28 protein-coding genes and 1 pseudogene are annotated in these 41,210 nt (G+C 62.0%); 7 read left to right on the top strand and 22 right to left on the bottom strand.

The window, feature by feature from the left end:
* Window positions 1–238: 238 nt before the first annotated feature.
* Window positions 239–1,441, bottom strand: coding sequence for an MFS transporter (locus ABNU97_RS06255; RefSeq protein ID WP_348765891.1), 1,203 nt, complete (start codon window positions 1,439–1,441; stop codon window positions 239–241).
* Window positions 1,442–1,650: 209 nt separating this feature from the next.
* Here ABNU97_RS06255 and ABNU97_RS06250 point away from each other — a divergent pair, with 209 nt between their 5' ends.
* Window positions 1,651–1,923 (top strand): hypothetical protein, encoded by a 273-nt coding sequence (locus tag ABNU97_RS06250; protein WP_348765890.1) that lies wholly within the window; start codon window positions 1,651–1,653, stop codon window positions 1,921–1,923.
* Between the two features lie 221 nt (window positions 1,924–2,144).
* Here ABNU97_RS06250 and ABNU97_RS06245 read toward each other — a convergent pair whose 3' ends face one another.
* A complete protein-coding gene (locus ABNU97_RS06245; protein WP_348765889.1) occupies window positions 2,145–3,764 on the bottom strand; it encodes an AMP-binding protein in 1,620 nt (539 codons plus the stop codon).
* Window positions 3,765–4,350: 586 nt separating this feature from the next.
* Between ABNU97_RS06245 and ABNU97_RS06240 the strand changes: the two genes are divergently transcribed.
* Window positions 4,351–6,291, top strand: coding sequence for an EAL domain-containing protein (locus tag ABNU97_RS06240; RefSeq protein ID WP_348765888.1), 1,941 nt, complete (start codon window positions 4,351–4,353; stop codon window positions 6,289–6,291).
* A gap of 716 nt (window positions 6,292–7,007) precedes the next feature.
* Here ABNU97_RS06240 and ABNU97_RS06235 read toward each other — a convergent pair.
* From ABNU97_RS06235 to ABNU97_RS06215, 5 genes are all read right to left on the bottom strand, one after another.
* A complete protein-coding gene (locus ABNU97_RS06235) occupies window positions 7,008–7,388 on the bottom strand; it encodes a cytochrome C (protein WP_348765887.1) in 381 nt (126 codons plus the stop codon).
* A 109-nt stretch (window positions 7,389–7,497) separates the two neighbouring features.
* Window positions 7,498–8,058, bottom strand: coding sequence for a methylamine dehydrogenase light chain (locus ABNU97_RS06230; RefSeq protein WP_348765886.1), 561 nt, complete (start codon window positions 8,056–8,058; stop codon window positions 7,498–7,500).
* 30 nt (window positions 8,059–8,088) lie between these two features.
* On the bottom strand, window positions 8,089–8,697 hold the full coding sequence (mauD, locus tag ABNU97_RS06225) for a methylamine dehydrogenase accessory protein MauD (RefSeq protein ID WP_348765885.1): 609 nt from the start codon (window positions 8,695–8,697) through the stop codon (window positions 8,089–8,091).
* A complete protein-coding gene (locus ABNU97_RS06220) occupies window positions 8,694–9,227 on the bottom strand; it encodes a MauE/DoxX family redox-associated membrane protein (protein WP_348765884.1) in 534 nt (177 codons plus the stop codon). Before ABNU97_RS06220 ends, mauD begins: the two co-directional genes overlap by 4 nt.
* A complete protein-coding gene (locus ABNU97_RS06215) occupies window positions 9,224–10,264 on the bottom strand; it encodes an amine dehydrogenase large subunit (protein ID WP_348765883.1) in 1,041 nt (346 codons plus the stop codon). Before ABNU97_RS06215 ends, ABNU97_RS06220 begins: the two co-directional genes overlap by 4 nt.
* 734 nt (window positions 10,265–10,998) lie before the next feature.
* Between ABNU97_RS06215 and ABNU97_RS06210 the strand changes: the two genes are divergently transcribed.
* Window positions 10,999–12,711: a thiamine pyrophosphate-dependent enzyme gene (locus ABNU97_RS06210; RefSeq protein ID WP_348765882.1), complete on the top strand. Its 1,713-nt coding sequence runs from the start codon at window positions 10,999–11,001 to the stop codon at window positions 12,709–12,711.
* 130 nt (window positions 12,712–12,841) lie between these two features.
* On the opposite strand, the gene ABNU97_RS06205 is transcribed toward ABNU97_RS06210, so the two are convergent.
* From ABNU97_RS06205 to ABNU97_RS06170, 8 genes are all read right to left on the bottom strand, one after another.
* A complete protein-coding gene (locus tag ABNU97_RS06205) occupies window positions 12,842–14,569 on the bottom strand; it encodes a methyl-accepting chemotaxis protein (protein WP_348765881.1) in 1,728 nt (575 codons plus the stop codon).
* A gap of 366 nt (window positions 14,570–14,935) precedes the next feature.
* A complete protein-coding gene (locus ABNU97_RS06200) occupies window positions 14,936–16,570 on the bottom strand; it encodes a methyl-accepting chemotaxis protein (protein WP_348765880.1) in 1,635 nt (544 codons plus the stop codon).
* A 281-nt stretch (window positions 16,571–16,851) separates the two neighbouring features.
* The gene (locus ABNU97_RS06195) at window positions 16,852–17,676 is read right to left on the bottom strand and encodes a lipase secretion chaperone (protein ID WP_348765879.1); all 825 of its coding nucleotides are present in this window, start codon (window positions 17,674–17,676) and stop codon (window positions 16,852–16,854) included.
* A 212-nt stretch (window positions 17,677–17,888) separates the two neighbouring features.
* The gene (locus ABNU97_RS06190) at window positions 17,889–18,851 is read right to left on the bottom strand and encodes a triacylglycerol lipase (RefSeq protein ID WP_348765878.1); all 963 of its coding nucleotides are present in this window, start codon (window positions 18,849–18,851) and stop codon (window positions 17,889–17,891) included.
* Window positions 18,852–19,186: 335 nt separating this feature from the next.
* Window positions 19,187–21,499: a catalase/peroxidase HPI gene (katG, locus tag ABNU97_RS06185; RefSeq protein ID WP_348765877.1), complete on the bottom strand. Its 2,313-nt coding sequence runs from the start codon at window positions 21,497–21,499 to the stop codon at window positions 19,187–19,189.
* 81 nt (window positions 21,500–21,580) lie between these two features.
* Complete coding sequence (locus tag ABNU97_RS06180) at window positions 21,581–22,045, bottom strand: Fur family transcriptional regulator (RefSeq protein ID WP_348765876.1); 465 nt, start codon at window positions 22,043–22,045, stop codon at window positions 21,581–21,583.
* Between the two features lie 933 nt (window positions 22,046–22,978).
* Window positions 22,979–26,515: a PAS domain S-box protein gene (locus tag ABNU97_RS06175; protein ID WP_348765875.1), complete on the bottom strand. Its 3,537-nt coding sequence runs from the start codon at window positions 26,513–26,515 to the stop codon at window positions 22,979–22,981.
* Window positions 26,515–27,720 carry an EAL domain-containing response regulator gene (locus ABNU97_RS06170; protein ID WP_348765874.1) on the bottom strand — a complete coding sequence of 402 codons (1,206 nt, stop codon included), beginning with the start codon at window positions 27,718–27,720 and terminating at the stop codon, window positions 26,515–26,517. Before ABNU97_RS06170 ends, ABNU97_RS06175 begins: the two co-directional genes overlap by 1 nt.
* A 571-nt stretch (window positions 27,721–28,291) precedes the next feature.
* Here ABNU97_RS06170 and ABNU97_RS06165 point away from each other — a divergent pair.
* Window positions 28,292–30,022 carry an alkaline phosphatase D family protein gene (locus tag ABNU97_RS06165; protein ID WP_348765873.1) on the top strand — a complete coding sequence of 577 codons (1,731 nt, stop codon included), beginning with the start codon at window positions 28,292–28,294 and terminating at the stop codon, window positions 30,020–30,022.
* A gap of 185 nt (window positions 30,023–30,207) precedes the next feature.
* On the opposite strand, the gene ABNU97_RS06160 is transcribed toward ABNU97_RS06165, so the two are convergent.
* Window positions 30,208–30,564 carry a nuclear transport factor 2 family protein gene (locus tag ABNU97_RS06160; protein ID WP_348765872.1) on the bottom strand — a complete coding sequence of 119 codons (357 nt, stop codon included), beginning with the start codon at window positions 30,562–30,564 and terminating at the stop codon, window positions 30,208–30,210.
* A gap of 565 nt (window positions 30,565–31,129) precedes the next feature.
* On the opposite strand from ABNU97_RS06160, the gene ABNU97_RS06155 reads away from it, so the two are divergent.
* The 3 genes from ABNU97_RS06155 (at window position 31,130) to ABNU97_RS06145 (ending at window position 36,032) form a co-directional block, all read left to right on the top strand.
* Window positions 31,130–32,878, top strand: coding sequence for an alkaline phosphatase family protein (locus ABNU97_RS06155; protein WP_348765871.1), 1,749 nt, complete (start codon window positions 31,130–31,132; stop codon window positions 32,876–32,878).
* 145 nt (window positions 32,879–33,023) lie between these two features.
* Window positions 33,024–34,643: a multicopper oxidase domain-containing protein gene (locus ABNU97_RS06150; protein WP_348765870.1), complete on the top strand. Its 1,620-nt coding sequence runs from the start codon at window positions 33,024–33,026 to the stop codon at window positions 34,641–34,643.
* 681 nt (window positions 34,644–35,324) lie between these two features.
* Complete coding sequence (locus ABNU97_RS06145) at window positions 35,325–36,032, top strand: phosphodiester glycosidase family protein (RefSeq protein ID WP_348765869.1); 708 nt, start codon at window positions 35,325–35,327, stop codon at window positions 36,030–36,032.
* 136 nt (window positions 36,033–36,168) lie between these two features.
* On the opposite strand, the gene ABNU97_RS06140 is transcribed toward ABNU97_RS06145, so the two are convergent.
* From ABNU97_RS06140 to ABNU97_RS06115, 6 genes and pseudogenes are all read right to left on the bottom strand, one after another.
* Window positions 36,169–36,708, bottom strand: a complete 540-nt coding sequence (locus ABNU97_RS06140) for a hypothetical protein (RefSeq protein ID WP_348765868.1) — start codon at window positions 36,706–36,708, stop codon at window positions 36,169–36,171.
* A 222-nt stretch (window positions 36,709–36,930) separates the two neighbouring features.
* Window positions 36,931–37,374, bottom strand: a complete 444-nt coding sequence (locus ABNU97_RS06135; protein ID WP_348765867.1) for a hypothetical protein — start codon at window positions 37,372–37,374, stop codon at window positions 36,931–36,933.
* A 24-nt stretch (window positions 37,375–37,398) separates the two neighbouring features.
* A complete protein-coding gene (locus tag ABNU97_RS06130; protein ID WP_348765866.1) occupies window positions 37,399–38,625 on the bottom strand; it encodes a GGDEF domain-containing protein in 1,227 nt (408 codons plus the stop codon).
* Between the two features lie 992 nt (window positions 38,626–39,617).
* A complete protein-coding gene (locus tag ABNU97_RS06125) occupies window positions 39,618–40,316 on the bottom strand; it encodes a DUF3592 domain-containing protein (RefSeq protein ID WP_348765865.1) in 699 nt (232 codons plus the stop codon).
* Between the two features lie 225 nt (window positions 40,317–40,541).
* Window positions 40,542–40,877, bottom strand: a complete 336-nt coding sequence (locus ABNU97_RS06120) for a hypothetical protein (RefSeq protein WP_348765864.1) — start codon at window positions 40,875–40,877, stop codon at window positions 40,542–40,544.
* Between the two features lie 109 nt (window positions 40,878–40,986).
* A pseudogene (locus ABNU97_RS06115) lies at window positions 40,987–41,210 on the bottom strand (transposase); the annotation flags it as partial.

Genomic DNA, 41,210 nt, shown 5'->3' with positions numbered 1-41,210 from the left:
CGCTTATTTGCATTCAGCAAACGGCGCTCGCGGCGTCTTGTCAGACGCGCGCAAAGAGACACCGGCGCGACCGTAGATGAATAGATCAGAGGTTCCTAAAGAACGCCGGCACTTGTGCGTCGCCCTTCCACGGGTTTCGCGGCCGTTGGATGCGCCGCGCCTGCGCTCACCCAGGCAAATAACCCATCCGTGAAATCATTGTCTTGCGGACAAGACGCCTGCTAAGCGGCGCTGCGTCTCATGCCCGATCAAGCGAGGCTTTCGACATTCGGGTGAGCTGAATACTGAGCAGCACACCCAGCAGTATCAACCCGGTACTCACACCGAAGGTCAGCCGAAACGCCTCGGTGTCGCCGATCAGCCAACCCGCCGCGGTCGGCCCGAGGAGTTGGCCCGTGGCAAAGAAAAGAGTTACATAACTGACTGCCAGCGGGGCCTGGTCGGCGTTGACCCACTCGGTGGAGGCGGCCAGCGACGAGGTGAACATGCCGGTCACCGCCACGCCCAGGATCAGGTAGTGGGCGGCAAAGCCGAACAGCGTGGGCGACAGTACCGGCAACAGGGTGCTCACAAAGGCCATGGCCATCGATAGCGTCAGGCTCTGGCCGCGCCCGAGTCGGTCCGACAGGCTGCCCCATACCGGGCCGAATACGATGCCGAGCATGCCCATGAACGCCGCCAGCGCGCCGGCGACGTGTGCGTCGATATCCGCGGCAAGCGCATAGCTGTACATGAAAATCGCCTGCACGATATAGGTCAGGCCAACGATGCCGTAGACCAGGCCCACGATGACGACACGCGGATCGCGAAACACGGCGCGGCGCGCGGCGCGACGTTCGGCCGCGCTCGGCGCCCGGCCACGCAGCCCGGGCCGCGGCGGGTTCTGCACGAACGCGAGCGTAGCCAGCAGGGCCGCCACCGCCACCGCAGCGAACAATGCCCACACCCAGCGCCAGCCGCGGTCGGCATCGAGCTGAGTCATGTAGGGTACGATCCAGCCCGCCGACATCATGCCCGTACCCACCCCGCTGTTGAGAAGGCCGATCACCAGCCCGCGCCGCGCCGGAAACCAGGTGCCGATCAGCGATATGAGCGGCGTATAGGCAAAGGCGGTGCCGATACCCAGTAAGCTCATCAGCCCGAGCAACGGCACATACTCGCTGGTCATACTCAGACCGGCGAAGCCGACGATGACGCATACCAGCCCCAGCAGGATCGATACCCGGCCGCCGCGACGCGCGGCGAGCGCGCCAGCCACCATCACCAGCGCCAGATACCCCAGCGCGGTCGCCGTACCCAGATGGCCTGCCTGCGCATAGCTCAAGACCAGCGATTCGCGCATGGCCGGCAGAATCAGCCCGAACGAAAGCCGCGCCAGCGCGACGGTTACAAGTGTGACCAGTACACCGCTGGCTATCAGGCACACCGAGCGCGTGTTCATTGGCGGGCGCGCGCGACGCCGAACGGGTTTGCGGCGTTTGAATCGAGTGTTGAGTGCATGGTGCTATCCGTGTGTGTCCGCAGCCAAGAATACGGGGCCGCCCACGCCGTGCCCAATGCGATGCCGTGCCACCATTGGCGACCATGACACGGGCGTGGCAAACGCCGATACTCGAACCCGGACTTTCCACCCACCCCAGGAGACCCTTGATGAAACAAACCACTCTGATGCTGGCCCTGCTCGCCTCCACCGTCACCCTGGCTGCATGCGGCGGTTCCGATCATCCGCACCACGGCGGCAAGGCCGATGTGATCATGCCGCCGGCTTCCCCGTCTATTCATTTCAAGGTGAACGACGCCAACGGCAATACGCTCGACCTGATGATCGAATGCGGCGAGAAGACCTCACTCAAGCAGTGCGCGGACGTCAACAAGGACGTGCTCGACAAGGTCGCCAAGATGCGCGAAAACGCGGGCCGCTGATTGTTAACCCGCCCCAAGACCGATTATTCAATCGGTGCTTTTCGGGTTGATAACGCGTGTGTGAACGCGCGCACGCCAAAACCGATGGCGTTGAAAACAGTTGGCGTAGCCGCTGTCTTGGCGTCGGATCAATAAGCGACGTATACCGGCCACCGCACAGGGTGGCCGGCTTTCGTCTTTGGCTGCGCCGGGCACGACCGACGCGACCCGAGGCAGAGCACTCAGCGATCGCGCAGCGCTTTCTTGTCCAGTTTGCCGACCGGCGTGAGCGGAATCGCCTCGACGATATGGATCGCCTTGGGCACCTTGTAGGCGGCAAGATGCTCGCGGCAGTAGGCGAGAATTTTCTCCGTCACCTGCGCGGTCGGCTGTGTCTTGCCGGTTTCCGATAGCTGAACGTAAAGATTGACCTTGTCGTTACCGGCCCGCGCTTCGTCGGGGGTACCGATCACCGCAGCGATCTCGATTTCCGGCAAGGCCTTGAGCGCATTCTCGACTTCGACCGAGAACACCTTGTAGCCACCGACGATCAGCATGTCCTTACTGCGATCACAGATGGTGAAATAGCCGTCGGCGTCGACGCGCGCAATATCGCCGGTGTAGAAGAAGGTTTTACCCTCGTATTCGCGCAGCGCACGCGCACTTTCTTCCGGCAGGCCAAGATAGCCGCCGAATACCTGCGGGCCGTGAGCAATCAGTTCTCCCGGCTCGCCGACCGGCATTTCTCGAGTGCCGGTTTCTGCGTCGACGATACGGATTTCGGTGCCCGGCACCGCTACGCCGACGGTGCCGGGCTTGGCATGACCAAGCGGATTCATGGTGAGCACGGGGCTGGTTTCGGTCAGGCCGTAGACCTCGCAGAAACGACCGGCACCGATGACGGCCTCGATTCGCGGAATGAGTTCGGGCGGCATCGGACCGGCGCCCGATATCGCGATCTTCAGCCGTGAGAAATCGACCTGGTCGAACGCCGGTTCGGCCAAGAGCATCTGATAGAGCGTCGGTACGTTGCCGAACACCGTCGGCGGATATGCCTGCATGGCCGCACAGAAGGATTTCAGGTCGCGCGGGTCGGGCACCACGATAAGACGGCCGCGCTGACGCAATCCCATCAGACATGCGCCCAGTCCGGCCACATGGAAGTAGGGAAAGACCGAGGCGAACGTCTCTGCGCCCAGCTCGTAGTCGACCATGGCCTCGCTCTGGAGGGCATTCGACTGCACGTTGCGCAGCGTCAAGCGTGCGCCCTTCGGCCGGCCGGTGGTCCCGCCGGTGTACTGAATCAGCACCACGTCGTCGAGGTGTATGTCGCTCGCGATACGGGCGTCGCTGGCCGCGTTGATCGCGGGCCAGAAGGCGGTCAGCGCGAGCTGGCGTGTTTGCGGCAGCTTGAACCGGGGCACCTTACGCAACAGATGCGCCAGCGTTTTCTTCCATCGCGGCAGGAAGTCGATAGGCGAACACACGATGACTGACTTCAGATCGTGCAGTGCGCCGTCGTTGGGGGCGAGCGCATCGTCGTAGAGCCGGTCCAGCGTCACCAGCACTCGGATATGCGCATCCTTGACCTGATAGGCCAGCTCGGGCGCGGTCAACAACGGCGATACGCCCGATGCCGGACAGCCCAGCTTCGACGCTGCCACCAGAGCGATGACGTAGTGCGGCGTATTCGGCATGTGGATACCGATGACGTCGCCCCGGGCTACGCCCTGCTCTTTCAATACGTGGGCGAAACGATTGGCCCAGCGATCGAGTGAGCCGTAACTGATGGACACACCAAGATATTCCAGACAGGGCGCATCCGGGGCGCTACGTGCATGCGCCTCCACAATCTCGGCCAAGCCTCGCTCGTCCAAGGCCGGCAACGGCAAGCCGGGCCCGTCGTGGTTCGATACCGATAGGTCTTGCGCTTTAACAGCCATGGTTCTCCTCCGCGGCGTTTTGGTTTTATCTTGGTCGGCTAAAGTATTTTTCTCCACCGATCCCTTTTTTTCAGTTTTCTCGGTTTCTTGCGGGCCGTCAAGTCGCTTTTAACTGCTAATAGCAGCTATAAATCCGACTGGTAACGCCCGCCAAAAACCAGCGGATAACCGCCGCTCTCGTCGGCGCTTATTCAACAAAAAAGAACCGAGCCGGCCGTTAGCCGGCGCAGGCGCTCTTGGCGAACCTGTTCTGTACCGAAATTAAACCGCCGGCCGTTGTTGCCGATAACCCTTGCGACGACACCGATCTAACGACGGCAAGCTCTATCGCCATGCTCTAGCGGGGACAAGACCCTTGAGCCCAATTATTTACAGCCCGCCCCTCATCGCACTGGCCGTTCTCATCTGCAGCGTGACGTGCTACGCGGCGATGGACATGCTCGGTCGTGTGCGGCGCAGCCGTACGCGCGCAAAATCCTCTTGGCTGCTATCGGGTGCATGCGTCTTGGCCACCGGCATCTGGGCCACCCACTTCGTCAGCATGATGGCGCTCGAGCTGCCGTTCGTGCTGGGCCACGAGATCGATCTCGTCCTCATGTCGTGGTTGGCGGGGCTGGTTGCAACGCTGATCGTCTTCTACGTCGCCAGCCGCCCCACGCTATCCGCCCTGGCCATCCTGGGTGCCGCCATACCGGTGTGGGCAAGCGCCAGCCTGCTGTTCTATCTGGGCAACCTGTCGCTGCAACTCACGCCGGCGATCGTGTATCGCCCGCTACCCACGGCAACGACCGCCCTTGCGTTCTATCTGCTGGTGGCCGGGAGCCTGTGGATCGCCTATCGGCTGACCACGATCGATCGCCCGATATCGGCGGCGGCGAATGCGCTGGTATCGGTGGGTATCGGCGTCGGGCTGGCTCTTTGCCACCATTTCGCCCTGGTATCGATGGTCATTTCCGATCAGGCCACGAGCACGGCCAGCGTAGCGGTGGACCCATTCTGGCTGTCTCTACTGGTATCGTCCTGCACCCTGTTCATCATCAGCCTCGGCGTGTTCGCGGCGCTGCTGGACCGCCAGCTCGACAAACAGACCGCCGACCTGGTGGAGTCGCTGCGCAGCGCCAACGCCCAGCTGCGTTACAGCAGCCGCTACGACGCGCTCACCGAGCTCCCCAACCGTACGACCGTCTATGAGCGGATTCGCGCGGCCACCGCCCAGGTCGCGCCCGGCGAAGGCTGTGCCCTGCTCTATATCGATCTGGACGGTTTCAAGCTCATCAACGACAGTCTCGGTCACGGCCTGGGCGACCGTCTGCTGCAACGCACCAGCACGGCGCTGCGCGAACTGGCCGGCGATCAGCACACGCTTGGCCGTATCGGCGGCGACGAGTTTCTTCTGCTCATGGAGCATGTCACCGACTCTGACCTTGTCGAAGCATTTGCCGAACACGCCATCGCGGAGCTGGCACGGATCAGCGAACACGGCGCGACCCTGTCGGCGAGCATCGGTATCGCCCTGTACCCAGCCGATGCCGACGACGTGACCACGCTGGTTACCGCTGCCGATCTGGCCATGTATACCGCCAAACGCGCGGGCAAGAATCGTGTCCGACGTTATCTGCCCAGCATGGGCATCAAGCAGGCCGACGCGTTCCAGATTCAGGAGGAGCTGCGCGCCGGTATCGACAACAACGAGCTCGTTGTCTATTACCAGCCCAAGTATCGCGCCGGCGATGGCGGTTTAGCCGGGGCGGAAGCCCTCGTTCGTTGGCAGCATCCCAGGCGCGGCCTGGTCAGCCCCGGTCTGTTCATCGAGGTCGCCGAACGCAGCGGGTTGATAAACGATCTCGAGCTGAACGTGATCGATCAGGTCTGCCGCCAGATCCGAAGCTGGCGGGCCGCCGGCCTGAAGGTGCCGCCTGTTTCCATCAACCTCTCGGTCGCACGTCTGCTGGACGATCGCCTTATCGATCAGATCGCAGGCGCACTCGCCCGCCATTCGCTTACCCCCGACAGCCTCATACTCGAAATTACAGAAACCCTGGCCATGGAGGAATTCGAAACCGCCACGCGCGTACTCCGCCAGCTGAGCGAACTGGGCATTCGTATCGCCCTGGACGATTTCGGCACCGGCTACTCAAGTCTGTCGTACCTGCAGAAACTGCCGATCGACCAGCTCAAGGTCGATCGATCCTTCACCGCCAACCTCAACGAGGGGTCGACAAGCGCCCACCGTGAAATCGTCAAGCTGATCATCAACCTGTCCCATGTGCTGGGTATTACGGTTGTGGCCGAAGGCGTTGAAACCGCCGCTCAGCAAAGCTATCTGACGCTTGCAGGCTGCGACGAACTACAGGGCTATCTATTGGATAAACCCATGCCTGCCAGCGACTATGAGCTGCGTTTGCTGCAGGCAAGCAACCACGCCACACAGGCGTCGTTGGCCTAGAAACGCCCCTGTTACGCGCCGCGGGCGTCGCACCGGCAGGAAGGTCTTTCGAGAGAGAGAGAAAACCTGCGGCAGGCACCGAAGGCTGGCACAGCGCTACACGCCTACATTCGCGCCGCACCGACGAAACCGTTAGAAAACCTGACCCATCGACTGGCTTGGCGGCGCCGACAAACCGCCGCCCTCGGTGTGTGGAACGCACGACCACGCGCGCCTGCGCGAGGCAAAAAAAAAGCCGATCGCCTTGAGCGATCGGCCTTTTTCGTTCGCTGCGTTGTGGCCGGGCTACATTACGCCTAGAAAAGACAGAATGGCCACGACGATGACCACAAGGCCAACGAGATAAATAATATTGCGCATGGGGTCTCCGAAAATTGCGTTCAGCGATCACGGCTTTTGCGATCGTTGTGGATGGTATCAGCTCACAGTGCACAGTCGCAGATTTAGCGCCATGTTGACTAATCGCGCACTATCGTTGTCGCGACGCAACAAAACCGCGGCCGATCCTGCCGATCCAACACCAGAACACTTCACTTGCTCGGCCATTATCAACGCCGTCGATGAATAGGTGCCGGCGCCTGTCCGTCTTTACTTTCGATAATGCCGTTGGACATGGCGCGCCTGCATTCTTACACGCGCGTTATCAAGCCGTAGGTCGCCAATCGCATGATCTATTTGTAGGACCAGCTTAATAGCAAGCGCTGCTTGAATAGCCCCTATTCCCAGGGGTAGGCAGCGACCGGCAGATTGCGGGCCTCGAGCTCGCGAACCACACGCCGCCGCGCCTTGACCACGTCGGGCACCGACAGCTCGCGCAGCCGCGCCACTTCGGCCGCGGTAAATACCGGCACCGGATCGCCCGCCGGCGCAGCGGCCCAACGGTCGAAGATATAATTCATGACCGCTGCGATCTCGGCGTTATCCAGCCCCGAGCCGACCACGCCCGGCACGTGCATCAAATAGGTTCGGCCCTCGTTCAAGCGCCCGAAGGAGCCGACATAACCGCGCAGGTCGGGTATGCCGCCGCGTAGGCTCCCCGAGCCGTCTGCGCGGTGGCAGCCACTGCAGTGAATCAGATACTGCGTTGCGGCTGGCACGCCAGCCTGGACGCCCGCCGACAGCACCAGGCCAACCGCGAGCGTGCATGCTCTCGAAATGCGTAACGCAGACTTTACGCGCCACCGCCGAGCGCCCGCGTCGAACGCGTCAGCCCGCCGGCGCATCGTCCACCTGGCCCACCAGTACCGCCACGGTGCAGTGGTAGCCCATGGACTTGTTGGCCATGCACCAGTTGATGTCGTTATGCAGGCTCATCTGGTAGCCCGGGCGTTCACGCGCGCTGTTCACACACTCCGTGCCGGTACAGGCGGCCTTGCCGCAACAGTCGTTATAGGACACCACGTAGTCCTTACCGTCGGTCGGGTTACGGCAGGTCCCCACCCACGACACTTTGGATGCTTCGGCGCCGGGCGGACAGCTGGTGAGCGTGCCGCCGCAATCGTTGCAGAGGTTGCCGTCGATCGCACAGTAGCGCCAATAATCACAGGCCAGCGGATCGTCGTCCTGCAACTTGCCCCCGTTAGGGGTGGCCGCGATCGCGCGCCCGCCCTGGTCGAACGGCAACACCGGCAGCAAAGCCGTACCGGCCATGAACAAAGCCGCACGGCCAATGAAACTGCGCCGGCTATAGCGCTGGGCGGTCCGGCGCACCATGCGTTCGGCGCCGGCATCCGTGCGGGCCGTCAATGCATCGAGTAGTCGCTTCATGATCTGTCCTCGTGGAGGGTCATCACCCGGTTAGGGACGGGCCGGCGCGCCGTCTTGCGCCTCGCCGATATAGTTCTGGATGGAGGCCACGCCCATGTCGTGGGCGTTGAACAGGCTTTCGAGCTGCTCGCGCGTATTCACAAGGCCTTTCGCGCGTACCGCGCCGGTGCGGTCGAGCACCACGGCATAGGGCAGGCGCGCCACCCGAAAGCCCAGGCCCAGCTCGGTTGAAAGCACGTAATCGAAGTCGTCGAGCCGGGCGTTGTCGATGAAGCGGCGCTGTTTGTCTTCGTCCCCGTCGCTGGCCAGCACCACCGTCAGCCAGTCGCCTTCGCTTGAGCGGATCGAGCGCAGAATGGGTATGAGCTTCTTGCAGATCGGACAGGTCGGCGAGACGAAGAAAACCAGCGTGGCCTTTTCCTTGACCGTGCCGATCGAAACCACGCCGCCGTTGAGGCTTTCCAGCGTGAACTTCGGCGACTGCTCACCGACCTTCGGGCCGGAGTCGTTCATGAGCGCGCCCATCGGCGCGATGCGTTCGTAGAGCACGCCGATCTGGCGCGCGAGCACGACAAAGCCAAAGCACAGGGCCAGAAAGGCCAGGCCGAGGAACACCACGGCAAAAGTCAGAGCGGTCATAGTGATCCTCGTTTTTTCAGGTACATGCGGTTGGCGTTGAGCTGTTCGAACAGCAGATAGAGCGCGAGTGCGAACACGCCGGCGCCGATCACGACAAGGCTCTCCGGCAATGTCAGCGCGCTGGGCATGGTCCAGGCAGCAAATACCGCCAGAACAGCGAGCACGCCGTTACGCAAAAGCAGGGACGTACTTAGCATCTGCGGCGCCCCGCCACAGCCGCATTCGATACGGGTATGCCCACGGGCAAGATTGATGGCGATGGCAACCGCGTAGCCCGCGAACAGCACAGCGCAGCCCAGCAGGCCGGCGCCGCGGCTGAAGGGCAGCGCGACCAGCGCCGCGAGCACGAATTCGAGGCCCATCAATGCGCCGGCGACTGGCGCTATCCAGGCCTGTGGCAAGAGGCGGTAGTCGGCGACAAAGCCCTGCAGCTCGACGAAGTCCATGGCCTTGTGCAGCGCGGCGCGCAGCACCACGAGCAGAATGAACACGCCAGCTGCGGCGCTTGCGAGTGCGAGCATGGCGTTCATTGCGCGCTCGCCGATGCACGCGCAGGCGCGGTCATCAAGGAGGTTGTCCAGCCCACGCGGTCGTCCGTGTTCGTCTTTTCGAACTCGAAGCCACCCTTCGCGGTGGGCGTATAGACGTCCACACTCGATTCTTCTTCGTTGGCGCCGTACAGCGTCGGGCTTTCACCCTGGCTTACGGCCAACGACACCAGGTGCGGCGCCTCCGATCGGGCCACGAGCTTCTCGTCGGCCAGACTGTAGGCCCAGATCTGTTCGGACATATCCTTGTGGCTGCCTTCATAGGCATTCGAGTGCACGATCATGAACAGCATGTCGTTGGCCACGTTGTAGGCCGTGATGCCGTAACCACCCGGTGCCCAGTCGCCGTCGACATTTGCGGTAACGGCCAGCTTTTTGACGAGTTTCGCTTTCTTGCCGCTGTCGTCGACGACGTAGAGATTGCCGTTGAACGATGTGAATACAAGATAGCCGTTGCTGGCCCGTACCGAGTGCAAATAAAGCGCGTCGCCATCGACATCAAACATCGTGTCCGACGGCGTGGCGCCCGGGTCGTTTTCGTCCACGTCGTAGCTGTTGAGGGTGCCCGGCCCGCACAGCGTCGAGAAGCGATGACCTTCGACGCTCGGGTAGATGCCGTAGCAGCCCGGCGTGGGCACTTCCTTGACCACACTCATGTCGTCGAGCGCGACCACCGTGACCGATGTGCCCGGCGTAGCGTTCTGTACATACAGATACTTTTCGTCGGCGCTGATTTCGATGAGGTGTTCCATGCCGATGGCCTTTGCCGCCTTGTTGGGCACTTCGACCTCGGCGACCGGCTTCAGGCTGTTCAGGTCGAAGGCCTGAACCACGCTATGAATCGGCCCGTAGGTATAGCGCTCCATATAATCGGAGAGCGTGTAGACCTTGCTATGGTCGTGGCTGACGATGAACTGTGACGTCAGACCCAGCGACAGCAGTCCCTGATACTTCAGCTCATCCTGCGAATAGACATGGATACGGCTCGCGCCATCCCAACTGGCCTGATTCACTAGCACGACCGGGCCCTCAGCAATAGCCTCTTCCACGGTGAAGGCTTCCGGCTGGAACCCGGGGTCATCGGCGCCAAGCGCCGTACTGGCGAACGCGTATACGCAAAGCGCGGCGGTTATGGCCGAATGGCGTACAAGCCTTTGAAGTATCGTCGCTGTCATCGCGGGGCCCTTTGGAACGGCGGTCAGGCAGCTGTTGCAAGAGGCGGGCCAGTTTGCGTGGGCCTGCCGATAGGCCCGATCGCTTGGCAACGCACTGATCTCGCACAGCGGTGCCATCGTCTGGAGCAGCGCCCTGCGCGCTAGCTGTGCAATACAAGCCTGCTCCGCGACCGCGGACGGCCCCGCCAAGCGCTCGCCCCTGGCCACGCGCGCCGGCAAATAGCGCAGACAGGCGCCGACCGCGATCCGCCCCTGTTCGCACCGGGGCCGAGTCGAATGCCGTTCCACCACGCATGCGCCGGTACGGCGACGCGTTATTAACCCAGCATGAAAATAGCTGATTTTTCGGGTCGATAAGGCGCGTGTGCGAAAGCATGCTCGCTTCGCCCATCGCCCATGAACCGGTTGAAGGAAACTAGGGAAAACAAGTCCCGGCGTCTCTTTCAATGGCGTTGAAAACCGCTGACACAGCCGGCTGTTCTGACGCCGGATCAATAGCTGTCGCGTAGCGCCGATCAGTCTGTATCATGCATTCAATCGCGCCCCGCCCGGGGCGCCGCCTATTTCAAGGAGCCCCCATGGCCAGCAACGTCGCCGAAATCATTGTCGAGACACTCACCCAGGCCGGCGCGAAGCGCTGCTACGGCGTAGTGGGCGATACCATCAATCACTTCACCGACGCGATCCGACGCTCGGATATGGACTGGGTGCATGTGCGCCACGAAGAGGTCGGCGGTTTCGCGGCCGGCGGCGAAGCGTTCATTACCGACGAACTGGCCTGCTGTGCGGGCACCTGCGGCCCCGGCAGCACCCATTTTGTGAACGGCCTGATCGAGTCCCATCGCAACGGTGCGCCGGTGGTGTTCATTGCCTCGCAGGTGGCCACCGCGGAAATGGGCGTGGGCTTTCCCCAGGATGTCGACCAGCGGCCGATCTACGCGCAGTACAGCGTGTTCTGCGAATACGTCTCCAGTGCGGAAAACGCGCGTCGCCTGACCGCGATCGCCGCACAGAAAGCGCTCAACGAAGGCGGCGTGGCCGTGCTCATCGTGCCCGGCGATCTGTTCACCCAGAAGCCCAACGACAGCCTGCCCTACCGCACCCAGCGCTTCGACCCCGTGCTGCGACCGAACGACGCCGATCTGGATGCCATCGCCGCCAAGCTCAACGCCGGCACGAAGGTGTCCATCTATGCCGGCTATGGCTGTCGCCACGCCCACGACGAGCTGATCGCGCTGGCCGACAAGCTCGGCGCCCCCATCGCCTGGACATCGCGCGCCAAGGACTTCGTCGAATACGGCAACGACCTGGAAGTGGGCATGACCGGCGTGTTCGGGCTGGAAGGTGGCTATCGGGCGGTGTCTGAATGCGACACGCTGCTATTGCTCGGCTGCAACTTCGCCTGGGCCCAGTTCTATCCGGACAACGCCACCATCATTCAGGTCGATACCAACCCCGGCCATATCGGCCTGCGCCACCCCATCGATATCGGCGTGGTCGGCAGCGCCCGTGATACCTGTGCCGCATTGCTCGACCGGGTCGAAAAGAACAGCGATCGCGAATGGGTCAACGACTGTCGGAAAACGTATCTCGAGTCGCTGGAAAACGCCGCTGCCCAGTCCGACTACGACGACCTGATCCACCCGCAGGAACTCACCCTGCTGCTCGACGCGCACGCCGATGACGATGCGGTATTCACCGCCGACGGTGGCAGCCCGATGGTGTGGTGCCTGCGTCATATCAAGGCCAACGGCAAGCGCCGTACGCTGCCCAGCCTCGTGCACGGCACCATGGCCAACGCCTATCCGCAGGCGCTGGGTATCGCCAAGGCGTTTCCCGAGCGCCAGGTCATCGCCATGTGCGGCGACGGCGGCCTGAGCATGCTCATGGGCGACCTGCTCACGCTCGTCCAGGAGCAGATCCCGGTCAAGCTGGTGGTGTTCAACAACAGCTCGCTCGGCTTCGTGGAAATCGAACAGAAGGTGGAAGGCCTGCTCGATGCCTATACCGAACTCAAGAACCCGGATTTCGGGCGTGTTGCCGAAGCGATCGGCCTGTGGGGCCGCAAGATCGAGAAGAAACACGAGCTCGAGGACGGCGTACGCGACCTGCTGGCCCACAACGGCCCGGGCATTCTCGACGTCAAGGTCAATCGCATGGAACTGGTCATGCCGCCGCATATCGAAGCAGGCCAGGTTGCCTCCACCGCGCTCTATTCGACCAAGGCCATATTCTCGGGTCGCATGGACGAAGTGGTGGATCTTGTTCGCAACAACTTCGGCCGCCGTTAACAGCAGGGCATGGCATAGGGCCGCGAACGCTAATCAATAGGCGCTCGCGTGCCCTATGTTTTAAATCCGGGTAGAACGAAACAAGCGGGGCGGGCCTAAAAGCCCGCCCCGCTTGCGTGGTGCCTGGCGACTAGAACGTCGCCCAGTCGCCGTCGTCTTCATCGGCGATTGCGGGTTGCGCCTTCGCGCGCCCATCCGCTCTCGGCGCGCTAGTCTGTGTCTTTTGGGCAGGTTGCGGCGCCGGCTCAGGCGCCTTCTGGACGCTCGACCGATGCGGGGCCACCGTTTGGACGGTATCAGCCGCCGGCAACCCGGCAACCTTGAAATAGGCCATCTGCTGCCTGAGCTGGCTGGCCTGTTCCTCCAGGGAATGACTGGCCGCCGACGATTGTTCCACCAGCGCCGCGTTCTGTTGCGTGACGCTGTCGATTTCGTTGATGGCGATATTGACCTGGTCGATGCCCGAAGCCTGCTCCTTGCTCGCCGACGCGACCTCCGAAACCAGGTCGCTGACCTTGGTAACCGAACTGACGATTTCCTTGAGCACTTCGCCCGCCGCGGTCACCTCGCTCGAACCGTAGGCAACCTTCTTGCCGCTGTCCTCGACCAGCTCCTTGATCTCCTTGGCCGCCCCGGCACTACGGCTGGCCAGGTTGCGCACCTCGGTCGCCACCACGGCAAAGCCACGCCCCTGTTCACCTGCGCGCGCCGCCTCCACCGAGGCATTCAAGGCAAGCAGGTTGGTCTGGAACGCGATCTCGTCGATCATGCCGATGATGTTGCTGATCTTGTCGCTCGCGGCGGTAATTTCACCCATGGCCGCGGTCGCACGATCGACGACCTGACCGCCTTCGTCTGCGCGGTTGCGCACCTGGTGAACCAGCTGGTCGGCCTGTGCTGCGTTATCGGCGTTCTGGCGTACCGTGGAGGTCATTTCCTCCATCGAGGCGGCCGTTTCTTCCAGGCTCGACGCCTGCTGCTCGGTACGACCACTGAGCTCCTGATTGCCACTCGCAATTTCACGCGCACCCACGCTCACCGCCTCCGAGCTGCTGCGCACGCTTGTCACCAGCTCGGCCAAACGTGTCTGCATCTTCTCTAGCCCGCCAAGCATCGCGCCGAATTCGTCGCGGTACGGGTTGTCGATACGATTGTCGAGCCGCCCCTGGCCAATCGCCTCGACCAGCGATCCGGCCTGACTGAGCGGCCGGGTGATCATGCGCACAAGCCAGAAGGTGATCGCACAGACCACGGCCAGGGCGATCGCAATCAACGCAAATATCCCGAACTTCGCCTTCACATTCGCCGCCTGCGATGCTTCGAACGCCGCCCGGCCCTGCTCCATCTGCAAGTCTACGAGATCGCGCAGCTGCGAACGCAGCGCCTCGAACGGCTTGGAAATCTCGGTCTCGTAAAGACGCTCGGCACCCGCTATATCGCCCGCCTGGGCGCGCCGCAGATAGTCGGCGAGCTTGGTCGAGACCAGCTCATAGTTGGACAACATCGCCAGCGCCGCCGTCTTCTCGTCGGCGTCGGTCACTTTGCCCGGGTAGTAACGCGATAGACGGTCGTCCAGTTCCGGTTTGGCCTGGGCGAAGAAAGACGCGAAGTCCTCCACGGCCGCAGGCGAGCGCTGTGCATGAATCTGCAGCAATCGCGCATAGCCACGCCCCAGCGTGATATTGACCTGCGACAAATGCCGCAAACCACGCATGTTCTTGTTGTAGATATCTTCCTTGCTTTTATCGGCCTGGTTCAGCGCCACCACGGCGGTCGCGCCAAGAACACAAAGCAATAGGAAAACCAAACCGAATCCAAGCCCAAGCTTGCTCTTTACACTTCGCAACCCACGCAGCATTTGTCTTCTCCGTCTATCGCTTAGTCACGGCTGGTTCACACTCAGCCGCAGGTAACCGCTATTGTTCAATCAAGACCTTGCGGAGTTCGAGACGACGACTAACTTGCCGGCACGCCGCATCAAATAACCCAACTGGCGTGATATCGGCGTGTTTAAAACGCGCTTTAGCGTTCGTGGATCGAAAATTCATATTGAGATAGAACCGGCGACCGGGACGGGTCGCCCCTGCGCACTTGCCGCGGGTAGATCACCCAGGTACAAGCCGCTATCACGATCGATGATCGTGCGATGCCATCACGCCCGGCCACGCGGCACGGCGCCACCCTGTGCTGGTGGCGCTGACGAGTGCACCCGCACGCGCGCCGGTTACGCGCGTGCGACCTCGAACCGCAGGGCGGCAGCCTGCAGTCGTGCGGCATCGGACTCCAGTACACGCGAGGAGGCCGCGGCCTCTTCGACCAGGGCCGCGTTCTGCTGGGTGACCTGGTCGATCTGGCTGACCGCTTCGCTGATCTGGCTGATGCCGTCGCTCTGCTCGCTCGACGCCGAGGCGATTTCCGCGATGAGCGTATTGACGCGTCGTGCGTCTTCCTCGATCGACTGCATGGTTTCGTTGGCCTTGCCGACCAACGTCGTACCCTCACCGACCTGGGAGACCGAGTTCTCGACCAGCTTGGCGATATCCTGCGAGGCATCCGCCGAGCGCTTGGCCAACTGGCGTACTTCGCTGGCTACCACGGCAAAGCCACGACCGTGTTCGCCGGCGCGCGCGGCTTCCACCGCGGCGTTCAAGGCCAGCAGGTTCGTCTGAAAAGCGATGCCGTCGATCATTTCTATGATTTCGGCCATGCGGTCCGAACTCTCGCGCACGCCGCTCATGGCGGTCACGACCTGGCCCATGACCTGCCGTCCTTCGGTCAACGAACTATCGGTGCGTTCCGACAACGTCTTCACTTCACGGGCGTTGTCGGCATTCTGCTTGATGGTGGCCGACAGCTGCTCCATGCTCGCCGCGGTCTGCTCGAGCGAGGCCGCCTGTTGCTCGGTGCGCGAGGACAGCTGGGCATTGCCGGCTGCGATTTCGCGCGAGCCGCTGTCCACCGAAGACGCCGCATCGCGGATGGTGGTAATCGTGGATGCGATATCGATACGCATGCGCTCGATCGCGTACAACAAACTGTTCTGGGCCGCCGATTCGCAGCCGTCAACCGGCGTGAAATCGCCCGAGGCCATGGCATTCACCTGGCGCCTTGCCTGCTCCGGGTCGCCGCCGATATCGCGATAGATACCGCGCCCGACGCGCCAGAATACCAAGCTGACGAGTCCACCGATCACGGTGAGCAGTAGAAAATTGATCAACAGCGATCGACGCAGCGCAGCCGAGAGATCTTCGACATAGACGCCGGCGCCGACGATCACATCCCACGGCTCGAACGCCTGAACGTAGCTCATTTTCGTCTCCGGCGGCTCGCCCTGGGTGCGCTCCCAGGCGTAGTTCACGAAACCGCCGCCGTCGCGGCCGACATTGATGAGCTTCTGAAATATCTTCTCGCCGTCGGCCGCCTGCGTATCGATAACCGATACCGTGGACGGCACCGTGGGATGGCTGGCAAGAAAGCCGTCCGGCGTAAGCACGAACACGTAGTTGTCGCCGTCGAAGTGCAGGTTGCTCAGCTGTGCGAAGGCAGCCGCACGGGCTTGCTCTCGCGACAGCTCACCGCGCTCGACCCGCTGCTCGTATTCGGCCAGCAGGCTGCCGGCATAGTCAACCAGTTGCTTGAGCCCGGCCTGGCGCTCTTCGGTAAGCGCGGAGCGCTCCATGGCGGTAATGCCGAGCACGCTGACCATCATCCCCACCCACATGAGCACCAGGATCATGCCCAGCTTCTTTCGCAGCGACCATCGGGGCCCGGATCGCTTCGGTCGCCGTGCGGCGGCCGTCTTGCCGTTTTCGTCGGCGTGGGCTGTGGGTAGATTGAGCCCTTCTGCAGTGGCAGCCATGTACGTTATCGCGTTGGATTATGTTGCCTTGCCTATTTCGGCCACGCCGCAGGAAACTTGATTGCGTGTTCGCGAACCCGATGTTTCAATCCCCAGCGTTATTGAGTGGGAGGTTGCAGCGAGGGCGGTCTGCACCGCTGCATTGGCTTGGAAATGCCGCGAGCCGACGTTGCATCGCAGCCACGGGCCGCCACCACGTCCGCTTGTTCGCCAGCGCCGGCCACCCAGCGACATCGCTGACCCTTGCACCTTGCCCGCCAACGCAGCGCGGACGTGATTGGCTAATTTCGCGACTTCAGCTCGTTGACGTAATCCAGCGATAGCACGCGGCGCCGCTCCGCTGCCGTGAACCGCGTCTGGCGAAGCGACTCAAGTGCCTCGTCCCGATCAGGAGGTGCCAAGCCGGGATTGGCCAGGATCCGGCCATGCGCGCGCCGATAATCGTCGTAGCGCCGCTGCCAGGCATCGCGACGTGCATCGACCTGGGCCAAACGCTGAGCGGCGTCAGGGCCAAGCATGGCCTCTCGGCGTGCCCTTATCTGGGCGTCGCTTGCGCCCGCTTCGCGCATTCGCTCGATCTGCACGTGCGCACGGCCCGGCAGCGTGGCGTGCTGTCGTGCCTCGCGGATTCGATCCGGCAGCATGCGCTCGAGCAGTTCAAGCCGCTGCTCGCGCTCGGCATCGCTCAACCCCGGCGTGTGTTGCAGTTCGCGTCTTGCAACCAGATAGCGAGCCATCCTGTCGTCTTCGTTGAAAAACGCGTCGGCCACCGCGACCCCCAGCACTTCCCGCCGGAGCGCTTCACGCGTTTGCAGCGTCTGCGCCAGCGCAGGTGCCGTGGCATCGGCACGCGGCATCTGTTGTACGCGATGCCGATAGGCAATGTAGTCGCGATAAACATCGAGCACTTCCGCCTGGGCCGAATCGGGCAGCCCGAGAGAGTCGAGATAGCGAGTCAGCCGTGCCTGGATTTGCGCCATGCCTACGCGGCCGATACCGGTCAGAAAATAGTCGAACATCCGCCGCAGATCGCGGGTAACCACCAGCCGCCCTTCGTTGTCGAGGGTGACGCCGCCATCCACGGATGTGCCGGCATGGGACGGCAAGGGTCGCTCCGCGTTAGCCACAGGCGCGCCCGGAGTCCCCTCGGCCGCGCCGTCAGCGCCGAGCGTCGACGGGCTTGCCGCTGTCGCCGGCCGCGCGGAGATCGAAGCCCCCGCTCGGCTGGCCACCCCGGATTGGTCGGGCCATAGGGCGACCGCCCCGCCGCCGGCCAGAACCACTCCAATGAACAGGACGTAGCGAGCACGCATGCCGTTTAAAGACCGGCGTTTTTCAACCGATTGGCGTGCTGGCGATAGAGTTCGGGTACATCCTGTCCGAAGCCGACAAGCCCCGCGACCTGATTGATTTCGTCTAGGTGGTTCTGGGCATAGTCGTCTCGAATCACCTCGCCGAGCTTGCTCGAACACTGGCCGACCAGCCCGTCGTTGGGCTTGCCTCGAAAAGCCGTCGCGGTGATGGCCAGCAGCGAATCGGTCGGATCCACGAGGGTTGTAACCTGGCGTATGCCGGTCCAGGAGTAATAGCGAACGCCGTCGACGACGTGCTCACCGTCGCCGCAATCGGCCGGTATGCCAGCGGAAAACCGGGCATTGAACTCTGCCGCGCCGCGGGTGCTCAGGGAGTATTGGGCCGCCCGCGAGTCCTGCGGGTAACCGCCGTCGGAGAGTAGATCCACCAGACCCGCAAGCGCGGTCACGGTGCGATCGAGCAGCGGGCCGCTCACCGGCTCATCGTGTGCCGGCACCAGAAAATCGGCAACCGGGCTGCCACGGTTGACCCCCGCAACGCTGGTCACCGAAGCCACCAGCTCGGGCGCCACGCCGGCGACATACCGCGTTGTCGGGCCGCCGTGGCTGTGGCCGATCAAATTTACTTTTTCGGCACCGCTCAAGGCCAGGATTTCGCGCACCTGAGCCAATAGCTGCTCTCCGCGGACTTCGGTGTAGTTCGCCGCCGATATCTGGGCAACGTAGACCTCGGCACCGCCCTCACGCAGCGCTTCGGGAATGGCAGAGAAGTAGTCGATCGGCCCGATGGCGTCGAAGCCGAACCAGCCGTGCACCAGCACGATCGGGTACCGCGTTTCGGTATAGCCGGCCGGCCCCGAATCGCCGCCGTGAAAAGAAAGCCAGCCGCTATAGCCAGGCCCGGCGAATAACAGACACAGCCCGGCAGCCACCGCTACCCGAACACGACGGATAACATCACGCTTCATTGCCCCCTCCCGCACGCGAATGAAAATCGCGCCTGCTCCAATTGCTATCTTGTTTTTCTGCCGACGCCGTACGTGCGGGTCGGTCTCTGTCAAAAGCTAGCAGGCGGCTCGGATCGCGTACACATCGACTTTAGCCTTGGTCCGTTGGCGGTGCCGGCATTCATACCTGCCGGCCGGACGTTGCCGGCACACGGGGTAGCGCCTTCCCGCACGGCCGCACCCCGGCCAACACGGTCGCAAGACTCGGCCAATAAAAAGGCCGGCAAAAGCCGGCCCATTCGTGTCGAGGAGAACACGAGGCGGCCGGCGTTCGCCGGCCGCTCGTGCTGCGCTGCCTAGAGGGCGGCGCTGTTGCGGTCGGCCACGTCGAAGCGGTCGTGCATCATCACCTTGTTCCAGGCGGCGACAAAGTCACGAACCAGCTTCTCGTGTCCGCCGGTCTGGGCATAGAACTCGGCCAGCTGACGCAGCTGGGAGTTGGCGCCAAAGATCAGGTCACAACGCGTGGCCTTGAACTTCGTTTGACCATTGCTGCGATCATCCAGCGTGAACTCCATGCCGGCCTCGTCGACCTTCTTCCACTCGTACTCGGGCGAGGTGAGGTTTACGAAGAAGTCGTTGCTGAGCACGCCCGGCTTGTCCGTGAACACGCCGTGGTGCTTGTAGGCGCCGTCGGTATTGATATCCAGCACGCGCAGGCCACCGGTCAACGCGGTCCACTCGGGCGCGGTCAGGCCCAGCAGCGCGGCCCGGTCCAGAAAGATCTGTTCGGGCGATACGTTGTAGTTGATGTCGTCGCGATGGAAGTTGCGGAAACCGTCGGACACCGGCTCGAGCCAGCGAAAGCTCTGCTCGTCGGTCTGCTCTTCGGTGGCATCGTTACGACCCGGCGTGAACGGTACCGTGATATCGATACCGGCATCCTTGGCCGACTTTTCGACGGCCGCACAGCCGCCCAGCACGATCAGATCGGCCAGCGAAACCTTCTTGTTGCCCGCCTGGGCCGAATCGAAGTCGCGCTTGATGCCTTCGAGGGTGGATACCACCTTGCCGACCTCGGCCGGGTTGTTCACCGGCCAGTCCTTCTGCGGGGCCAGGCGTATGCGGGCACCGTCCGCGCCGCCGCGCTTGTCCGACGTACGGAAGGTCGACGCCGCGCCCCAGGCCACGCCGGCCAGCTCGGCCACCGTGAGCCCGGAATCCAGAATGCGGCCCTTGAGATCGGCCACATCGCTGGCGTCCACCAGCTCGAAATCCACGGCCGGGATCGGGTCCTGCCAGATCAGGTCCTCGGCCGGCACTTCCGGGCCGAGATAACGCGCCTTCGGGCCCATGTCGCGATGGGTGAGCTTGTACCAGGCCTTGGAGAACGCTTCGGTGAAGTAGTCGAAGTCCTCGAGGAACTTCTCGCAGATCTTGCGATAGGCGGGATCGACCTTCAGCGCGATATCCGAGGTCATCATCATCAGCGGATGATCCACGCCTTCAAGGTGCGCGTCCGGCGTGCGCGGGGCGTTCTTGTCCACCGGCGTCCACTGCAGCGCCCCTGCCGGGCTACGCGTCTGCTCCCATTCGAACTTGAACAGGTTCTCCAGATAGCTGTTGTCCCAGGCCGTCGGGTCCTGCGTCCAGGAGCCTTCGATACCGTTGGTCATCGTATCTTCGGCGTTGCCCTTGCCGCGCGGGTTGTTCCAACCCAGGCCGGCGGCTTCCATCGGCGCGGCTTCCGGCGCATGCCCGATCTGATCCGGCGGGGTCATGCCATGCGATTTGCCGAAGGCGTGGCCGCCCGCGATCAGGGCGACGGTTTCCTCGTCGTTCATGGCCATACGGCCGAAAGTGATCCGTATATCGACCGCGGAATCCTCGGGAATGCCCTTCTTGGCCGAGCCTTCCGGATCCACATAGATGAGGTTCGAGTTGGACGCCGCCAGCGGCGCTTCCAGGTCGTAGTCGGCATCACCGGCTTCGCCGGTCCAGCGCAGGCCGCGATTGACCATCTGGGCCGGCTGGCCTTCCATCGGCCCGTGCGGCGCGTCCTCCGGCTTCTTGCCGGTCCAGCCTTCGGGGCCCCAATAGGTGAGGTTGTCGGGTTCCCAGGCATCGATACGACCGCCGGCGAAGCCGTAGGTCGGAAAGCCCATGATTTCGAGCGAGCAGTTGCCGGTGAGCACGATCAGATCGGCCCAGGAAATGGAGGCGCCATATTTTTGCTTGATCGGCCAGAGCAGACGCCGCGACTTGTCGATATTGCCGTTGTCCCACCAGCTGTTGATCGGGGCAAAGCGCTGCATGGCCTCGCCCGCGCCGCCGCGGCCGTCGGCGATGCGATAGGTGCCGGCCGAATGCCAGGCCATACGGATCATCTGCGGGCCATAGTTGCCGTAATCCGACGGCCACCAGTCCACCGACGATTTCAGCAGCGTCTTGATATCGTTCTTCAGCGCTTCGAGATCCAGCTTCTTGAACGCCTCGGCGTAGTTGAAATCCGGATCTTCGGGGTTGGCCTCGCGCGGGTTCTGGTGCAGCAGCTCGACCTGAAGACGGTTCGGCCACCAGTGCTGTAGCGTCGGCTCGGAGCCGGCCGCGCCGCCGACCGTATTACCGGCGAACGGGCATTTGCCGCCGATCTTGACTTCTTCACTCATAGTCACGGTTCCTGTTGACGATTTCTTGGACCTTTCGGTGGTTGAATCCGGTGTCGGGGACGCCGGAAAGGGCTGCTGTCGCTAGGCCTTGTCAGGGCGAGTCTCGGTATTCGCACGACAGCGGCTACACACACCCCAAAACAGGATCTCGGCCTCGTGGATCACGAAGCCCTGAGCGTCGTCCGGGGTGAGGCACGGTGCATGACCGTGCTTGCAGTCCGTGTCCTCAACACGGCCGCAATGAGTACAAACAAGGTGATGATGGTTGTCGCCCCGCCGCCGCTCGAAGCGCGCCGGGTGACCGCTGGGCTTGATCTGGCGTACCAGTTCGGCCTCCACGCTGGCCGAGAGCACGTCGTACACCGCCTGTTTAGACAACGTGCCCAACTGCTCGACCACGCCCTGGTGAACCTGGTCCGCGCTGGCGTGCGGGTGGCTGGATAACCACTTGAGAATGGCATGGCGCGCCGCCGTCACGCGCAGCCCGCGCTGGCGCAGCGACTCTGCAATCGCGCTATCGCTTTCGGGCACCGTTTGATTCTCCATGTTCACTGTCACTTGCCTTGTTGCCCGATACAGTTTCTCCGGCGCCTCGACCTGGAATGGCCTGCGTCCGGATGCCGATCGCGCCGCCTCGCGGTCCGGCGTATGCTGGCCTTCAAGGCCCGCGAGCCGGCGCCTCGCTGCTTCCACGATTGTCTGCTTCGGTAAATACGTACTATTACCCCCTACGGTTTCAGTAGTTTTACGGTTTCATTCCAACGATCGATTCAACAAAACGCTCGATCCCTCGCGCCTGCGAGCGGAGCGGCCCGCATCCCTGATGCCGATCTCCGGCCGCGGCTACCCGCCCGGGCCCCGCCCGACCGCGCGATCGCGTGGTCGGCGCCGATTCCGGGCATAGGCCGCTAGCCAGCGCCCGCTTCGAAGCGCCAGACGGGCCTGGCCTACAGTTCTGAACGGCTGTCGTTCGGTTACAGCCATCGGCGCATGTCGGCGACCGGCGTCCGGTACGAAACCGACCGAAAATCGACGTTCGGGTTGACCACGCCTATGCGAATGCATGCGGGCTGTTGGCGCGGGCGGCGAAGGCGCCTGCACTCGTGTCGGGATGGGCGAATGCGTGGGGCCGCCGAAGCCGACCGCGCTGGGCCCGCGGCTTCTGCCCGTGCCCCATTGCGGTGGGGCGAACGGCCGCGAGCGAACGGCGATCGGCCGGTATGTAAATCGAGCGCCCCGGCGCGACGGCCACGCGGCGGCGTCGCGACGCCGACATCGGATATGACTACTGATCCGATACCCAAACAACGGACTGCACCAGCTGTTTTCAACGCCATCGAACGAAACGCGGGCATGTGTCCGGCCTTTCCAATGGCGCCACGGCCGCCGGCCGTGGCGCACCTGCCCTCGCAGACACGCGTTGAGAGCGACGCCGATTAGTCCAATCCGTGGCCGGCGGTCACGCCCGGGGTGGCGCAGCTATGCGCTGTCCAGCACGACACGAACCTTGGCGGCCAGTTCCTGCCGGGTATAGGGTTTGCTCAGCAACTCGACGCCCGGATCCAGGCGCCCCTGATGCACGATGGCGTTCTCGGTATAGCCGGAGGTGAACAAAACCTTCAATCGGGGATAGCGTGCAACCGCCCGGTCGGCCAGCTGGCGGCCGGTCATGCCTCCGGGCATGATGATATCGGTAAGCAGCAGATCGATATTTGGCTGGCGTTCCAGGGCGCTCAGTGCGGCCGGGCCGGACGTGCAAACCGTCACCCGATACCCCAGCGAACGTAGCTGGCCTTCCAGATGGGTCAGTACCAGATCGTCGTCCTCGGCAATGAGGATATGCTCGCTGCCGCCGCGATAGGACGGCTGCTTCGACGGCACGCGGCCCAGCGGCAAGTCATCGTTCGAACGGGGGAAATAGAGCTTTACGCAGGTGCCCTCCCCCGGCTCGGAATAGATCTTGATATGCCCGCCCGACTGCTTGGTGAACCCGAACACCATGCTCAGCCCCAGGCCGCTGCCCTTGCCCACCGCCTTGGTGGTAAAGAACGGCTCGAAGGCGCGGGCCACGGTCGCTGCGTCCATGCCGCTACCTGTATCGGATACGCCGATCATCACGTAATCGCCGGGCTCGACCTCCGAATGCCGCTCGGCATAGTGTTCGTCGAGCACGCTGTTGGCGGTTTCGATGGTGAGCTTGCCGCCTTCCGGCATCGCGTCGCGCGCGTTCACCACCAGGTTCAATAACGCGGTATCCAGTTCGCTGGCATCGATTTCGGTGCTGCCCAGCTGCGGATCGAGCGCGGTTTCAAGCTCGATATTCGCCGGCAAGGTTCGCCGAACGAGCGGCTGAATGGCCTGCACCCGCTCGTTGACGTCGGCCAGTTCGGGGTTAAGAGGTTGTCGGCGGGCAAACGCGAGGAGCCGATTGGTCAACTCGGCACCGCGCTGTGCCGCGGCAACCGTCATCTGCGCCATCTGGCTGAGCATCACATCGGTTGCCTGCTCTGCCAGCACTTCGGCGTTGCCGAGGATGACGGTCAGAAGATTGTTGAAATCGTGTGCGACGCCGCCGGTGAGATGGCCCACCGCTTCGAGCTTCTGCGCTTCGCGCAGGCGTGCTTCCATATCGATGCGCTCGCTGATGTCGAGCATGCTGCCGACCATGCGAATCGCCCGGCCGGACTCGTCTCGAAGCACAAAGCCGCGGTCCACGACGCTGGCGATCTGGCAATTTTTTCTGAAGAAGCGATACTCGCCGCGCCAGAGCACCGCCCCGCTGTCGATCACGTCGGCCACGCTCTGGGCGACGCGCTCACGATCCTCTTCGTGAACGCATTGCCGCCAGGATTGGCGACCGCCATCCAGCTCGTCATGGGCATAGCCGAATACTGCAGTCACCGCGTCGTTCCACCACACCTGCCCGCTGACCAGATCCCAGTCCCAGATCACGTCGTTAACCGCGCGCGAGATCAGTTCGAACCGCTCCCTGGCCTCTCGAATCTCTGCTTCCTGGGCCTTGCGTCGCGAAATATCGCGCTGCACGGCCACAAAATGGGTGCACTCGCCCGCGGCATCGAACAGCGGCGTGACCTCGACTTCCAGCCAGTACACCGTGCCGGATCGCTTTTGATCCCGCAGCTCGCAGCGAATCGGCTGGTGCCGATACAACGCCGTGCGAATCCGGGCTAACTGCTGCGCGTCGGGGCCCGTATCCTGCAAGAACCAGGGCCGTTGCCCCAGCACCTGCTCTTTGGCCCGGCCGGTCAAACGCTCGTAGGCATCGTTCACGTAGACGACGCGCGGCTGCTGCGGGGCGTCGGCGGGCGCAGCTTCGGTGATGATCACCGTATCGTCCTGGCGCGCGAGGGCGGCTTCGATCATGCGCAGCTGATCCTGGTATTCGCGCTGTTGCGTCACGTCGCGAAGATAGACGGCCAGACCTTCCGGTATGGGGTAGGCGCTGATTTCCAGCCACTTGCCCCGCGGCGCGCAGTAGCTCTGGAAGTGAACCGTTCGCTGTCCGGCGACGGCATGGCGGTATTTCTGCTCGACAGCTTTACCGAGCGTGTCGGGAAACTCGGCCCAGAGATTGCGGCCGAGCAGCTCGGCCGCCGGGCGTTCGAGCAGCGCACAGGCCTTGCGGTTCAGGTAGGTGAAATTCCAGTCGTGGTCGAGCGCGTAAAAAGCATCACCGATGCTCTCGAGAATATCGATCCGGGCCTTATCGGCCTTGTCGGCGCGCTGGCGGGCCTCCTGCAGGCTCGTTATGTCCTGAAACGCCCCCTGCACTGCCACCACTTGGCCGTGCTCGTCGCGCTCGGCCACGCCGAGGCTGCGCACCCAGGATTGCCTGCCATCGGCGGTATGCAACCTGCTGACGACATCGAAACTCGTACCCTGCTGCACACAGCGTTTGAAAACGCTCTGAATCACCTCTCGATCGCCAGGGGCATAGAAACCGATCGCTTCTTCGACGGTGTGCGGCGAATAGCCGGCAGGCATGCCGTGAATTGCGGCCGTCTCCGATGTCCAGACCACGGATCGAGACTCCAGCGCCACGCGCCAGCCACCCAACTTCGCCTTTTCGCCGGCCAGGCGCAGAAGCTGCTCTGCCTGGGTGAGCTTTTCGCGGGTGCGCATCAGCGAGGTCACGTCCTGCACATAGCCGACCACGATCTCGTCATCGGCACGACGGTGGCGTTCGCCCACGGCCTTGATATGCCGCACCTCACCGCTGCGCGTACGTATCCGGTGTTCCAGCAATATCTGTGGCGTCTGGCGGTTCAAAAACTGCAGGTAGGCCACGCGTGCATCCGCCTGGTCGCCCGGATGCACCAGCGCAAAATAACTGTCCAGATCCGGCGCGCCCTCGCTGATGGGTCGATCGTGAATATCAAAAACCTGGGCCGACCAGCTCAAGTCGCCGGTCTTCGGCCGGTACTCCCACGTACCCAGATTGAGCATGCGCTCGGCGGCGCGCATGCGCGCTTCGTACTCCTGGAGTTTGGACAGCGCCTGGCGAAGCTCCTGCGACCTGAGCACGATATCGCGTACGGCGGCCGGATCCTGTCGGGTCGCGGCGTCCACGGGTCGCGTGTCCTCGCTGTAGTCGATGACGCCGGTAATGTCCTCGGTTCGATGCAGGATGAACTCGATCTCGCCGTGCTCGTCCAGCACGGGAGTATTCATCGAGCTCCAGAAGCGTTCTTCGAACGTGCCCTGCGGCGAACGCAGCGGGTAGCGCTGTATACCCATGGTGTCCGGCGCCTTGAGCGCCTCGACCCGTTCCAGCGACGCCAGCAGATTTCGCTCGCCGTCTGCCAACGGATCGGTCGGATCATCCGGGAAGGCGTCGAATACGCGCTTGCCGACGATGTCCTGTTCACGTTTTGCCGTCGCGGCAAGGTATTCATCGGTTGCGGTCACGATCTCGAAGCTGCGGGGTAACAGCACGAGAATCTTGCCCGGCGCGGCCTTGAACAGCCGCCTGTAAGTATCGTCGTCCGGCTGCATCATCCGTCTTGCCGCCCGCAGGTTGCCTGCCAGAGCGCGGCGGCCTGATGACTCATGGGTTTGGCGATGAAGTAGCCCTGGGCCTGATCGCAGCCCACCCGATACAACAGCTCCAATGCCTGGCTGCCCTCGACCCCTTCGGCCACCACGTTCAGGCCAAGCGAATGGCCCAGACCGATCACCGCGCTGACGATCTTCATCGACTCCTCGGACGTCGCCAGACTTTTCACGAACATGCGATCGATCTTGAGTTCGGAAAACGGCAGCCGCGCCAGCTGCACCATCGATGAATAGCCCACGCCAAAGTCATCGATCGACAGTTCGAAACCCCGAATACGGAACTGGGTCAGATTTTCGAGCAGCACCAGCGGGTTGTTCAGGCTGGCTGTCTCCGTGATCTCGAGGATCACCTGCGACGGCGCGATGCCCTGCGCCTTGCATTCCTCGAATAGCCAGCGCGGGAAGTCCTCGTCGCCAAGGTTGAGCGGCGACAGATTGAGCGCGTACTTCAGCGGCTTGCCACCGATATCGGGCGGACGCCACGTCAAAGCGTAGCGATAGACCTGTCGGGTCAGCTCGTGTATCTGACCGGTCTGCTCGGCACAGCCGATGAATACATCGGGCGCTATCAAGTCGCGCTTGTTGGCCTGCCAGCGGGCAAGACATTCGAAGCCGACCAGGGCGCCCGTGGCGAGCGATATCTTCGGCTGATAATGGGCGACGAACGCCTCGGCGGCGAGCGCATCGGCAAGCTCGGCCCTGGACACGCTTCGAATCGAACGTTCTGGAAGAAACCCGACGTTCTCCGGCGCCCTCGACTCGACTGCGATCAGCAGCGATTTAAGCTCGGCATACGAAAACGGCTTGGCCAGCGTGCCGGTGAGCCACAGGCCATTTTCGACCGCCGCACGCGCCGCGGATTCCAGAATCCGCCCACCCAGGCCCGACACGATAATCAGGCCGGCGCCACAATCCAGTTTTGCCAGGCGATGGATGACGTCGATGCCGTCGCCGTCGCCCAACTGCAGGTCGACGGCCACATGGGTCGGCGGGGCGGTCTCCAACCGCTCCATGAACACGTCGATACGATCGGTGTAGTCCGTCTCATAGCCTGCGTTGCGGGCCATCATGCAGATGGTCGCCCCTACGTCACGCTCGTCGTCCAGCACCAATAGACGTCTTGGTGTCCCCCGTTGTTCAACCATGACACTCCGCGCACTCGCATATGTCTGAACTTGGCTGTCTGGCAGCACTCTTCCAAGAGGCCCTCGCCAGTAATCAGTCGGCCCTATTATTTGTCGTCCAGCAACTATCTATAATTGTTTCTACCACCCTACTCCTATCCGAAATTTCACGTAAATAACGGTAGCCTTTTGTCTCACTTCAAATAAAAAACACGTTGTTTCGCCGCAAGCCCTCCTTTGTACGTGTGACATGCAGCGATTCGGCGCTATCGGTCGATCCGACAAAGCGATACGAGGGTTGACAAAGCACGCCTGCGGGACGACCACCCGCGGTATGTCGCCCTCTCTAAAAAAACAGACTGCCCCCTTGCGCGAGGCTGCATAGCCAGGCAATTACCGCCGACAAGCTCGGCCAACAACGCCGTCGCTCTAGATCGCGCAGATTTGTGCGAAAAATCGCATATCGCTGGCTCACCCAAGCGGTTGCAAGATCAAGTCAGCCACTCACCACATTCCGGGCACGTAGTCTTCCTGTCACCTGCCGCAGTTAGTGTTTAACGCACTCATCCTGGAGCGCGCTGCGGGGGCTTTCATGGATCGTCGGCGTTTTCTTTCGACTTTATCGGCTGCGGGCGCGGTCGGCTGGAGCCTGACCGCCACCCCGGGCTGGGCCCGGGCGCTGGGCGGCGTATTCGAAAGCCCGGTGCCGTTCATCGATTCGGCCGATATCGGCCCGCAGGGGCAGGCCTGCGCTGTTGACGACGCCGCCACAGCCCGGCATCAGGCAGCGTGGTTTCCCCAGAGCGTCGCCTCGGGCGACCCGAAGGAACAGGGCATCGTGCTGTGGACCCGGCTCGCCCCGGAGAGCGAGGCCGCAGCCGGCGACGCGGTCGTGAACTGGCAGATCGCGACGGACGAAGAATTCAGCAACGTCGTTCTCGCCGGCGCCGCCCGTGCAGGTGCCGCGGGCGACTTTACCGTCAAGCTCGCCATCGCCCATTCGGCGCTGAGCGGTTTCAAAACGTATTACTACCGTTTCATTTTGCAGGGCGTGGCCAGCCGCACCGGGCGGTTCAAGACGCTGCCCTCCGCCGAGGCCAACCCCGAACGGCTGCGGCTGGGCTATATCACCTGTCAGGACTACGGCTTCGGTTTCTACAACGCCCTTGCCCGCGTCGCCGAGGAAGACGTGGACTACGTCATCCACCTGGGCGACTACATCTACGAAACCGTCGATGCCGGTTTTCAGCAGGGCGGCGCGCGCCCGATTGGCCCGCTGCCTTCCGGCAACCCCACGCCGGCCGACATCGATGACTATCGTTACCTGTATCGCAGCTATCGCAGCGACGCCGAGCTGCAGCGTCTGCACGAGCGCTTTGCCATGATCGCCATCTGGGACGATCACGAATTCGGTAACGATTGTCACGGCAACGTGCCCCCGGATACCGACACGGGTGCGACCACGCCGAGACCGGCCCTGCGCCAGGCCGCCAATCGTGCCTGGAGCGAGTATATCCCGGCGAATACCGCCTTCGACGCCGACCGGCCCTGGAACGAATCGATCCAAATCTATCGCAGCTTTCGCTTCGGCCAGCTCGCCGAGCTGATCGCCACCGACGAACGCCTGTATCGCGACGGCCCACCCTGTGGCACCGACACCGTCGGCGAGCGTTATGCCACGCTCGGCTGCCGTGCCCGCGAAGACGCTGATCGCACGATGCTGGGCCACACGCAGCGCGACTGGTTCATCGACGCGGTGACCCGCTCCCCCGCCCGCTGGAAACTCTGGGCCAACGAAGTGATGCTCATGCAGCTCAAGGTAGGCGAGCTATTCGTCAACCTCGACCAGTGGGACGGCTACCCCGCCGAGCGCCGGCATATCCTGTCGACCCTGCGCGACGCCGGCACCACCAACCTGGTTGCCCTGACCGGCGATCTGCACACATTCACGGCCGGCTATCTCAAGACCGATTTCGACGACTTCTTCGAATACCCCGTGGGCGTGGAGCTGATGGTGGGCTCGGTGACCTCCGCCAACCTCGAAGACCAGATTCGCGCCGGGCTGAACCTGCCGAGCGCGCCCATGCCGGCCGACCGGCTTGGCCTGCGTGCCAACAAACTCGAACCCGCGGTGCGCCTGGCCAACCCCCATATCCGCTACTGGAACTCGGCCGCCCATGGCTATGCCGTGCTCGAGATGAGCGAAGCCGCCCTGACCTGCCGCTATATGGCTGTCGATACCATCGCCGCCCCCGACCCGGGCGTGCGCGAGCTGGCGACTTTCCGGGTAATGAACAGCGTGCCCTGGCTCTGGAAAACCTGACGGCGGCCGAACCATTCGACGTAAAGATGTAAGCGGGGCCTCAACCCGAAGCGCCCAATTTACCAGCCCGAACGTTGAATAAGCGCAACCCGGCCGAAACCTGGAAAGCCATTACAGGTGCAAAGTTACGTCAGGCGTGGCCGCAGCGTTCGACCCCGGTTCGCATCGACCGCGTCCGCATTCGATCACGGTAGATCGTAATGCGCGAAAGCCCTCGCGACCTTCCCCGACGGCGAAAAATGAAACACTTCGGCAGACAATCCAAGCACGCCCTGATAGACCAGCGTCACGCTGTCCGCGCCCCGGAGCACATGCAGCAGCTCGAACCGAAGATCGGGAAACTTTTCGAGCGCGCCCGCCCAGTATTCCCCAACCGCCGCCTTGCCCTTGAGCCTGCCCGACGCCTCGCCGGTCAAGCGACTGATCGCAGGCGACGCCATTTCGAAATCCTCTTCGTAATGGGCCAGAATCCCGCCCAGGTCATGGGCATTCCATGCCGCCACCCACTCATGCGCGAACGCCAGCGCTTGGTCTTTATCCATAACCCATACCCTTTACCCGGAATGCCGACGACGAATACGGCCGCCATGCTATAGCCAACGCCCGATCGTTGGTTGCGATAGATCAAGGCCAGGCTACAAGCCAACACGCGCAGCCCAGACCGCTCCAGGCATGCGTCGCCCCTGGCTAGTCTTCGCGCAGCTCCTTACCTAATCAAGACGAGACGTTGTGCGGGCCGATTCGCATGCAAGCCGCTGCTAAGAACACGACGTGGGCTGGGCGATGCGCGTCACCATAATGCCACTGGCAGCGACATAACCCCATACAGCCCTGGAAGTCCTTTCGCGCTCGATAGCGGCTAGTCGAATAGCGCGCGCCGATGCCGCCGCACGCGCGGCCTGTGGCGTGCATCCACGATACCCCCCGTCCAACGGGCCGCGTAATAGCGGAGAGGCACCGCAGCGGGCCCGCCATGCCGACGGCCTGGGTGACATCCGGCATCGGTAGTCGAACGCCGGGCGAGCCCGGGGTCACGGCATTGTCATCCGCCTCACTTATTTTATATGTCTTCACCATGAAGGTTTTTTTTCGGACGAGGGGCTATCCATGGCGTATCGACTGATCGCAAGTATTGCGGTTGCCGGCCTGTTGCTGGCCGCAGCCGGTTGTAGCGACGACAACGACAAGGTCTCGCAGGCGGGTGATGCATCCTCCGGCGGGTCGATGCCGGGCTCGACCAGCTCGCAGACCGCAACGCCGATCGATCATCTGGTGGTGATCTTTGCGGAGAACATCTCCTTCGACCACTATTTCGGCACCTATCCCGAAGCCACCAATCCGCAAGGCGAGCCGCAGTTCACGGCGGCCGCGGATACGCCGAGCAGCATCGATACCTACACCACCGAGTTGCTCACGAACAATCCCAACCAGAATCCGAAGAACGAAACCGGCGCGAGCAACCCCTTCCGCCTGGATCGCGCCCAGGCACTGACAGCGGATCAGGACCACAGCTATGGGCCCGAGCAGATGGCGTTCAACAATGGCGCCATGGATTTGTTCCCGCTGTCAGTGGGCCGCGGCGGGCCGCCGCCGGGCGTGAGCGACAGCGACACCACCCAGAACAAGGGCCTGGTCATGGGTTATTACGACGGCAATACCGTCACAGCGCTGTGGAATTACGCCCAGCGCTACGCCATGAGCGACAATTCTTACGGCACCAATTTCGGCCCGTCCACGCCCGGCGCCATTAATCTGGTGTCGGGTCAGACCAACGGTATTGTCGCCATCAGCCCGTCTGACGCCACGTATGGCTATGTCGCCGACGGCAACGGCGGCAAAACACTCACCGGCGATCCCGACCCGATGGGGGATGTATGCTCGGGCACGACCCAGGTGCGTATGGGCGGGCGCAATATCGGCGACATGCTCAACGAACAGCACATCACCTGGGGTTGGTTCGAGGGCGGCTTCGACCTTACCCAGGTCAACGAAGACGGCAGCACCGGCTGCCAGCGCAGCCACAAAACACGCGTCCGTCGCACCGGCCTTAGCAGCGACGACAACGCGCCCGTGATCTCGTCCGACTATATTCCGCATCACGAGCCGTTCCAGTACTACCCCTCGACAGCCAACCTGGAGCACAAACGCCCGAGTTCGGTTGCCGCCATTGGCCACACGTTCGAAGTGGACGCCAACGGCAATGCCACACAGGTCAAGGACCCGGCCAACCATCAATACGACAGCGACGATTTCTTCGCCGCTCTAAAGGCCGGCAATTTTCCGGCGGTCAGCTTTCTGAAGGCTCCGGCCTATGAAGATGGCCATGCCGGCTATTCGGATCCGATCGACGAGCAGCACTTCATCGTCAAGGTGATCAACACCCTGCAGCAGCACCCCGACTGGGACCACACGGCCGTGGTCATCGCCTATGACGACTCGGACGGGTGGTACGACCATCGCTACAGCCCCAATCGCAACCCGTCGGACTCGATACAGGATGCTTTGAACGGTGCCGGAACCTGCAACGCCGGCGGGGATGGCTCGGTGCAGCGCAGCCAGCCGCTCGACGGTATCGACGGCAGCCCGGCCCAGGGCCGCTGTGGCTATGGCCCGAGGCTGCCCCTGCTGGTGGTCTCGCCATGGGCCAAGTCCAATTTCGTCGACCACACGGTCACGGACCAGACCTCGATCATGCGGTTCATCGAGGACAACTGGCTGGACTCTAAACGTCTGGGTCAAGGTTCGTTCGATGCCCTGTCGGGGCCACTCGACAACATGTTCGACTTCGCCTCGAAGACGGCCCCGAACGCACGCACTCTGATCCTCGACGCAGCCACCGGCCAACCCTCGACATAAGGCGCCAACGCCCCGGCTGCGGCGATGACAGGAATTTCGCCACCGACGGCCATAGAACCTGCGAACACGCGCACCGGCGCGTGTTCGTTTTTTCCTTTTCGAGCATGGCCTGCAGCGCAGCAGGCAGCAGACGATGGGTGACCAGATGACAATCAGTCGACGTGACTTGCTCGCGGCCGGTGCCGGGCTGGCTGGCACCACACTCACGTTCCCGGCCTGGGCCGGCTCCAATACGCCGGGGCGAAGCAACTCTGCCAAGGCCCTGTTCATCGATCCCGCCACACTCGAGCCGTTCGTGGATGCCCTGCCGATCCCGCCCGTCGCCCAGCCCGTAACGCCGGCCCAGCCTAACGGCGAGTCGGCGCATTACCGTATCGAAATGCGCGCAGCGCCGGTCAAGGTCCATCGCGATCTGCCGGCCACCCGCATGTGGACCTACGACGGGCATCATCCCGGCCCCACGTTCGAAACCCGGTCCGGCCAGCCCCTGTCGGTGGAGTGGATCAACAACCTGCCCACGCAGCATTTCCTGCCGGTCGACTACACGCTATGCGGCATGTCGCCCGGCGCCCAGGCCGTACGCAGCGTCGTGCACGTACACGGCGGCCGTACCCCGGCAGATAGCGATGGCTTTCCCGAAGACTGGTATCCACCGGGCGAATCGCGCATCGGGCATTACCCCAACGGTCAGGACGCCACCGGGCTGTGGTATCACGACCATGCCATGGGCGTATCCCGACTCAATCACTATGCCGGGTTGATGGGCATGTTCTTCATACGCGACGACGTCGAGGACGCGCTTGAGCTGCCCCGCGGCGACTATGAAATCCCGCTGCTGCTTGCCGATCGCAACTTCAACGCCGAAGGCCAGCTCTACTACCCGGATTCGGGCATCCCGGATCATCCCTGGATTGCCGAGGTAAGCGGCAACGCCGTGATGCTCAACGGCAAGCTGTTTCCGTTTACCGAGGTCGAGCCGCGCCGGTATCGCCTGCGTCTGGTCAACGGCTCCAACCAGCGGTTCCTGCGCCTGGCGTTGGCCGGCCAACGCCATTTTTTCCAGATCGGCAGCGATCAGGGCCTGTTCGGCGCGCCGGTCGAACTGGAGACACTGCTGCTCGCGCCTGCCGAGCGCGCCGACCTGATCATCGATTTTTCGCAGTGGCGCGGCCAAACGTTCACGCTTACCAACGACGGGCGCGCCATTCTGCAGTTCCGCGTGGGCCGTACGCCAGCCGCCGACAACCCGCCCCTGCCCAGTCGGCTGCGCCCGGTTCAACCGATTGCCCAGTCGCAGGCGGTTCGAACCCGAGACCTCACACTCGACGAGTACATGAAACCCAGCGGCGACTCGATGCTGATGCTTCTCGGCGGCAAGCGCTGGTATTCACAGGTGACCGAAGACCCGGTCCTGGGCACGGTCGAGATATGGCATCTCATCAATCTCACCGAAGACACCCACCCCATTCACCTGCATCTGGTGCGTTTCCAGATACTCGACCGCCGGCCGATGGACATCTTCAGCTACCAGAATTTCGACAAGCTGCGTTATCTGGGCGACGCCCGCCCACCGCTACCCCAGGAGCGGGGCTGGAAAGACACGGTACAAGCCCATCCCGGCACGGTCACCCGCATTATCGTGCCGTTTGATGGCTATCCGGGGCGCTATGTCTGGCACTGCCACATCTGGGAGCACGCCGCCAACGAGATGATGCGTCCGTATATTCTCAAGCCATCACCGGCTGACCGTTCCGACGCCACGTAGCAAGCCCGCATGAAGCGCGATGGCACAGACAAAAAACGCGCGGTCCCTGTCGTCGCCTGTCGTCCATCGTCTTCGTGAGCATGCGACAGCCCATACAGCGGATCCATGCCATAGTCGCCTCGGGTCAACCCTTGGCGGCTGACATATCGTGGGCAGCGATCGCCATTAAACAGGACCACTGAGCTCGACGCCATTCTTTGCGCGGCCCCGCTCGCCTGTTCGTAGCGCCGGCTGCAGATCGCCGATCCGTTCCGGCCTGTCGCCAGGCTCACGAAACAGCGTGTCTTCGTCTTTGTCCCCGGTGCGTCGCGCCGCCGGCCGCGCGGGTTGCGCAGCAAGCCCTACTCATACAGCCCCTCTGACCGGGGCTTATCGAATAGCCGCGGTATCTCGACCGCCTGCAGCCTGAACCACTTCTAGAGATGTTGTCCGTTGTCACGGACACCACCTTCGGACCATCGCGCTTTTGGGTCCATGCCCGCGAATGCCGCGCCGATACACCCGGTCAGCCCGTGTATCTTTGGACGCCGACCACCGCGTCGCCCAAGATACCCCATCAATTCGTAGCCGCCCCACCCTCCGCCCATGATTGCGACGCGCCCGCTCTTACGGGTCTTGCTCTTCTTATCGCTCGCTTTCGCGACGCGCGCTCAAGCAGTGCAGGCGCGCGGCTGCAGTGACGTGTCGTTCGGACACAGCGTCTATATCGTCTGCACCTTCGATGCGGCGTCTAGCGATCTACGCCTGTTCTGGCGCGACGCGCACGGCGAACCGTATCGCCAATTCGACCGCCTCGCCGACGAAATACAGGCCCGCGGCGATACGCTGCAATTCGCCCTGAATGCCGGCATGTACACCACCGACTTCGTGCCCGTAGGATTGTATATCGAGAACGGCGAAACCCTGCGCCCGTTGAACACCCGCAGCATCGATGCGCCGCCCGCCCAGGTGCCCAACTTCTACAAGCAACCCAACGGCGTGTTCTATCTTGCGAACGGCCGCGCGGGCATTCTCCCCACCTCGGCCTATGCAGACGCCGACCTGTCGCCTCGCTTCGCCACCCAGTCCGGGCCCATGCTCGTCAGCGATAACGTGCTGCACCCCGCACTGATCGAAGGCTCCACCTCGCTTGCCCGCCGCAGCGGCGTGGGCGTGTGCAAAAACGGCGCAGTGCGGTTCGCCATCAGCGAAAGCGGCGTGAACTTCCACGAATTCGCCCGCCTGTTCCGAGACCACCTCGACTGCCCCAACGCCCTGTTCCTCGACGGCGGACGCGGCGCCGGCATATACAGCCCCGCCCTCAAGCGATACGACGCCTCCTGGCACGGGGGCTACGGGCCGATGTTTGGTGTTGTCGCATCAGGCAACAGCGAACCAGGCTCGCCGTAAGCGCAGTCCGCGGCAAAGGTCATTCACGCGGCCCACGAGTCGGTGCCCATGTCAGCGCCAGTATCACGGACGAAACTTCCAATACGACGGGTACCGCGACGCTCGATCGCCGCCAAGACGCGCTCGCGCTAGCCGATCACCATTTCATCATCGGCATTGGATTCAGGGGATGCCTGACAAACCATTTCCCAGCAGCCTTGACGAGCATTCGGTGAAACCCTGCGTTCGGGTAGGTCTGCATGACGTCGCGGACCATCCGTCTAGGCAGGCCAAACCGAACGATTCCCTTCGAGAAATCCACCAGATCGCCTTTCCTGAACAGTTCGACCAGCGGCGTTAGCCCGTGCGTGATCTCGCGAACGCGATGGTGCTCGAGAATCATTTCGGTGATTTCCGGCCCCCAATCAGATAGACCGTGCGCATCGAGGTAGCTCAGCGCCGGCGGTACGGACGGCTCCAGGTAGTCGAGCGTATCGGCGGTCCAAATGCCGATATCGTGAAAGCAAGCCGCGATCTCGATCCGGCGTTGCGCCTGCGGGCTGCAAGGCTTGAGCATGAGGCAAAACGTAGCCATCCGAACCACATGATTCCGATAGCCCTCGTAATCTCGCCCGATAGTCGCCTGCCAGGGTTCGAGAATGCCGTCTATGTGCTGCGTATCGGCCTGTGCTTTCACGATGACGACCCCTGGGTGATGACCAACGTCCAAACCGCGATTGGTGGTCGCGCTACGGAGATCCTTCGGTCAGTCTACTGCAGCGGTGCGGGAAATTCGCTCTCAAGGGTCGTCATGACAGCAAGGAGCGCCAAGATGTTTGTACTGTCCTCGATCCCCGAAACGCCTAACGAAGCCCCGCCCAGAACGGCCTTATCGCGATTGGAACCTGAAGCGACCCGCTTACTGGCAGCTATCGCCGGACATAATCTTGCTGACGATAATCCTATTAGAGCCGTCTAAGGACCCTCTAATAACAACCATGAAATGGTCCTGTTCGTCTTCGAGTTCCGCTATCGCCCGGGCCTCGCAAAACGTAGCCGTCAAAACACCATTCAGCTCCGCACTATAAGCGCGCGCTTGCTCGACGGAATCAAGCGGTTCCGTTGACCGAAAGCTCGCGTAGGATTTTTCATTCTCAAAGTCTTGGGACTCGAACTCGATCTCGTCCCGTTGCGAAAGCAGGCTCGAACAGAACACCTCACCGAACTGATATTCCTTGTAATCGGCCACTTTCATAGCGACAAAGGACGCGATACCCGTGAGCACCAGCCAACCCATTCTGGCAGTCCGAGGCGTTAGGAAGCGTTTGAGGCGACTCTTACCCTCGCCGGTCAAAAAACGCATAACCTCCCCGGCTCCCGTCCTTTGTCAGCCGAGCGCCTTGACCTGCTTCCCACTTCGCCCCGCGCCGACATCGGAATTGTAGAAAACGACGCGGTTTCGACCGGATCTCTTGGCGTCGTAGAGTGCGGCGTCGGCCTCCTTGAGCAGGTCGTTAAGTTCTTCGAGTTGGGCATACCGTTGGGAGGCGACACCGAAGCTTGCGGTATAGCGAATGGGTCGGTCGCCGTAATGAACCTCCGAGGCTTCGATCGCATGCCGCAATCGCTCGGCGATGGCTCGCGCCGTTTCCGGGCCGGTCGCCGGTAGCATTACCGAAAACTCCTCACCCCCGTAGCGGCCTACTTCGTCGTATTCACGAACGTTGTTCTTCAGGATCCGCGATACGTCGACGAGCGTGGCATCGCCGGCCGCATGACCGAGGGTGTCGTTGATCTGTTTGAAATAGTCCAGGTCGATCATCACACAGCTTATCCACGGGCGGGATTCATCTATAAAACGCTTGCCGCGGGCGATTTCTTTGCTGGCCTGGTCGATGAACGTGCTGCGGTTGGTTAACTGGGTCAGCCCATCCGTCTTGGACATATTCTTGAATAATTCCTCACGGACCACCCAACGCTTGATCGCCGAAGTGACCAGATAGACCAGCGCAAAGAGCACGGCGGCCAGAAAAATTTCGGCGAAGAACCAGCCCATGAACGGCGCCCCGGCCGGAGTGTGTACGGACTGGCTGAACAGCGGGGCATAGGTCGCCCAGCCCAGCAGGTTCACGCCGGTCATGACACTCAACACAGCGCCGACTTGCCAGTACGCAACGCGGATTTTGTCGACATCGGAAAGCGCGCTGGTGATATTGACCCCGAGAAACAGCAGCAGCAATGCGTGCGATAGATAGGTTCCGGTTAGATAACCGGTAAGCAGCACGACCACGATAAAGCCGTAGATGACGACGTATTCAAAGCTGCGCCATTCGTCGACTTGCCGTCGCAGAAAGAACGCGCTGGTGATAAGGCTGCCAAACACCACGCTGAACAGAGCATAGAAAGCCAGGAGCGCGATCGCCACGTCGACGTGCAGGAATTCCGGCGCTATCACCAGGGTGCCCAGCAGATAGCCCCCCAAGCACAGCGGGGCGAGCATCACGAGCACCGCCAGCAGTATGTGCCGATCGATCGCACGCCAGTCCATCGGGTTGGTCAGCGTTAACCCGTGCCGATCGAGAATACGCCAGGGCAACTCCTGATGACGCGCCATACTTGTCCTTTGTCTTATTTCCCGTTTCAGCGCGAGTTGTTGGCGGGCTCTAAGCGCCGCCTATGTATCGCAGCCGCGCCTCGATACGCGCCACACCCGACGGGCCGGGCTTGTAAACGCACGCCGCCGAAGTCGCAACCGCAATGCAGTTATCGGCAGCGCAAACGCATTTATTAGCAGAGATAACCGGCGCAGACTCGGTGTCTACCCCGCCCCTTTGCCCGTCCAGGCTATGGAGAAGGCCGGCGCTCTTGAAAGCTGATCAACGATAGCGCGTGGGCAGGCAAACGGGCACAGACCACGGTTTCGTTCAACGCCCAGGTTTTGATTCTACCTTCCTGAGCCGACCTGGCATTCCACGCGTCACGCGGCGGCCAAGCATCCGCTCGACCTGCGCTGGGAATCGCTCGAGCCCAAATAGGCTATTTCCGTTCGTCACTGATCGAATCTCATCGAACAAACCCGGATCGAGTTCGTAACGGACGGTTCTAGATAGGCTCTTTGGCGCTCGCTCGGTGCCACTCACATCGGGTCAGTCCAGCTCATCTGGGTGGAAATAAGCGGTACGTGCCCGGCAATCCACACTGGGGTTACAGGTATTACAGCTGTTTCGCTCCAGCTAGGCGGTAATCCGACAAACCTGGCGAGCCCCATAGACCGGTTAGCCATTATCCGTGCTGTGTCAGTTCATCACTGTGGCAGTTTCCAAACCTCCCCGGCCCATCCCCAGATAAAACCATCGCCACATTGCGAGAGTGCAATCTGTATGCCGAGTATCAGCCAGTGCTTTCACGCCGACGATTCCCGGGTGATCGCCAACACCGAGGCTCGATACGTGGTCGTGCTACGGAAATTATTTAAGCAGTATGCCGCAACCGTCCGTGAGATTGACTCTCGAGGATCGTCATGTCGGCAAGCGGCGCCGAGATTCATATACTGTCGCCCTATCACAAACTCTGCTGCCGTGTGCCTATCAACCTAATAAGACCTTTTCAGCCTGAAAGCTCTGGAAGAAACGAAATATCGACGTAGTATTTTTCGGGGTTGTTCCTTTCTATCAGAACCGTTATCTGTTCACCAAGGATGTAATCACTCGGATCAAACCATATGTTCTCGCTGGAAAACACGTGTATTTTCGATGTCGCCGGGTTTTGCCACTGAGATACGATCTGATAAGGGCTTCGGCCATTCGCCTGGACTGAGGTATTGATAGCGACACCTGTAACTTCCGCCTTGATAGGAACGCCGTTTTTCTTCAAGACCTGTATCTTTCTCCGCTTCCGACGCGCCAGCACTATGATCGAAAAGCCGATGATGAAAAAGACAGAACCCAGCAGTCCCAAAACGGTCGCAGCGCCCCACAACGAAAAGAAACTATTTATTTCCGCCCGTTCAGGCGAGGATTCTTGATACACAACGTCAACCGCTTCGCCGCGCGTGTAGCTTGGCGGATTGCTCCCAGACGATGACGCAAACTCAATAGTCAAACCGTCTTGTGTTGTAAACTCAACGACGGGTCGATACGTAATCGAGTCACTTGATCTTGAGCGAACGAGTTCAACGACTTTACCTTGAGTGGTTAGCGCATCGCTCAAGAACTCTCGTGTGTTATTGAACGAATAAAAAGCCCCGATCAACATGCCAAGGCCGGCCACTGTAAAAATATATTTTACGATCGAAAGTACTTTCATGTTTCCTGCTTGACGCGCTAGTGGCAAATACACGGAGGACACGAAGTATATCGGACCATCGACCATCCCCAGTCCAATCACCTGACGTCTGCAGACTGGGCACGACGAGGCGATATTCCCAAGATTAGTTCATCGGCTTTCTGAAAGAGGCCGAGGCGGTAACGCCGGTTAAAGAGCTGTGCCGGCGGCTCCGCTTTTTCGAGACGTGGAAACGAAGTCTCGGTGCTAATATTTCTTGATCAAGTAACGTAGCAAAATACCGCAGATCGACGTCATGACGACCGCGGTGGCGTAGCCTGCCATCACCTGCGTTGCGAAGCCTGCGTAACCGCACGCGCCCTCAAAGCCGCCGCCATGGGCCGCACAACCACCGCTTAGCCGCCACCACAACCTTGCGATTACTGTTCCGCCGAGGAGTGCCCAGAGAATCATCAGACCGGCCTGCAATGCCAAGGCCAGCCAGAAGCTACGGCGAGGCAAGCCCTTGAGCGGACAGATCAACGCAATAAAGGGCAAGACCGGGATAGCACCCTCTACCAAAATATAAAGAATGTTGAGCATGCCGCTCAGCCAACCTTTTCGACGTGATCGTCTAGACCCTAAGCTTCACGCAGTTTGCATCCATCGCACTATCAAAAGTTCGAAAGAGTAAATAGGGTCTGCCCCGCTATTATTCGGCCGCATGATCGAGGATCACCGCTCGAACCGGGTTTATCTCGATATACCGATAGCAACCCGGAACGGTGCTCTCTTCCTGCTTCAAACACGGGCGGAAGCAGCCTGCGCATAACGTGCCGCTTCGCTTATATGTTCGATTGATGTACTGCACATAGCGCTGACCCAGACGTTTCATCAGACGACCGGCGCCGTGGACACTTTCAGAGGTGAGCAACA

Origin of the sequence: uncultured Salinisphaera sp. (genome assembly GCF_964012375.1) — a bacterium.
Taxonomy (GTDB): domain Bacteria; phylum Pseudomonadota; class Gammaproteobacteria; order Nevskiales; family Salinisphaeraceae; genus Salinisphaera.
This window is presented reverse-complemented; position numbering and strand designations above follow the sequence as displayed.

Coding starts and splice junctions, on each gene's coding strand:
- katG (WP_348765877.1), bottom strand. CDS start 21,499: ATGAGTGAAGAAGTCAAGATCGGCGGCAAATGCCCGTTCGCCGGTAAT.
- ABNU97_RS06155 (WP_348765871.1), top strand. CDS start 31,130: ATGGCGTATCGACTGATCGCAAGTATTGCGGTTGCCGGCCTGTTGCTG.
- ABNU97_RS06205 (WP_348765881.1), bottom strand. CDS start 14,569: ATGCTGCGTGGGTTGCGAAGTGTAAAGAGCAAGCTTGGGCTTGGATTC.
- mauD (WP_348765885.1), bottom strand. CDS start 8,697: ATGACCGCTCTGACTTTTGCCGTGGTGTTCCTCGGCCTGGCCTTTCTG.
- ABNU97_RS06125 (WP_348765865.1), bottom strand. CDS start 40,316: ATGAAAGTACTTTCGATCGTAAAATATATTTTTACAGTGGCCGGCCTT.
- ABNU97_RS06120 (WP_348765864.1), bottom strand. CDS start 40,877: ATGCTCAACATTCTTTATATTTTGGTAGAGGGTGCTATCCCGGTCTTG.
- ABNU97_RS06150 (WP_348765870.1), top strand. CDS start 33,024: ATGACAATCAGTCGACGTGACTTGCTCGCGGCCGGTGCCGGGCTGGCT.
- ABNU97_RS06135 (WP_348765867.1), bottom strand. CDS start 37,374: ATGCGTTTTTTGACCGGCGAGGGTAAGAGTCGCCTCAAACGCTTCCTA.
- ABNU97_RS06175 (WP_348765875.1), bottom strand. CDS start 26,515: ATGCAGCCGGACGACGATACTTACAGGCGGCTGTTCAAGGCCGCGCCG.
- ABNU97_RS06180 (WP_348765876.1), bottom strand. CDS start 22,045: ATGGAGAATCAAACGGTGCCCGAAAGCGATAGCGCGATTGCAGAGTCG.
- ABNU97_RS06130 (WP_348765866.1), bottom strand. CDS start 38,625: ATGGCGCGTCATCAGGAGTTGCCCTGGCGTATTCTCGATCGGCACGGG.
- ABNU97_RS06160 (WP_348765872.1), bottom strand. CDS start 30,564: ATGGATAAAGACCAAGCGCTGGCGTTCGCGCATGAGTGGGTGGCGGCA.
- ABNU97_RS06250 (WP_348765890.1), top strand. CDS start 1,651: ATGAAACAAACCACTCTGATGCTGGCCCTGCTCGCCTCCACCGTCACC.
- ABNU97_RS06170 (WP_348765874.1), bottom strand. CDS start 27,720: ATGGTTGAACAACGGGGGACACCAAGACGTCTATTGGTGCTGGACGAC.
- ABNU97_RS06255 (WP_348765891.1), bottom strand. CDS start 1,441: ATGAACACGCGCTCGGTGTGCCTGATAGCCAGCGGTGTACTGGTCACA.
- ABNU97_RS06165 (WP_348765873.1), top strand. CDS start 28,292: ATGGATCGTCGGCGTTTTCTTTCGACTTTATCGGCTGCGGGCGCGGTC.
- ABNU97_RS06190 (WP_348765878.1), bottom strand. CDS start 18,851: ATGAAGCGTGATGTTATCCGTCGTGTTCGGGTAGCGGTGGCTGCCGGG.
- ABNU97_RS06210 (WP_348765882.1), top strand. CDS start 10,999: ATGGCCAGCAACGTCGCCGAAATCATTGTCGAGACACTCACCCAGGCC.
- ABNU97_RS06230 (WP_348765886.1), bottom strand. CDS start 8,058: ATGAAGCGACTACTCGATGCATTGACGGCCCGCACGGATGCCGGCGCC.
- ABNU97_RS06200 (WP_348765880.1), bottom strand. CDS start 16,570: ATGGCTGCCACTGCAGAAGGGCTCAATCTACCCACAGCCCACGCCGAC.
- ABNU97_RS06220 (WP_348765884.1), bottom strand. CDS start 9,227: ATGAACGCCATGCTCGCACTCGCAAGCGCCGCAGCTGGCGTGTTCATT.